At 39.1% G+C, this 57,671-nt stretch carries 52 protein-coding genes (2 of these 52 cut by a window edge); 38 read left to right on the forward strand and 14 right to left on the reverse strand.

The window, feature by feature from the left end; all coding sequences use genetic code 11:
• A protein-coding gene (ilvC, locus tag CXF79_RS22170) for a ketol-acid reductoisomerase (RefSeq protein ID WP_011045558.1) crosses the window boundary here: on the reverse strand, positions 1 to 1,061 show its 5' portion. Its footprint begins 421 nt before the window's first position; only the first 1,061 of its 1,482 coding nucleotides appear in the window; it begins with the start codon at positions 1,059 to 1,061; the stop codon falls past the left edge of the window.
• A gap of 155 nt (positions 1,062 to 1,216) precedes the next feature.
• Here ilvC and ilvY point away from each other — a divergent pair, with 155 nt between their 5' ends.
• Positions 1,217 to 2,095 (forward strand): HTH-type transcriptional activator IlvY, encoded by an 879-nt coding sequence (gene ilvY, locus CXF79_RS22175; protein ID WP_011045559.1) that lies wholly within the window; start codon positions 1,217 to 1,219, stop codon positions 2,093 to 2,095.
• Positions 2,096 to 2,108: 13 nt separating this feature from the next.
• Here ilvY and CXF79_RS22180 read toward each other — a convergent pair whose 3' ends face one another.
• Positions 2,109 to 3,638 carry a YifB family Mg chelatase-like AAA ATPase gene (locus CXF79_RS22180; protein ID WP_101157939.1) on the reverse strand — a complete coding sequence of 510 codons (1,530 nt, stop codon included), beginning with the start codon at positions 3,636 to 3,638 and terminating at the stop codon, positions 2,109 to 2,111.
• Positions 3,639 to 4,335: 697 nt separating this feature from the next.
• On the opposite strand from CXF79_RS22180, the gene ilvG reads away from it, so the two are divergent.
• The 5 genes from ilvG (at position 4,336) to ilvA (ending at position 11,149) form a co-directional block, all read left to right on the forward strand.
• The gene (gene ilvG / locus CXF79_RS22185) at positions 4,336 to 6,000 is read left to right on the forward strand and encodes an acetolactate synthase 2 catalytic subunit (protein WP_101157941.1); all 1,665 of its coding nucleotides are present in this window, start codon (positions 4,336 to 4,338) and stop codon (positions 5,998 to 6,000) included.
• A gap of 1 nt (position 6,001) precedes the next feature.
• Positions 6,002 to 6,280: an acetolactate synthase 2 small subunit gene (gene ilvM / locus CXF79_RS22190; protein WP_049757955.1), complete on the forward strand. Its 279-nt coding sequence runs from the start codon at positions 6,002 to 6,004 to the stop codon at positions 6,278 to 6,280.
• Positions 6,281 to 6,402: 122 nt separating this feature from the next.
• Positions 6,403 to 7,329 carry a branched-chain amino acid transaminase gene (locus tag CXF79_RS22195; RefSeq protein ID WP_011045564.1) on the forward strand — a complete coding sequence of 309 codons (927 nt, stop codon included), beginning with the start codon at positions 6,403 to 6,405 and terminating at the stop codon, positions 7,327 to 7,329.
• Between the two features lie 215 nt (positions 7,330 to 7,544).
• Positions 7,545 to 9,407 carry a dihydroxy-acid dehydratase gene (gene ilvD / locus CXF79_RS22200; protein WP_101157943.1) on the forward strand — a complete coding sequence of 621 codons (1,863 nt, stop codon included), beginning with the start codon at positions 7,545 to 7,547 and terminating at the stop codon, positions 9,405 to 9,407.
• A 188-nt stretch (positions 9,408 to 9,595) separates the two neighbouring features.
• Positions 9,596 to 11,149 (forward strand): threonine ammonia-lyase, biosynthetic, encoded by a 1,554-nt coding sequence (gene ilvA, locus CXF79_RS22205; protein WP_101157945.1) that lies wholly within the window; start codon positions 9,596 to 9,598, stop codon positions 11,147 to 11,149.
• 50 nt (positions 11,150 to 11,199) lie between these two features.
• Here ilvA and CXF79_RS22210 read toward each other — a convergent pair whose 3' ends face one another.
• The 3 genes from CXF79_RS22210 to CXF79_RS22220 all read right to left on the reverse strand — a co-directional run bounded on the left by CXF79_RS22210 (position 11,200) and on the right by CXF79_RS22220 (position 14,062).
• The gene (locus CXF79_RS22210; RefSeq protein WP_011045567.1) at positions 11,200 to 11,622 is read right to left on the reverse strand and encodes a hypothetical protein; all 423 of its coding nucleotides are present in this window, start codon (positions 11,620 to 11,622) and stop codon (positions 11,200 to 11,202) included.
• Positions 11,623 to 12,120: 498 nt separating this feature from the next.
• Positions 12,121 to 12,786, reverse strand: a complete 666-nt coding sequence (locus tag CXF79_RS22215; protein WP_101157947.1) for an RNA polymerase sigma factor — start codon at positions 12,784 to 12,786, stop codon at positions 12,121 to 12,123.
• 103 nt (positions 12,787 to 12,889) lie between these two features.
• Positions 12,890 to 14,062, reverse strand: coding sequence for a hypothetical protein (locus CXF79_RS22220; RefSeq protein ID WP_101157949.1), 1,173 nt, complete (start codon positions 14,060 to 14,062; stop codon positions 12,890 to 12,892).
• A 427-nt stretch (positions 14,063 to 14,489) separates the two neighbouring features.
• On the opposite strand from CXF79_RS22220, the gene CXF79_RS22225 reads away from it, so the two are divergent.
• From CXF79_RS22225 to CXF79_RS22290, 14 genes are all read left to right on the forward strand, one after another.
• On the forward strand, positions 14,490 to 14,897 hold the full coding sequence (locus CXF79_RS22225) for a hypothetical protein (protein ID WP_101157951.1): 408 nt from the start codon (positions 14,490 to 14,492) through the stop codon (positions 14,895 to 14,897).
• A gap of 44 nt (positions 14,898 to 14,941) precedes the next feature.
• Positions 14,942 to 15,205 (forward strand): hypothetical protein, encoded by a 264-nt coding sequence (locus CXF79_RS22230; RefSeq protein ID WP_101157953.1) that lies wholly within the window; start codon positions 14,942 to 14,944, stop codon positions 15,203 to 15,205.
• A gap of 109 nt (positions 15,206 to 15,314) precedes the next feature.
• Positions 15,315 to 15,845 carry a hypothetical protein gene (locus CXF79_RS22235; RefSeq protein WP_101157955.1) on the forward strand — a complete coding sequence of 177 codons (531 nt, stop codon included), beginning with the start codon at positions 15,315 to 15,317 and terminating at the stop codon, positions 15,843 to 15,845.
• A gap of 935 nt (positions 15,846 to 16,780) precedes the next feature.
• On the forward strand, positions 16,781 to 17,446 hold the full coding sequence (locus CXF79_RS22240) for an AbiV family abortive infection protein (protein WP_101157957.1): 666 nt from the start codon (positions 16,781 to 16,783) through the stop codon (positions 17,444 to 17,446).
• 432 nt (positions 17,447 to 17,878) lie between these two features.
• Positions 17,879 to 18,478, forward strand: a complete 600-nt coding sequence (locus CXF79_RS22245) for an RDD family protein (RefSeq protein WP_101157960.1) — start codon at positions 17,879 to 17,881, stop codon at positions 18,476 to 18,478.
• 119 nt (positions 18,479 to 18,597) lie between these two features.
• Positions 18,598 to 18,852, forward strand: coding sequence for a hypothetical protein (locus CXF79_RS23775; protein ID WP_232769287.1), 255 nt, complete (start codon positions 18,598 to 18,600; stop codon positions 18,850 to 18,852).
• A 277-nt stretch (positions 18,853 to 19,129) separates the two neighbouring features.
• The gene (locus CXF79_RS22255) at positions 19,130 to 19,336 is read left to right on the forward strand and encodes a hypothetical protein (protein WP_101157962.1); all 207 of its coding nucleotides are present in this window, start codon (positions 19,130 to 19,132) and stop codon (positions 19,334 to 19,336) included.
• Positions 19,337 to 19,484: 148 nt separating this feature from the next.
• Entirely contained in the window at positions 19,485 to 19,721 is a 237-nt protein-coding gene (locus tag CXF79_RS22260; RefSeq protein ID WP_101158307.1) for a hypothetical protein, read from the forward strand.
• Between the two features lie 455 nt (positions 19,722 to 20,176).
• On the forward strand, positions 20,177 to 20,614 hold the full coding sequence (locus tag CXF79_RS22265; RefSeq protein WP_101157964.1) for a hypothetical protein: 438 nt from the start codon (positions 20,177 to 20,179) through the stop codon (positions 20,612 to 20,614).
• Between the two features lie 121 nt (positions 20,615 to 20,735).
• Positions 20,736 to 22,226, forward strand: coding sequence for a TolC family protein (locus tag CXF79_RS22270; protein WP_101157966.1), 1,491 nt, complete (start codon positions 20,736 to 20,738; stop codon positions 22,224 to 22,226).
• The gene (locus CXF79_RS22275) at positions 22,226 to 23,815 is read left to right on the forward strand and encodes an efflux RND transporter periplasmic adaptor subunit (protein WP_101157968.1); all 1,590 of its coding nucleotides are present in this window, start codon (positions 22,226 to 22,228) and stop codon (positions 23,813 to 23,815) included. Before CXF79_RS22270 ends, CXF79_RS22275 begins: the two co-directional genes overlap by 1 nt.
• On the forward strand, positions 23,812 to 26,970 hold the full coding sequence (locus CXF79_RS22280; RefSeq protein ID WP_101157970.1) for an efflux RND transporter permease subunit: 3,159 nt from the start codon (positions 23,812 to 23,814) through the stop codon (positions 26,968 to 26,970). The genes CXF79_RS22275 and CXF79_RS22280 overlap by 4 nt, the downstream gene beginning before the upstream one ends.
• Positions 26,971 to 26,980: 10 nt before the next feature.
• Positions 26,981 to 27,841: a substrate-binding periplasmic protein gene (locus CXF79_RS22285; protein WP_101157972.1), complete on the forward strand. Its 861-nt coding sequence runs from the start codon at positions 26,981 to 26,983 to the stop codon at positions 27,839 to 27,841.
• 61 nt (positions 27,842 to 27,902) lie between these two features.
• On the forward strand, positions 27,903 to 28,484 hold the full coding sequence (locus tag CXF79_RS22290) for a hypothetical protein (protein WP_101157974.1): 582 nt from the start codon (positions 27,903 to 27,905) through the stop codon (positions 28,482 to 28,484).
• A 137-nt stretch (positions 28,485 to 28,621) separates the two neighbouring features.
• Here the strand turns inward: CXF79_RS22290 and CXF79_RS22295 are convergent, their stop codons facing one another.
• Together CXF79_RS22295 and CXF79_RS22300 are read right to left on the reverse strand one after the other, a co-directional pair.
• Entirely contained in the window at positions 28,622 to 29,161 is a 540-nt protein-coding gene (locus CXF79_RS22295) for a hypothetical protein (RefSeq protein WP_101157976.1), read from the reverse strand.
• A gap of 266 nt (positions 29,162 to 29,427) precedes the next feature.
• A complete protein-coding gene (locus CXF79_RS22300; RefSeq protein WP_442871907.1) occupies positions 29,428 to 30,090 on the reverse strand; it encodes a HupE/UreJ family protein in 663 nt (220 codons plus the stop codon).
• Positions 30,091 to 30,602: 512 nt separating this feature from the next.
• On the opposite strand from CXF79_RS22300, the gene xdhA reads away from it, so the two are divergent.
• The 13 genes from xdhA (at position 30,603) to CXF79_RS22365 (ending at position 46,819) form a co-directional block, all read left to right on the forward strand.
• Positions 30,603 to 32,099 carry a xanthine dehydrogenase small subunit gene (gene xdhA / locus CXF79_RS22305; RefSeq protein ID WP_101157980.1) on the forward strand — a complete coding sequence of 499 codons (1,497 nt, stop codon included), beginning with the start codon at positions 30,603 to 30,605 and terminating at the stop codon, positions 32,097 to 32,099.
• The gene (gene xdhB / locus CXF79_RS22310; protein ID WP_101157982.1) at positions 32,092 to 34,482 is read left to right on the forward strand and encodes a xanthine dehydrogenase molybdopterin binding subunit; all 2,391 of its coding nucleotides are present in this window, start codon (positions 32,092 to 32,094) and stop codon (positions 34,480 to 34,482) included. Before xdhA ends, xdhB begins: the two co-directional genes overlap by 8 nt.
• Positions 34,483 to 34,528: 46 nt before the next feature.
• Positions 34,529 to 35,425: a xanthine dehydrogenase accessory protein XdhC gene (xdhC, locus tag CXF79_RS22315; protein ID WP_101157984.1), complete on the forward strand. Its 897-nt coding sequence runs from the start codon at positions 34,529 to 34,531 to the stop codon at positions 35,423 to 35,425.
• Positions 35,426 to 35,491: 66 nt separating this feature from the next.
• Entirely contained in the window at positions 35,492 to 36,859 is a 1,368-nt protein-coding gene (allB, locus tag CXF79_RS22320) for an allantoinase AllB (protein ID WP_041737182.1), read from the forward strand.
• 91 nt (positions 36,860 to 36,950) lie between these two features.
• Complete coding sequence (alc, locus tag CXF79_RS22325) at positions 36,951 to 38,060, forward strand: allantoicase (RefSeq protein WP_232769288.1); 1,110 nt, start codon at positions 36,951 to 36,953, stop codon at positions 38,058 to 38,060.
• A gap of 120 nt (positions 38,061 to 38,180) precedes the next feature.
• Positions 38,181 to 38,690 (forward strand): 2-oxo-4-hydroxy-4-carboxy-5-ureidoimidazoline decarboxylase, encoded by a 510-nt coding sequence (uraD, locus tag CXF79_RS22330; protein ID WP_101157988.1) that lies wholly within the window; start codon positions 38,181 to 38,183, stop codon positions 38,688 to 38,690.
• A 24-nt stretch (positions 38,691 to 38,714) separates the two neighbouring features.
• Positions 38,715 to 39,056 (forward strand): hydroxyisourate hydrolase, encoded by a 342-nt coding sequence (uraH, locus tag CXF79_RS22335; RefSeq protein ID WP_011045589.1) that lies wholly within the window; start codon positions 38,715 to 38,717, stop codon positions 39,054 to 39,056.
• Between the two features lie 78 nt (positions 39,057 to 39,134).
• Entirely contained in the window at positions 39,135 to 39,647 is a 513-nt protein-coding gene (locus tag CXF79_RS22340) for an ureidoglycolate lyase (RefSeq protein WP_101157990.1), read from the forward strand.
• A gap of 107 nt (positions 39,648 to 39,754) precedes the next feature.
• The gene (gene guaD, locus CXF79_RS22345) at positions 39,755 to 41,104 is read left to right on the forward strand and encodes a guanine deaminase (RefSeq protein WP_101157992.1); all 1,350 of its coding nucleotides are present in this window, start codon (positions 39,755 to 39,757) and stop codon (positions 41,102 to 41,104) included.
• Positions 41,105 to 41,457: 353 nt separating this feature from the next.
• The gene (locus CXF79_RS22350) at positions 41,458 to 42,648 is read left to right on the forward strand and encodes a urate hydroxylase PuuD (protein ID WP_101157993.1); all 1,191 of its coding nucleotides are present in this window, start codon (positions 41,458 to 41,460) and stop codon (positions 42,646 to 42,648) included.
• 278 nt (positions 42,649 to 42,926) lie between these two features.
• Positions 42,927 to 45,116, forward strand: a complete 2,190-nt coding sequence (locus CXF79_RS22355; protein ID WP_101157995.1) for a malate synthase G — start codon at positions 42,927 to 42,929, stop codon at positions 45,114 to 45,116.
• A gap of 497 nt (positions 45,117 to 45,613) precedes the next feature.
• Positions 45,614 to 46,240: a TetR/AcrR family transcriptional regulator gene (locus CXF79_RS22360; protein WP_011045595.1), complete on the forward strand. Its 627-nt coding sequence runs from the start codon at positions 45,614 to 45,616 to the stop codon at positions 46,238 to 46,240.
• 153 nt (positions 46,241 to 46,393) lie between these two features.
• The gene (locus CXF79_RS22365) at positions 46,394 to 46,819 is read left to right on the forward strand and encodes a CBS domain-containing protein (protein WP_011045596.1); all 426 of its coding nucleotides are present in this window, start codon (positions 46,394 to 46,396) and stop codon (positions 46,817 to 46,819) included.
• A 321-nt stretch (positions 46,820 to 47,140) separates the two neighbouring features.
• Here CXF79_RS22365 and CXF79_RS22370 read toward each other — a convergent pair whose 3' ends face one another.
• A complete protein-coding gene (locus CXF79_RS22370; protein ID WP_101157997.1) occupies positions 47,141 to 48,262 on the reverse strand; it encodes a pyridoxal-phosphate-dependent aminotransferase family protein in 1,122 nt (373 codons plus the stop codon).
• Positions 48,263 to 48,445: 183 nt separating this feature from the next.
• Here CXF79_RS22370 and CXF79_RS22375 point away from each other — a divergent pair, with 183 nt between their 5' ends.
• Complete coding sequence (locus tag CXF79_RS22375; RefSeq protein WP_011045598.1) at positions 48,446 to 49,273, forward strand: outer membrane protein OmpK; 828 nt, start codon at positions 48,446 to 48,448, stop codon at positions 49,271 to 49,273.
• A 623-nt stretch (positions 49,274 to 49,896) separates the two neighbouring features.
• The gene (locus tag CXF79_RS22380; RefSeq protein ID WP_101157999.1) at positions 49,897 to 51,144 is read left to right on the forward strand and encodes a malic enzyme-like NAD(P)-binding protein; all 1,248 of its coding nucleotides are present in this window, start codon (positions 49,897 to 49,899) and stop codon (positions 51,142 to 51,144) included.
• Between the two features lie 278 nt (positions 51,145 to 51,422).
• Here CXF79_RS22380 and CXF79_RS22385 read toward each other — a convergent pair whose 3' ends face one another.
• Positions 51,423 to 51,848 carry a MarR family winged helix-turn-helix transcriptional regulator gene (locus tag CXF79_RS22385; protein WP_101158001.1) on the reverse strand — a complete coding sequence of 142 codons (426 nt, stop codon included), beginning with the start codon at positions 51,846 to 51,848 and terminating at the stop codon, positions 51,423 to 51,425.
• A gap of 102 nt (positions 51,849 to 51,950) precedes the next feature.
• Here CXF79_RS22385 and CXF79_RS22390 point away from each other — a divergent pair, with 102 nt between their 5' ends.
• The 3 genes from CXF79_RS22390 to CXF79_RS22400 all read left to right on the forward strand — a co-directional run bounded on the left by CXF79_RS22390 (position 51,951) and on the right by CXF79_RS22400 (position 54,348).
• Positions 51,951 to 52,394: a DUF2798 domain-containing protein gene (locus CXF79_RS22390; RefSeq protein WP_101158003.1), complete on the forward strand. Its 444-nt coding sequence runs from the start codon at positions 51,951 to 51,953 to the stop codon at positions 52,392 to 52,394.
• A 34-nt stretch (positions 52,395 to 52,428) separates the two neighbouring features.
• Complete coding sequence (locus tag CXF79_RS22395) at positions 52,429 to 52,869, forward strand: cupin domain-containing protein (RefSeq protein ID WP_232769289.1); 441 nt, start codon at positions 52,429 to 52,431, stop codon at positions 52,867 to 52,869.
• Between the two features lie 339 nt (positions 52,870 to 53,208).
• Positions 53,209 to 54,348 (forward strand): PepSY-associated TM helix domain-containing protein, encoded by a 1,140-nt coding sequence (locus tag CXF79_RS22400; protein WP_101158007.1) that lies wholly within the window; start codon positions 53,209 to 53,211, stop codon positions 54,346 to 54,348.
• A gap of 54 nt (positions 54,349 to 54,402) precedes the next feature.
• Here CXF79_RS22400 and CXF79_RS22405 read toward each other — a convergent pair whose 3' ends face one another.
• From CXF79_RS22405 to bhcD, 5 genes are all read right to left on the reverse strand, one after another.
• Positions 54,403 to 54,960, reverse strand: a complete 558-nt coding sequence (locus CXF79_RS22405; protein WP_101158009.1) for a YbhB/YbcL family Raf kinase inhibitor-like protein — start codon at positions 54,958 to 54,960, stop codon at positions 54,403 to 54,405.
• A 78-nt stretch (positions 54,961 to 55,038) separates the two neighbouring features.
• On the reverse strand, positions 55,039 to 55,899 hold the full coding sequence (locus CXF79_RS22410) for a helix-turn-helix domain-containing protein (RefSeq protein ID WP_101158309.1): 861 nt from the start codon (positions 55,897 to 55,899) through the stop codon (positions 55,039 to 55,041).
• A 12-nt stretch (positions 55,900 to 55,911) separates the two neighbouring features.
• A complete protein-coding gene (locus CXF79_RS22415) occupies positions 55,912 to 56,265 on the reverse strand; it encodes a RidA family protein (protein WP_101158011.1) in 354 nt (117 codons plus the stop codon).
• A gap of 33 nt (positions 56,266 to 56,298) precedes the next feature.
• Positions 56,299 to 56,724, reverse strand: a complete 426-nt coding sequence (locus CXF79_RS22420; protein WP_101158013.1) for a GNAT family N-acetyltransferase — start codon at positions 56,722 to 56,724, stop codon at positions 56,299 to 56,301.
• Between the two features lie 279 nt (positions 56,725 to 57,003).
• Positions 57,004 to 57,671: the 3' portion of an iminosuccinate reductase BhcD gene (gene bhcD / locus CXF79_RS22425; RefSeq protein WP_101158014.1), read on the reverse strand. The gene runs 355 nt beyond the window's last position; 668 of the gene's 1,023 nt are visible here — the last part of the coding sequence; its start codon lies beyond the right edge, outside the window; its stop codon occupies positions 57,004 to 57,006.

The following is a 57,671-nucleotide window of genomic DNA, read 5'->3' on the forward strand; positions in this document are numbered from 1 at the left end:
TATTCTTGCTCTGAAATCTCAGTGTCACACTCAGGTGATTTTTCAAAAGAAGTTTCTGCTGTTTCTGCACGCCATGTTAATAAGTTAACATCGTCGTTGGCCCAATCTGCCATCATAGTTGCAGAGAAACGACCTTCAATGATGTCGTCCATATGTTTTTGGAATAAAGGACGTAAAATTACTTTTAACTCTTCAGCCATATCAAACGCTAAAATTTTAGCTGGGTTTGATAAGCGATCCATCATGTTAGTGATGCCGCCATGCTTAAGACCTTCAGTGGTTGTCTCTAAACCGTATTGTAATAATTTACGTGCGTAAGCTGCGTCCATACCTTGAGCAATTAGTTGTTTGTGACCTAAAACTGCAGCCGTTTGCAACATACCACAAAGAATTGTTTGCTCGCCCATTAAGTCAGACTTAACTTCAGCGATGAAAGAAGACTCAAGAACACCCGCTCTATCACCACCCGTTGCGCTTGCGTAAGCTTTAGCAATGGCTAAACCGTTACCTTGTGGATCATTTTCTGGGTGAACTGCGATAAGTGTTGGAACACCAAAACCACGTTTGTATTCTTCACGTACTTCAGTACCTGGACACTTAGGAGCAACCATAACTACTGTGATATCAGAACGAATTTGCATGCCTTCTTCAACGATATTGAAACCATGTGAGTAAGCTAGCGTTGCGCCCTGCTTCATCAATGGCATTACCGCAGTAACTGCTGAAGTATGTTGCTTATCAGGTGTTAAGTTTAAAACTAAATCGGCTTGAGGAATTAATTCTGCGTAGCTACCAACTGTGAAACCATTTTCAGTAGCCCACTGCCACGATTGACGCTTTTCGCTAATCGCTGCATCACGCAATGTATAAGAAATATTCAAACCTGAATCACGCATGTTTAAACCTTGGTTTAAACCTTGAGCACCACAACCAACGATAACAATGTTCCAATCTTTAATGAAGTTACAACCATCGTTGAATTCTTCACGTTTCATAAAACGACATTTGCCTAGCTGACCTAGTTTTTCACGTAAGCTTAAAGTATTAAAATAATTGCTCATGGGGATCCTCTGAATTTGGTTCTTTGTTAAGTCAGTTTTCCTGACGATGAAAATACCATACCCTAGATATTATGTTGCAAAAAGTGATATATTCGCATCACTACGTTGCGTTTATTGCAGCATAGATAAAAGATTCAATACAAGGGCAATAAATTATGGATCAAAAAGCACTGTCGATGTTTGCCCACTTGAGCCAAACATTACACTTTGGTAAAACAGCACTAGCACATCACATCAGTCCATCTACGCTTAGCAGAGCAATTCAACGACTGGAAGATGAAGTGGGGGGCGAATTATTACACCGCGATAATCGAACGGTAGTACTGACCGATGTAGGTAAAAAATTCAAAATTTATGCCGAGCAACAGCTTGAGCAATGGCATAGCTTCAAACAATCCCTTGACCATAAGCAAGCCGCCCTAACAGGAAAACTCCATATTTACTGTTCCGTGACTGCTGCGTACAGTCATTTACCGCCATTGCTGGAACGTTTTCGTGCTCGACATCCCTTAGTAGAAATTATGCTGACCACTGGGGATGCAGCTGATGCCCTTGAACAAGTACAAAATCAATCCGTTGATTTTGCTATCGCTGCTGCTCCTGAGAACTTACCCCGTAGTGTTTACTTTCACCACCTTGATACCATAGCACTCACGGTGATTGCACCGACAATGACTTGCAAGGTGCAGCAGCAACTGAGTCAAAAAGTATTAACTTGGTCTGAAATTCCAATAATTTTGCCTGAACATGGCGCTGCTCGAAAAAGATTTGAGCTCTGGTATCGTAAAAAGCAACAAGGAAAACCGACCATCTACGCCACAGTTTCTGGTCATGAAGCCTTGGTGAGCATGGTTGCTTTAGGCTGTGGAGTTGGCATAGTGCCGCAAGTGGTGGTGGATAACAGCCCAGTCAAAGATAGGGTAAGCAATCTCGAGAATATTGGTGATATTGAACCCTTCGAGTTGGGTGTTTGCTGTTTGAATCAAGCAAAAGCACAGCCATTGATTAAAGCTTTTTTTTCCTCGATAGTTTAATTAATATAATTCATTAGACCGAAACGGCATTCATTAAATGACGTAACAATCTGTCCATAGCCCGATAAGATAGGGCCTCAACCAAATGTTTATTACAAATATTCAAGCTCCCTTCCATGTCTGCAAGGGTACGGGAAATTTTCAAAATTTTGTGATGCGCGCGGGTTGATAAACCTAACTTTTCTACGGCAAGTTCTAAAAATTCATTGTCATCCGTATTTAGATCACAATACCGCTTTAACTCACTACTGCTGATGTGCGCGTTGGCTTTGCCTTGCCTTTCAAGTTGGATAGTCCGACAGACTCGCACTCGTTGTTGTACCTGTGCGCTTGACTCATTTTTTTGGCTGCTCTGCGCCCATGTACCTCGAGGCAGTCTTGCCACTTCAATTTGAATGTCAATGCGATCAAGAAAAGGTCCTGACAAACGATTTAAATAACGTAAAACTTGTTCTGGCGTACTCCGTTGGTCGTTATAAAACCCGGTAGGACTGGGATTCATCGCTGCAATTAATTGAAAACGTGCGGGAAAGCATTGTTTGTGTAAAGCTCTGGAAATAGTAACTTCACCCGACTCCATTGGCTCTCGTAATACGTCTAATACTTTTCGTTCAAACTCAGGTAATTCATCTAAAAATAATACACCGTTATGCGCAAGCGTGATTTCTCCAGGCTTGGGCTGACTACCACCTCCGACTAAAGCCGCTGATGACGCCGTATGATGTGGAGCACGAAAAGGTCGAGTAAACCACGACTTACGTGTAATACCTTGATGACTAATCGATTGAATAGCGGCGACTTGAAGTGCCTCATCCTCGGTCATCGGCGGTAAAATACCGGCTAAACGACTAGCTAACATGGTTTTACCGGTACCTGGAGGGCCGATGAATAATAAATTATGACCTCCGCTAGCAGCAATTTCCAACGCTCGTTTTGCCAAGGGTTGCCCCATAACATCGCTCATATCCAATGCTTGATCTCGTTCAGTCACCTCTTCTACCATTATTTTCTCAGTCACTAGCGGTAAAACTTGTTGACCGGCAAAATGAGAAAACAGTTGCGTTAAATGGCTTATGGCATGAATTTTTGCTTGTTTAACCCAACTGGCCTGTTCGATATTTTGTGTAGGAATAATCAAAGTCCGCTTACTTTGATTACTTGCCATGGCAACAGGGATCTCACCAACAATAGCCCTTAGCTCACCGGATAAGGCCAGCTCCCCAGCAAATTCATATTGAGATAGATCAACGGCTGGAAGTTGTTCCGACGCAGCGAGAATTCCAACCGCTATGGGTAAATCGAAACGGCCACCTTCTTTGGGTAAATCAGCAGGAGCCAGATTAACCGTGATACGTTTAGCCGGAAATTCGTAACCACAATTTATGATGGCGCTACGCACCCTGTCTTTTGACTCTTTTACTGAGGCTTCGGGTAACCCAACGATATTAAATGCTGGTAAACCATTGGCGAGATGAACTTCAACCGTAACAAGGGGAGATTCAAGGCCGATTCGTGCCCGACTGTACACACAAGAAAGTGACATATAAATTCCATTTAATAGGTTCCTTTTTTCCAGTGTAGTCCAAATATTTTTATATACCCATGATACTTCAAGATGCGAGCTTCAGGATGTCTGTGCGATTCATGATCGAGGCGCATCTTTTTATTAAGGGTTGTTCCCTTACAAAGAGATGCAACGAAGAACATGATTTGCTCAGACATCCCCGTAGGACTGCTTTAGAAACGCCTTAAGCTACGTTGTTGATTTCGATAAGGGAACAACCATTATCCTCAATCAATATCTTGCCTAAAGACGTTTCTAATTCCAGCTGAATCCCCTATCTTGAGGCAACATGGGTATATTGGTTTATTACCTAATGTCAATTACTGCACAAAAATACTCTAACAAAAAAACTTGCACATAGGATTAGAGCTATGGTACTAATTTAATAAGTAAGCGACACTGAACATAATAAAACCAATAATCAGTCTGCGCAAAATAAACAAACAAAGAGATAAAATGCACATATTTAACTCAATTATTATAAACCTTCTCGTCGTGGTGATTCTTAAATCATCTCGAGGGTTTTGTTGAGCTAAAAAAAAGCATTCAATCAAATAACAAACCCTCGCTTCGCAAGAACCGAGGGTTTTCTTTTTAGTTTCTTTTTAATTGATTTTTTATTAAAGATGAAGATGCTGGAAATACAGACATTAACAATATAACAATTGGAATCATCATGACCAAGAGTAAAACGCTAACAGGCGGCGCATTATTATTTGAAGTATTACAAGAGCACGGTGTACAGCACGTTTTTGGCTACCCAGGCGGTGCCATCATGCCAATTTATGACGCTTTGTACGATAGTGATGTAAAGCATTTTCTATGTCGACATGAGCAAGGAGCAGCATTTTCTGCTGTAGGTTATGCGCGTGCTGCTGGTACTGTTGGTGTCTGTTTAGCGACCTCAGGTCCAGGGGCTACAAACTTGATTACCGGCCTTGCCGATGCGCTTGCTGATTCGATCCCAGTTGTTGCAATCACAGGACAAGTTCCTACTGCTGCAATGGGTAGTGATGCCTTCCAAGAAATTGATATTTTTGGTTTATCTCTTGCGTGTACTAAGCATTCTTTCCAAGTAACTGATATTAATGAGCTTGAAAAAGTATTACATCAAGCCTTTGAAATTGCTCTAGAAGGTCGTCATGGACCGGTACTTGTTGATATTCCAAAAGACGTTCAGCTAGCTGAAGTAACCCAGCGTTTAGATAAACTGTCTCATTTAAAGAATAAAGTAAAATTACCCCTTGCAGATATCAGCAAGGCCCTTGATTTACTAACGCATGCTAAGCAACCTATTTTGTATGTCGGTGGTGGTGTTGGTATGGCGAACGCGGTAGAAGAAGTACGCGATTTTGCTGAAAAAACAGGTATGCCAAGTGTTTCGACATTAAAGGGGTTGGGTGCGATAAATCCGGATAATGAAAACCATCTGGGAATGCTAGGTATGCACGGTACAAAAACCGCTAACCTTGCTGTGCAGGAAAGTGATTTATTAGTGGTAGTTGGCGCTCGTTTTGATGACCGAGTGACTGGCAAGCTAGATGAATTTGCTCCGAATGCTAAAGTCATTCATTTTGATATTGATACCGCTGAGATTAATAAACGCCGCGATGCTGACGCTGCTATTTTAGGTGACTTAAAGGGTAATTTACCGTTATTAACGACTGAATTAAACATAGCAGACTGGCAACAAAAATTGCAGCAAATGAACACTGACTTTGCTTGGCGATATGATCACCCCGGTGATAATATTTTTGCACCAGCCGTATTAAAAACGGTGAGCGACCTTATGCCGAGCAACACTTGTGTAACCACTGATGTTGGTCAACACCAAATGTGGGCCGCCCAACATATGACCTTTGATGACCCAAGCAACTTTTTAACCAGTGGCGGCATGGGCACTATGGGCTTTGGTTTACCCGCAGCAATAGGCGCACAAATATCACGTCCTCATGATACAGTTATAGCGGTATCAGGTGATGGTTCGATTATGATGAATGTACAAGAATTGGCCACGATTAAACGTTATCAGATCCCAGTGAAAGTTGTGTTAATTGATAACGCAAAACTAGGTATGGTTCGTCAATGGCAAGACTTATTCTTTGACGGTCGACTAAGCGAAACTGATTTGTCTGACAACCCTGACTTTGTCATGCTAGCCAGAGCGTTCGAGATAAAATCACAGTTGATCACTAAAAAGAGTGAAGTTAAAGCAGCCATTGAAGAGATGTTAGATCATGATGGCCCTTACTTATTACAAGTAAAAATAGATGCAGCAGAAAATGTTTGGCCGCTAGTTCCACCAAATACAGCAAACGATAAAATGATGGAGGGTGTTTAATATGAGTTCTTTGACGCTGAATAAGTATCAATTAATCATTATGGCTGATGATAAACAGGTAGTGTTGGAGCGAATTTTACAAGTCACTCGCTATCGCGGTTTTCTAATCAATGGTATGAATGCCGAAGTAAATACGGGTAACAATGTTGCCACAATCACTATGAGTGTCAGTAGTGAACGTCCTATTTCTTTGCTTATTGATCAAATAAACAAATTGATCGACATCAAGGGTGTCAAAGTGGACAATAGTGAAGTGCAAATACAACAACACAGCGCTTAAATAACACGGCGCTTAGACAACAAGTAATATAATAAAAATTCGCTCTCTACAAATTTACATTACTCTGACATTGGCGTCGGGGTTTGTTGATTATTCAAGAGCAACAAAATTAGGAAAAGATAATGGCTAAAGTAAATGCAGACTATATTTGGTTCAATGGTGAAATCATGCCGTGGCAAAATGCTACTGTTCATGTAATGAGTCATGCACTTCATTACGGTTCATCAGTTTTTGAAGGCATTCGTGCCTATGAAACACATAAAGGCACTTGTATATTCCGTTTAGAAGAGCATATCAAGCGTTTATTTGATTCAGCAAAAATTTACCGAATGAATATTCCATACACGCAAGAAGAAGTTGTACAAGCCTGTAAAGATGCTGTTGTAAAAAACGATTTAAAATCAGCATATCTTCGTCCATTAGCCTTTTTAGGTGATATCGGTATGGGTCTTCGTCCACCTATCGATGCTAAAGCTGACCTTATGATTGCCGCATTTAGCTGGGAAGCATACTTAGGTGCTGATGCTGTTGAGAATGGTGTTGATGTGGGCGTTTCTAGTTGGAACCGTTTAGCGCCAAATACAATGCCTACTGCAGCAAAAGCAGGTGGTAACTATTTGTCTTCACAGCTTATATCTACTGAAGCTGCTCGCCATGGTTATGCCGAAGGTGTAGCACTTGATGTGAATAACATGGTAAGTGAAGGCGCAGGTCAAAACTTATTTTTAGTACGTAACGGTGTTATTTATACTCCACCGGGCACAGCCTCTATTTTGCAAGGTTTAACACGAGATGCTGTTTTCTACTTGGCTAAGCAGTTAGGTTATGAAGTACGTGAAGAATCTATTGCACGTGAAGCACTATATCTTGCTGATGAATTCTTTATGTGTGGTACAGCTACTGAAGTAGTACCGGTTAAATCGGTAGATGGTTTACCTGTAGGTACTGGTTCTCGTGGACCAATCACTAAAGCACTTCAAGAAGCCTTTTTTGGTATTTTTGATGGCACTACCAGCGTACCAGAAAGCTGGTTAGATCCTGTAAAATAAAATGCCTTTAGGCTCTAGTTCCTCGTTAGGAGTACTCACCTATATTCATAGGCTCCGTGCTCCTGACTTGTCTAGAGTCAAAATACAATTTTATTAACCTTCTCTATATAAAGTTATTTTAAAAGTTCATTTAGCTTAGTAATAACAAAGTGAATTTTCAAAATTATATTATTAAAAAATAAGTTCTCAAACTCACCAATTGGAATGTAAAAATCATGCCTAAATTAAGATCTGCAACTTCTACTCAAGGCCGTAACATGGCCGGTGCCCGTGCTTTATGGCGTGCTACAGGCATGACAGATGGCGATTTTGGGAAACCTATTATCGCGGTAGTGAACTCTTTCACTCAATTTGTACCCGGTCATGTGCATTTGAAAGACATGGGACAATTAGTTGCTGGTGCCATTGAAGAAGCAGGCGGTGTTGCTAAAGAATTCAACACTATCGCTGTAGATGACGGTATCGCTATGGGTCATTCAGGTATGCTTTATAGCTTACCTTCACGTGATTTAATTGCCGACTCAGTTGAGTACATGGTAAATGCTCATTGTGCTGATGCCATGGTTTGTATCTCAAACTGTGACAAAATCACCCCAGGTATGATGATGGCAGCAATGCGCTTAAACATCCCAGTAATTTTTGTATCTGGTGGTCCAATGGAAGCCGGTAAAACAAAATTGAGTGATCAAATTATTAAGCTTGATTTAGTTGATGCCATGATTAAAGGTGCGGATCCAACAGTAAGTGATGAAGACAGTGATAAAATTGAACGCTCTGCCTGTCCGACGTGTGGTTCATGTTCAGGTATGTTCACCGCCAACTCCATGAACTGTTTAGCAGAAGCATTAGGTTTAGCTCTTCCGGGTAATGGTTCAATGTTGGCAACACATGCTGATAGAGAGCAATTATTCTTAAAAGCGGGTAAACAAATTGTTGAATTAACGAAACGTTATTACCAAGATAACGATGAATCAGCTCTACCACGTAATATTGCTTGTAAAGAGGCATTGCACAATGCCATGTGTTTAGATATTGCGATGGGTGGTTCAACCAACACTATCTTGCATTTATTGGCAACAGCACAAGAAGCTGAAATTGATTACACCATGGAAGACATGGATAAATTATCACGCATCGTGCCACAGTTATGTAAAGTTGCGCCATCAACACCTGAGTATCATATGGAAGATGTGCATCGCGCCGGTGGTGTGATTTCAATTCTTGGTGAATTATCGCGTGCTGGTTTATTAAAGACTGACGTACCTAATGTTTTAGGTACTACGTTAGCTGATGTAATCGCCAAATATGACATTACCCTTACTGACGATGAAGACATTAAAAAATTCTACCGTGCTGGCCCTGCAGGTATTCGTACTACTAAAGCCTTTAGCCAAGATTGTCGCTGGGATACCTTAGACGATGACCGAGTAAATGGTTGTATTCGTAACCTTGAAAATGCCTTTTCGTTAGAAGGTGGTTTAGCGGTACTTTCAGGTAATATTGCAGTAGATGGCTGTGTTGTTAAAACTGCAGGTGTAAGTGACGACAACTTAGTATTTACAGGTCCTGCACACATTTTTGAAAGCCAAGATGATGCCGTAGCCGGTGTTTTAGACGGAAAAGTAGTCGCTGGTGAAGTGGTTGTTATTCGTTATGAAGGCCCTAAAGGCGGCCCAGGCATGCAAGAAATGCTTTATCCAACCACTTACTTAAAATCTATGGGATTAGGTAAAGCCTGTGCCTTATTAACTGACGGTCGTTTCTCAGGTGGTACTTCTGGTTTATCCATTGGTCATGTTTCTCCTGAAGCAGCTGACGGCGGCACAATCGCCTTAGTTGAACAAGGCGATATCATACATATTGATATCCCTACTCGTGAGATTACCTTACAAGTCTCTGAAGCTGAACTTGATGCACGTCGTGCTGTAATGGAAGCTAAAGGCAAAAGTGCTTGGAAACCTGCTGATCGTGTTCGTCCAATTAGCTACGCACTTAAAAACTACGCAATGTTAGCCACTAGTGCTGATAAAGGTGCTGTGCGTAACAGAGACTTATTAGATGGTTTAGTTGATAAGTAAAACTGAAAAATGGTGCTAGAAAAGACAAAAGACTTTCTAGCTCAGCTAATTTGATTTCGTCATTCCCGAGTTTTCTTATCGGGAATCTAGCTTTCAGATAATGGATGCTCGATATAATCAACTCGAGCATGACTATTTCATAGTTAGCTGCATTTTTTCAAGTGATTGACAGTAATTTAGGCAAAACCATGACAGAAACACTCAAACAAGTATCCCCACAAGAGCCATTAGATTACCTACGTCGTATTCTACTTGCCCCTATTTATGATCTAGCGGTTGAAACTGAATTGACGGCTTGCAACAAATTGTCCTCCCGATTAAATAACCACATTTATTTAAAACGTGAAGATCAGCAACCCGTACATTCGTTTAAATTACGTGGCGCTTACAACAAACTCAATAGTTTAACTGAAGAGCAATGCATTCATGGTGTTATCGCTGCTTCTGCTGGTAATCATGCACAAGGTTTAGCACTAGCGGCTAAAAAACTTGGCATCAATGCCACTATCGTCATGCCCAAAACGACCCCAGATATTAAAGTGGACAATGTAAGACGCTTTGGTGGAGAAGTACGATTAGTTGGCAATAGTTTCAATGAAGCACAAGCCGCTTCAATCGAATATGCCAAAGCAGAAAATAAAACCCTTGTTCATCCCTTTGATGATGTTGAAGTCATTATTGGCCAAGGCACGGTAGCTAAAGAATTATTACAACAGCTACCCCAAGCTGATGTGGTGTTTATACCTGTTGGCGGTGGTGGACTTCTTGCGGGTATGGCTGTTTATTTAAAACAGCTAAATCCAAGAACTAGAATTATCGGTGTAGAAGCTGAAGATTCAGCCTGTTTAAAAGCCGCACTTGAAGCAGGAGAGCCCGTTGATTTAACTCAAGTAGGTTTGTTTGCCGATGGCGTTGCCGTTAAACGTATTGGTGAAAATACTTTTGGTTTGATTCAAGAGTTTTGTGATGAAGTGATCACGGTTTCAACCGATGAAATTTGTGCATCTATCAAAGACATCTTCGAAGAAACACGTGTTATTGCTGAGCCTGCTGGTGCATTATCTTTGGCCGGCTTACAAAAGTATTGTCTGACTAGCAAAGGTGGTGAATCTTTAGCAGCAATACTTTCAGGCGCAAACATGAACTTTCATACCTTGCGTTACGTGTCAGAACGCTGTGAATTAGGTGAAAAGAAAGAAGCGATATTAGCGGTTACTATTCCCGAAGAAAAAGGCAGTTTTAAACGTTTTTGCCAATCCATAGGTAACCGCGCCATTACCGAATTTAACTATCGTTATTCTGGTAAACCTAGTGCTGAAATTTTTGTCGGTGTTCGTCTTGGTGGCAGTGTGCAAGAACGTCAAGAGTTACTTCAAGGACTAGAAAGCGCGAATTATCAAGTAAGAGATTTTACTGATAATGAATTAGCTAAATTGCACGTTCGCTACATGATTGGTGGAAAAACGCCTCATTCAGCGAAGAACGGTAACGATGAGCGACTCTTTAGTTTTGAGTTTCCTGAACATCCAGGGGCATTAGAGAAATTCTTAGCCGCTATGGGTGAATACTGGAATATCACCTTATTTCATTACCGTAATCATGGCGCAGCATTTGGTCAGGTACTTGCTGGTTTTGATCTTGAGAAAAGTCAGCAGAACGAATTCTTCCAACATCTCGATGACCTTGGCTATCAATGGCAAGAAGAAACTGACAACCTCGCTTATCAGACATTTTTGAATTAATGTTGAAGAGCCAATAAAGTAATACTTTATTGGCTCTTATCTATTAGGTATTACTTAGCTGGAATGGCCGCATCAATTTTCTTTAACGACCGTAAAAATAGCCCTAATCCACCCATAGCCAAGACCAAAATAACGATTAAGTCAAAAGAAGTCATAGTTCTAAAACTAAAACGAATAGAGGAAATTACACCAAAGATAAGACCTGTAATTGAGCCTAGCGCTAACAGCCAACCAATAGGGTTCTTACTGTTATAGAAAATAATCCCAACGCCAAACATAAAAGGGATCATCACCATACCGCTCGTTACGCTGTAATTCCCCCCCATGGCAGAAAAGCCATAAAGACGCATCCCCATACCGAAACTAGAGCTCACTGTAATTGCATTAAGCAGTAAGTAAAAACCACCGCACATCATGATCAATCCAATAAAAAACTGTCCTAAACCACCTGATGTCCCACCTGCTCCACGCATAAAATTCCTTATTTATAATCTGTTATACCAATTTTATTGGTTAGATATTACCTGAGCAAAGGTAATAATGGCAAGACTTTGATTGGACGCCATAAATAATGAGTTGAGCTTGGGTTATACGAACTACTGATAAGTAAAATAACAAAGATATTTAAGTGCTATTCCACCTGTTCATACATTTTCGACCAGACCGTAGAAACAAGACAAAATGTATATTTAACCTGAACTCTGGATAATGAGTGCTTGATGTTTAAGTAAAATCAACAACTTAGATTGTTATGTATAAAAAGTAATATAATTAAAGTAGTTATAAGCTTTATCAATGTTTCATTTTATTCAATTATCAAGGCAAAACGTTTATGAATAGCTGGCTATTTATCGACGTTTTAACGCTGAGAAATGGATGAAGAGGAATGTTGAGCAAGTGCTGCTTATCCAGAGTTCAGGTTATTTACACTCATATGTCATTGTTTCAGGTAATAACCTAGTTTTTAAACTTTATCGACTTTCCTGCTTGATAACCGCCATTACATTGCGCGTTATGTTGTCACAGCGATCACCTGCAAATTCATACAAACTAAGCTTCTGTTCGGTGAGTATCTCCCCTATTTCGATTTTTAACATTTTTTTAGCTCGATGAAAGCGCACTTTTACAACGTTATATTCAAGTGAAAGTATTTGAGCAATATCATTTATCGCCATTTTTTCAATGGCACGTAAAATAAAGATCGCACGATAATTTATCGGTAATGCGTTAATTAATTGTTCTAGCGTAGCTTTAGTTTGTTGATTAGCAATAGCGTCATGAATGGGCTCGGCGGCAGTATCAAGTTCAATTAAATTAAACACTTCTTCCTCCTCTTTATAGCTTAAGCGACTAGATTTTCTTAAACGCATCAAAGCAATATTTCGCGTTATAGTGGCAATCCAAGTCATAAAACCTTTTGGTCCCGTAAAGGTAGCGAGTTTTTGATAAGCGGTAATGTGCGCTTCTTGCACAATATCCATCGCCTCATCGTCATCAGCAAAAATGCCTTTGGCTATGCGAAACATAAGCTGGTTATAGCGACGTATTACGACTTCGTAGGCATTAATATTGCCCGCTAAAATATGCGTAATGAGTTGGTAGTCTTCTGTTGTCGTTAAAGAATCCATTTCGGTCATGTGTTTGCCTGTAAATCACGTTTAAGTTAACTTTTTTTACTTCATTTTTTTAAGGTTACCGCCATGGTATTTTAATACATGGCAGTATGCAGCTTGAGCCTATTTACAATGATAGTAAATATTGTACTAAATCATCTTTTTCAGAAGGCATTAACCCTAAAGCCAAGTGATTATTATAATGTTCGACTACATCAAGTAAGGTTGCGGCGCTACCATCATGAAAATATGGCGGATGCTGCCATACGCCTGCCAATGGCGTAGTACGGTATTTTCCTGTGAGACTTCTGCTGGCTAATGTGGGGTCTGTCCCAATAACATCAGGGTAATGAAGCTGTGTGCCAGCATCGGTAAATTTATCGCCGCTATGACAAGAACTACAGTTGCCTTGATTATTAAAGACCACCTTGCCTCGCGCAGCCGCGTCACCATCAAAGCTCCCTTCAGGGGCTTTAGGGGCATCTAAGGAAAATTGATAAGCCTCTAAGGCAGGTAGTTTGTCGGTAAGTAAATCAGGATCGTGCATAATATTGAGTCCTAACCTTTCATCAATGAAATTACCTGCTGCGCCCATTTGTGTCACGGCAACATAAGCATTCCAATATGAAATACTTCCTTCTCCCGTATAGGTTGCTAATGCGACGTCTTTTAAGCCATAAGCTGGTGGTATTACGGTAGGATCATTAAAACCATCTTGATTCCAATACGCATCATACTTACCAGCCCCCCAAGATAGCAGTACGTCTTGCGTCGCCTGGTCTTGTAAAACTGGTGACAATGACAAAATAACACCAGGATTTAGATCTCTATTTGCCCAGCCATCTAATCGTTTACCAATGCCAGGAGCAACGGAGTCATCAACTGTTGAGTGACACAAGGCACAAGTCGCCCCAAGGCTAACTAAGGTATCTTTACCATTAATTTCTTGAACATCACCTTGTAAACCTACAACTGCATTGAGTTTTAATAAGGTGATAGTAGTGGCAGGGTCGGTAAGATCAACCGTTTGTAATACCCCTTCAGGTAATACCTCAGAATCAACTTTAAGGCCGACTGATAAAGCAGTTACCGGATCGACTGCACCAGCAACTACATTGTGTAATTGCAACGTATCTGTCCATAGTTGCTCATCGCCAAAGGTATCAAAGCGGAATATCTCTTTGCCTTGTGAAACAAGTTTAGGGTCTAACATTGATTCTTCTTTAGATGAATCATTACATCCTGACAGCCCTAATAATATCAGGGGTATGAGCGTAATTATCTTGCTTGTATATTTCATGTTGCTCTCATATTTTCTAATAAGTGTAATTAATAGATGTATGAGTTAAGAAAAAGTAACAAAAATATTGAACAAATTGTTAGAAAATAAAGGCTGCTCTGTGCGCTAAGCGGAAGTTAGCTTCAAAATATTTGCGATATATTTTCTAATGAATTGACTCTGTCATATTACTGAGAAGTCTCAGTAATAAATCCAAATCAACCTTTCTAAAATCCTAACTGATTGATATTATTTGAAATAGCCTTTAATTTTATGTTGGATATTACTGAGACTTCTCAGTAATATCCAAGACCTAACAAAAATAAAATATTTTTAGTTTATAAGGTACTGAAAATATGGGATATTAATACGAATTAAATTAAAGTTATGGGACGGACATTACTGAGAAATCTCCATAATAAGCTGTTATAAGCCTTAAAGGATTTCGGTGCATTCTAAATTTCTAGATTACAAATTAACTTTTACTCTCTCAATACTATTTATGTATCCGGGAATAGCTGTCTATTTGTTTCTTCATCATAACTTCGAGAAGCTTTTTGTTTTTACAGTTGCTGCTTTAATTGGTATTTTCTTTTTCTATCAAAGTTATAGTATTTTCAAAAGTGTTCGAGGATTTTTAAAAAGAATTATTATTTCAACTCTTTTAGTAAGTGGCTCTTTGTGTGTTGCGGCCATTTCACCAGAAGCTAAAAATGCTTTTGCTGGTGCTATTTTATTTTTGTTTGTTCCAAGTATGTTTATATCTACTTATCTTTTATATAAGTCTAAACCCGCTTTAAAAGTCAAAGCATTGTACAAACAGGCTTATAACAAGCCATTCAAGCAGGACAAATAACAGTTGGCTCTTAATGGGGCGTTATATGCCTTCAAGGATGATTTGTGAAGTCTGCTCTTTATCAACTATTAATCGTTATCTTGGTGTTTATTGCACTAATGTTTACTCTTCCTCCAATACCATCTGTTGAAGTAGGTCACGGTTATGATACTTTTCCAAATCCTAGTTTATTTATTGGTTTAGTCTTAATCGCTTTGTCAGCCTTAATAAGTATCAAAGCATTAAATTCTCCAAAGTTATTTTGGGTTTTATCGTGTATAGGTTATGTTTTATTTGCTTTAGCAATTCATGCTAGAATTTGGTGGTAATGGCATATAACAAGCTGTTAAAACAGGACAAAATTCAGTTGGCTGTTTTCGTCCCTCAACATTTTAGCCAACTAAATTTTGCCTCTTAACAGGGCGTTAGGTGTACTCAGTGTTGACTTCTGAACCAATTTATTCTGAATATAGTCTTGAGGAACTATTAGATTGTTTACAGCATATTGATCAAGTTAAATACCCTGAGAGGTACCAAGTATTACTGCAAGAAATAGATAATAGAAAAAAAGGTATCCCCTCTAAAGTTAGCTTTAGGCAACAGCCAAAGGCTCAAACGCTTAAAAGAGGTGATGGAGTTATAGTCAAATTAATATCTGAATTAAAGTTGGATACTTCCAGATTATTGAAAACTATTTTTATTGTAGGTGGTATCTTTACACTATTGGCATTTGTGTTTACTCCACAAACCGAAGGATACGGTAATTTTATAGCAACCATAGTGTTTTTATTTTTATGTCCCTTTTTACTTATTTATTGTATTCACGCAATAAAAAGGGGAGAAATAGAAGTTAAATCAATCACGGTAAAACGTAGTGATTCGCCAGGTGGTTTTTGGTTTGGTATTTTTATTTATGCAACGTTTTCAACTTTTATAATGTGCTCTCTAATTTGGCAAACATACACCTAACAAGGCGTTCAAACCTTGGAGTAACCTCAAATTAATTTATCAAAAATCGGCGTTTGGGGAGCTGGGTTCATAATTGTAGGGGTAATATTATTTACTTTCGGATTTCCTGTATCTTTACTAGATGAAATAGAAACAAACAATATTGGCTATTTTCAAAAAGAAAATGACAAATATGGGGTTCAACTCGAACTATCGCCATTAGAAAATGAATTCTATATTGTTGCTGAGTTTGACGGGAAAACAAGAAATGACGGTATAGATAGTATCAGTATTTTATTAAACAACGAATTAGGTGAAACTGAGAGATTAAAATTAACATCTAGTCGCTCAAGTACTAATGAGGCTATAAATTCTGGATGGTATGGTAAAAAGGTTATCATTGGATATTTTAATATAGATAATAAAGATAACTATCAATTACTTATAGATAAAGTGAATAGCAAAGGCACCATAGATAATTTAGTTTTATCCATACATGCAAATTCGAATCGATTCTACGAAGGCTTTTTAATAATTTTAAGTATTGTCTTGTTTCTTTCTGGCCTTCTATTAGTTGGTATAGATATATTCAAATACGGTTATAACAAGCTGTTCAAGCGGGACAAATAACAGGGCGTTATCGATACAAAAACTAATCCAAACTGCCCAATAGTTGTAATAGCTAATGTCTCGAATGTGGCAAAAGTGATCATGTCTCGATAGTGCGCTAAGGAGAACTTAGCCACAAATTATTTGCCCTATATTTTCTAATGTAGATGGAATGAATCATTTGTTTTTACTTTAAAATATTATTACGTTTTATTTCTCATTGGTTTTGATAGTAAAGACTGATAATGTTTGAATCTTGTTAAAATATATAAAGGATTAACCTTGAAGTTTTTTCGAAATTTTGTCCTTTATTATTAATTTTTATAACCCTTTTTAGAGAGAAATTCATGTCTAAAGGATTAGGTCAATGGAAGAATTCGTTAAAACCAGCACAAATTGCAGCAGGTATGAATGCTGCGTGTAAAAATGCTCGACGGTTAAGTGAGGATGCTGAAATACTATTCAATTTAAACCGCTTTCCTTCTGCTATGTCCTTATCTATTTTATCTATCGAGGAGTCGGGAAAAGTAAGTGTTTTACGTGAACTTGCATTAGCTAGAAACGGTAAAGATGTAAAAGATGCTTGGAAGGATTATCGCTCGCATACCAAAAAAAATAAAATGTGGATATTCCCATCTATGGTCTTAAGTGGGAAAAATAAGCTTGAAGAGTTCAAATCTTTAGTTGATGAAAAAGCAGAACACACACGACTTTTAGATGATCTTAAACAAGTAGGTTTTTATACTGATTGTCTTGGAAAGGCTCATTGGTCAGTCCCTAGTGAGGTAATAGAAAAAGAATTTACGCAAAATATACTTAAAATAGCAAAAATGCAGTCTAAAGATATGGTTTATACCACTAAGGAAGTAGAACTTTGGATAAAGCATATGAAGCCAGTATGGAAAGGACCTATGGATTTAATGAAAGAGGCCATAAATAACTGGTTTGATGAAATGCTCAAAGAAAATCTTATTAGTGAAGGTAAATCTACTTTTAAAGACTTTATTGGGTAGTCAGCTTGTATTATGTGTATCGATACAAAATCTAATCCGAATCAACCTTACAGTTTAAATGTTTAATGTCTCGAATGTGGCAAAAGTGATCATGTCTCGATAGTGCGCAGAGCGGAAGTTAGCTTCAAAATATTTGCGATATATTTTCTAATGGATTGACTGTGTCATATTACTGAGAAGTCTCAGTAATAAACCCAAATCAATCTTTCTAAACCCTAACTAATTGATATTGTTTGAAATAGCCTTTAATTCTATGTTGGATATTACTGAGAAGTCTCAGTAATATCCAAAACCTAACAAAAATAAAATATCTTTAGTTTATAAGACACTGAAAATATGGGATATTAATGCACATAAAATTAAATTTATGGGACGGACATTACTGAGAAGTCTCCATAATAAGCGGTTATGTGACAAGGAGTAGTCGTAAGCATGGATTCAAAAATAGATTTTTCATCATATTCTCTAAATGATCTTTATTCTTCCGCAGAATCAATAGATCGAGATGTTTATCCTGAAAGAGCAAAAGAAATAGATGGCTTGATTCGTCAAAAAGAAGCTGAATTTCCTGAAGAAATTGATACAACCAAAGATATCGGAGAAAAAGCTACAAAACCTGATAGGTTAATGGCAGCAATTATAGATGGTGTTATCGGAATCATATCACTAGTGCCAGTTATATTTTATGTAGGCTTTGATTCATTCAAAGAACCATCTTTATCTCTGCTGGGGATTTTGTTTATATATGGTGTTTTCGTTACGATGGTATTACACGGCTATCTTTTATATTACTACGGACAAACAATTGGCAAAAATTATATGTCTATTCGTATTGAAAACTTAGATGGTACAAAAGCAAGTTTAGCTACTATTTATTTTAAACGGATGTTACCAATGCAATTGATCGGTTTAATACCATCTTTTGGACAGTTTATATCAGGCATTGTAAATCCACTGTTTATTTTTGGTAAGCAAAGACGTTGCTTACATGACTACTTGGCTAAAACAAAAGTCAGCTACACAGGCACATAACAAGTCACTTAAAAGGACAAAAAAAGTTGGCTTTTGCTCCTTCGTCGCTTATTTTAGCCAACAATTTTTTGCCTCTTAGTGAGGCGTTAGCTGCTTAGTGAAATCAATCAGAGGTCGGCATGAATATTAAATTTAACGATGTTTTAGAGCTATTTGAGTTAGTTAATTTTGGTTCTCCGTTCGATCATGAGGGGTATATTTGTAAAGAGTCAGGAAGAACGTATTTTTATTCTGAATTTGGTGACAATGAAGAGGAACTACCAGACGATATTAATGATGAAAAATATTTGACCATTCCTCATAAAAATGAATTGAATCTTGGCAATAATCTCGCTTTCGATTTTACTCTAGAATACTTACCGACAGAATATTAAAAAGTACGTTCAATCGTAAAGGTGCCTATGCAAGGTTTAAATCTTTACTAGAGAGCGCTGGTAAAATTGAAGAGTGGTATAAATTTGATGCAAAGCACACTGAAGATGCATTACGAGAATGGTGTACAGAGCAAGGTATTATATAATCAGCAGCTAACAAGCGCATTAACAAGGACAAAAAACAGTTGGTTTTTGCTCCTTCGTCGCTTATTTTAGCCAACAATTTTTTGCCCATTATTAGGGCGTTTTATGCTTTCATAAAATGGAGTTTTACGATATGACTGAGCAGAAAATCAAAGCTATAGTACAAAAGCATTCAACTAAGCTATTTATATTTGGGATGATAGGTATTTCACTATTAGATCTATTATTTTCCTTCTTATTTGAACATGGTATCTCCCCTTTAATGACTTTTATATTTTCATTTAGTCTAGCAGTATATGTTTTTCAAAAAGTATTAACTGAGTTGCTATCTACCGAATAAGAAGATACATAAATTCATCTGGTGTTTTGCATATAACAAGGCAATTAAACGGAAAATGAAGTTCCCCCGTTTTAGTGGACAAACTTGTTTTAAATAATGCTGTACATATAGAGTTACAAAATTGGAGTTGGTATAAATGGATGTTGAAATGAATATACTAGTGTTTGTTGGACTTGGTGTATTACTAATTGGAGGTATTGGGTTTCTTATCACTGCGTTCAAACAAAGTATTGTATGGGGGTTGCTTTGTTTACTCGTTTCGCCTGTAAGCTTATTATTCCTAATAAAGCATTGGGGTAAAGCAAAAAAAACATTCTTTATACAGTTGGCCGGCTTAGCTATTATGATAGTTGCTGATATATTAGCTCGAAGTACCAATTTATAGGTTAAGCACATAACAAGGCAATCAAACGGGAAATTTACAGTTGGCTCTTTTCGTGCCTCAAACATTTTAGCCAACAGTAATTTTCCGCTTATTACGGCGTTATCGATACAAAACCTAATCCGAAGTATTGATTGTCTTTAAAAGCTAATGTCTCGAATGTGGCATTAGTGATCATACTGGAGCAAAACTCAAAGGTCAGCGGCCGTCACAAAACATAATTAATTTATTAAGTTTTCACATGCTGTGGCGCCAATCGTCATTTCGGACAAGGCTTCACCAATGGTTCGTGTTTTAAGCTCATTAACACTGCTCGACATTGGAAATATATTTAATAGGTCTGGTATTATTGCTATCTTCTTTTCAATGGTGCTAGAATTAAACTAATTCTTATCGCCTAGTTATTAAGTATTTAATATCTAGCTAATAGTACCTAACTCATAATCTAAGTGCTGCTTGTGCCTACTTTTATCAATAAAACAGTAATGGTTTTTTTGCTTTGTTTGATCTTTATTGGTCAATCTATGGCATCAATGACTATGTTTTATAGCATGACAGCTATGCAATTAAATATGCAGTCGATGACTGAAATGACCTCGATAAAAAGCTCGAATCATCAAAGTGAAAAGATGAACAACACTGCTCATGATATGAGTGCTATGTCTGATTGCGATGAAGAAGCAATGACGAACACAGTTTGTTCCACTATGTCGACACAAGAATGCTGTGAACAAGAATGTGACTGCTTATCAGGTGCCTGCTCAACAGTCTCGGCATTTTCAATAATTATCAATTACACCCCGGTATTCGCAACACCTAGTAAAATAAATTCACTCAATACTATCACCACAAGTCAAACTCTTACCTCCCTTTATAGACCACCAATTCTGAGCTAATCACAGTCTCATTGCGTCTACATTTTGCTGTATAAATTTTTATAGTTGATAACTCACAAAGTATCACTGATGCAAAAAATCGTCTCGTCATTACCGTAAAGTATTCCCTCAGGAGGGAGTCATGTTTTTATTTTCTTTTCCCGTTCAAGCTCGCGCAACTGTTGCCAGCATCATCACATTAAGTGTGTTATGTGCTATTAGCCCTACTCTTCAGGCTGCTGATAATAAAAAGGTTTGGTCATTTAATAGCACAGTAACAACCGCGCAAAAAAACGACCCTTGGCTCACGGGCAATAAACACCAGCAACAAGCCGTTGAGGCCATGAGCAATGCAGCTTCAAGTTTGCCAGATCCTAAAATGTCGGTCGCATTTGCAAACCTGCCTACCGATGGTTTTGATTTTTCTCAAGAGGGTATGACACAGCTAAAAGTGGGGATTACCCAGATGTTTCCTCGAGGTGATAGCCTGACAATAAAGAATCAGCAATTGCGTATTCAAAGTGAGGCTTATCCGTTTCAACGGAACGACAGAAAAGCCAAAGTTGCTGTTACCGTTGGCAGTTTATGGCTGGATGCTTATTACGTTCAACAAAGTAGTGCCCTGATAGAACAAAATCGCTCCTTGTTCGAGCAATTAGCGGATGTAGCTCAAGCCAGTTATTCTTCAACGTTAGGTAAAACACGCCAACAAGATATTGTTCGTGCCCAACTTGAGTTAACACAGCTAGATGATCGACTCGATAGGCTCGCACAGCAACAAAATTCTTACCTAGGCAGGTTATCACAATGGCTATCGACGGCATTTCTTAATGATCCTATGCAAGTAAATATTGCTGAGGTGGGTCAGCTACAGAATATGAAATTAGCTAAGCAATTACCCCAGTTAGATTTACTACATGAAGATTTAAATCACTCGGGCTCTGCTCGTTCAAATGCCGACAGGAATGGCCTTAGCAGTACTCGTTTGAACAATCACCCTTGGTTATCTGTTGAGGTGCTCACCGAACAATTCGTTAAACACCCTGCCGTTATTGCACTAGATAAAAAGATACTAGCGACAAAAACAGGCATAAATTTAGCAGAACAAGCCTACCAACCTGAGTGGGGTATTAACGCAAGTTATGGCTATCGTGATGATGATCCCTCAGGTAACAATAGAGCAGATTTATTCTCTGTTGGGGTGACTTTTGATCTGCCACTGTTTACTGATAATCGTCAAGATATGACAGTAAAATCAGCAGTTTCAGCAACAGAAGCAGTAAAAACAGAAAAAATATTATTACTGCGTCAGTTACTGGGTGCTTTCTCTAGTGCACAAGGGCGTTTATCACGTTTGAACAATCGTAAAACACTTTACCAAACCAGACTGTTGCCACAAATTCACGATCAAGCAGAAGCCTCATTAACGGCATATACCAATGATGATGGTGATTTTTCAGAAGTCGTACGATCACGCATCGCCGTACTTAATGCTGAAATAGAACAACTAAAAATTGCGGTTGAACAGCAAAAAATAATTTTAGAACTGAATTACCTTTTTGTCGGTAGTTTGGCTACGAACAATACATCGAAAAATCCGCAGCAAACTTTTGCTCAGCGTGAGGAAAAATAATGACTATCAATAAAAACAACAATGACTCAGTAGAACGCCCAGTAGTGAAAGTTAGACACATTACGTTAACAGGCATAATTTTAGGCTTAGTTTTCGGGGTAATAATCACCTTAGTTGTAACAACTTTTTTACCCTCAAAAACAGACATTAACGATAGCGATACCGAAGAAAATAAACCTTTGTATTGGGTAGCGCCAATGGATGCAAATTTTAGACGTGATCAACCTGGTCAATCCCCTATGGGTATGGATCTTATCCCTTATTACGGTAGTCAAAATAATACGATTGATGAAGGCGCTGGCACTATAAAAATATCGCCGAGTGTTATAAATAACTTAGGTGTGCGTACTACAACGGCGACTTATCGCCCACTCAAGACCACAATAGAAACCGTAGGTTATGTCACTTATGATGAAGACAAATTAGTGCATATTCACCCACGTATTTCCGGCTGGGTTGAGAAGCTCTACATCAACGCTATTGGTGATCCTGTAACCAAGGGGCAACCGCTTTATGACATATATTCACCTGAATTGGTTAATGCTCAAGAAGAATTACTGCTCGCATTGGATAGAAAAAATAAGCGTTTAATTTCAGCTGCTGAAAATCGTCTTATCGCCTTACAAATCCCTCGTAAAGCTATTAACGCCTTAAAAAAGGATAAAAAAGTACAGTTAAACGTTACTTTTTACGCACCACAAAATGGTGTAGTGGAGAGCTTATTTGTCAGACAAGGTTTCTACGTAAAACCAGAAACCATGATGTTATCTATAGTCGATTTAACTCAGGTATGGGTAAAAGCAGAAGTTTTCGAGCGCGATGTTTTTAAAGTAGTCATGGGCGATAGTGCTAGCATGCGTTTAGATTATTTACCCTCGAAACAATGGCTCGGTAAAGTTGAACACGTACACCCTATGTTAAATCCAAAAACAAGAACCGGTATTGTTAGGTTGCATTTTAATAACCAGAGCGGTGATTTAAGACCTAATATGTTCGCGCAAATTTCAATAGCGATCAATGACAACGAACCCGCTTTGCAAGTACCAAAAGAAGCCGTTATTCGCACGGGTAACCAAGACAGAGTTGTTTTGGCACTAGGCGATGGTTACTTTAAGTCGGTCGCGGTGAAAATTGGTCGTTTTGATCGTGATAATATCGAAATTATTTCGGGTCTTTCTGAAGGAGAGAAAGTAGTTAGTTCCGCTCAGTTTTTACTCGACTCAGAGTCTAGCAAAACGTCAGACTTTAAACGTATGCATATTGAAGAGTTTCAATCTGATGATTTTATGGACGAAAGTAATAATGACGTGTCTTCGGCAATGGTAAATGGCACCGTCACTTCCGTGATGACCGATCACCGCATGGTTACTATCGATCGTGAAGCGATTGAAAAATGGAACCGAGAGCCCGCTAGTGTTGATTTCATTGTGAGTGAATCCGTGGATATGGCACTATTTACTGTTGATGCTTATTTAATGTTTACCTTCGAAATTAGAGAGGGTGAATTCATTATTGTTAGCGCTATGGCGATGAAAAAAGGCATGTCAGGCAGCTCTTCACATGATATGGCTCAGGGAGAGAAACAATGATTGCTGCCATTATTCGTTGGTCAGTAGGTAATCGTTTCTTCGTCATCTTGGCCACTATGATTTTAGTGGGCGCAGGTTTATATGCAGTAAAAAATACGCCTATTGATGCATTACCTGATTTATCAGATGTGCAAGTTATTATCAAAACGAGTTATCCCGGACAAGCACCGCAAGTTGTTGAAGATCAGGTAACTTACCCACTTACCACCGCCATGTTGTCAGTACCTGGTGCAGTAACTGTTCGTGGTTTCTCTTTTTTTGGTGATTCTTATGTGTACATTATTTTTGAAGAAGATACCGATCTTTATTGGGCGCGTTCTCGTGTATTAGAATATTTAAGTCAGGTATCTCCTAATTTACCGAGTGATGCAAAACCGCAATTAGGCCCTGATGCGACAGGTGTTGGTTGGGTATACCTCTATTCGTTGATCGACAAAACCGGCCAACATGACTTAAGTCAATTACGTAGCTTACAAGATTGGTTTTTAAAATATGAACTGCAAACGGTAAAAGGTGTTTCAGAAGTTACTGCACTTGGCGGCATGGTTAAGCAATACCAAGTACAAGTTGATCCAGACAAGCTACGTGCTTTTGGTATTCCACTTTCTCTTATTCAAACAGCCATCAAACAAGGTAACCAAGAGATTGGCGCTTCTGTGGTAGAAATGGCCGAAGCTGAATACATGGTAAGAGCAACGGGTTATCTAAAAGGCGTTGAAGACCTTGAAAATATTCCCTTAGGTGTCAATGAAAACGGCACACCACTATTACTTAAAGATGTTGCCCAAATAGGCACGGGGCCACAAATGCGCCGTGGCATTGCCGAGCTAAATGGTGAAGGTGAAACCGTCGGCGGTATTGTGGTGATGCGCTTTGGCGAAAATGCTCAGCAGGTCATTAACGGCGTAAAAGTTAAACTAGAACAGTTGAAAAAAGGCTTACCTGAAGGGGTCGAAATTGTTCCCGTTTATGATAGATCGGCATTAATTGAGCGTGCTGTAAGTAACTTAGCGATGAAACTGTTAGAGGAGTTTGGTGTTGTCGCTTTAGTGTGTGTTATTTTTCTCTTTCATCTCCGCTCTTCTTTAGTGGTGATTATTAGCATTCCTGTCGGTATTTTAACGGCCTTTATCGTGATGCATGCGCAAGGTTTGAATGCCAACATCATGTCTCTTGGCGGTATCGCTATTGCCATTGGCGCTATGGTTGATGGTGCAATTGTAATGATTGAAAACATGCACAAACATATGGAGCGTGAACCCCAAGATAAACCCTTATCAAACGAAAAACGTTGGCAGGTTGTCGTTGATTCCGCCAGTGAAGTGGGCCCGGCATTATTCTTCAGCTTACTCATTATCACAGTCAGTTTTGTGCCAGTGTTTACCCTTGAAGCACAAGAAGGTCGAATGTTTTCGCCGCTTGCTTACACCAAAACCTATGCAATGGCAGCCGCTGCTGCGTTAGCGATTACCTTGGTACCAGTATTAATGGGGTACTTTATTCGCGGTAAAGTACTCGCTGAACATAAAAATCCGGTAAATAAATTCTTAACGGCATTATACCTACCTGCACTCAAAGCAGTATTACGCTTTCCAAAAACCACCCTATCTGCCGCTGTGGTTGTGTTTATCATTGGTTTATATCCGTTAGATAAAATAGGCAGTGAATTCATTCCTCCGCTTGATGAAGGTGACTTGATGTATATGCCAACCACTTATCCTGGTATATCTATCGGACAAGCAAGACAGTTACTGCAACAAACCGACAAGCTGATTAAAACGGTACCTGAAGTAAAAACCGTGTTTGGTAAAATGGGACGTGCAGAAACAGCAACAGATCCGGCACCGTTAACTATGATAGAAACCTTTATTCAATTTAAGCCTAAAAGTGAATGGCGCGAAGGCATGACTATCGCTAGTTTAAAAAAGGAACTTGATGCGTTAGTAAAACTACCCGGCGTCACTAATGCTTGGGTTATGCCAATAAAAACCCGTATAGATATGTTAGCTACAGGCATAAAAACACCTGTTGGTATTAAAATATCGGGACCAAAACTTGAAACGATTCAAGAAATTGGTCAACAGCTTGAAAGTATTTTGGCCAAAGTACCTGGTACCGCTTCAGTATATTCTGAGCGTGTTGCTGGCGGTCGCTATATCAAAGTTGATATTCAACGTGGTAAAGCGGCTCGTTATGGTTTAAATATTAGTGATATTCAGCAAGTAGTTGCCACTGCAATTGGTGGTATGAATGTTACCAATACCGTAGAAGGTTTAGAGCGTTATCCGGTTAGCTTACGTTATCCCCAAGATTACCGAGACTCACCAGAGCAGCTTTCTCAACTACCTATAGTTACGCCCAATGGTCAGCGAATCTCGTTAGGCGATGTTGCCCATGTATTTATTGAAGATGGACCGCCGGGCATAAAATCAGAGAATGCTCGATTAACCGGTTGGGCTTTCATTGACTTGGCTGATACCAAAGGCGTTGATGTTGGCAGTTACGTGACTCATGCACAAACAGTACTGGATAGGGAATTAAAACTTCCTACAGGTTATTCTATTACGTGGGCAGGTCAGTATGAATACATGCAGAGGGCGAAAGCTAAGCTGACGTATGTGGTGCCACTAACGTTGGCAATTATCATTGTATTACTGTATTTAAACTTTCGAAATGTCATTGAAGTTGCCATGATTTTAGGTACGTTACCGCTCGCTATGGTAGGCAGTATTTGGTTAATGTACTTACAAGGTTTCAACTTCTCTGTCGCTGTAGGCGTTGGTTTTATTGCCCTAGCTGGTGTTGCAGTAGAAATTGGCGTTATTATGCTAGTTTACTTAAATCAAGCGTATAATGCCTTATTGGCCGATAATGCCACAGCTGGAAAAATGACAACAAAAGCAGATATTTTACAGGCAGTACTTCATGGGGCAGGTTTAAGAGTCAGACCCATTATGATGACCGGAGGAACTGTTATTGTTGGTTTATTACCCATATTATATGGCACTGGTACTGGCTCAGAAGTAATGAGCCGAATTGCTGCACCTATGGTAGGTGGTATGGCAAGCGCTATGTTATTAACCTTACTCGTTTTACCTGCGCTCTATTATTTATGGCGTTCGGCTAATTTACCAACGACTGATGTTGTCGTTTAAGAAAAATAAGATGATGAAACACACTAAAAACCTTATATCATTTAGCCTTGCGTTCTTAATTATATGCGCAAGTATTCTTGCTAAGCCTGTCCAGGCAAGAGTTTTAGTGGTAGCTTCTGATGAATGGTGCCCTTATATCTGTGACGACACTCATCTTCCGGGGTTTTTAGTTGAGATAGTGACAGAGATCGCTGCCAGTAATGGCGTTAAAGTAAAGTTTTCTTTAACGCCATTAGCAAGAGCGTTAGACCTCACTAAAAAGGGAAAAATAGACATTCTGCTGGGTTTAACTTCACAGCATATTGGTGACTTTCAGCTCAAAAAAAGTCACCTAACTTTTGGTGGCTTATATAATGACTTTTATGTACGCGCTAGTGATCCATGGCGCTTTAAAAGTATTGCTGACTTAGAAGTTGCGCTAAAAAGTAATGCTATTTTAGGTACGATCAACGGTTATGAGTATGGCGACAGTATCGGTAGGTTATTGAAAGATAATACAGCACACATATTTTCAGCTAGTGGTAATTCCCCTTTGCAAAAACAATTGAAAATGTTGCACTTGGGACGATTGGACATTTTATTGGACTCAAGATTTACTGTGCAATATCAGCTATCTAAGTTGTTAAAAACATCAACTAGGGCCGAGCCCTCAATCGTTTATGCCGGTACTGAAGGAATTTTTACTCCGCTATTTTTAGGGTTTTCACCTTTACTGAGTAAAAAATACGTACAACTTTTCGATAATGGCTTAACTAGCCTTAGAGAAAATGGACGGTTAAACAAAATATTAGAAAAATATGGCGTAACAGATTGGCATCAGCAATCTGTTACCTTTCAAGATGAAGAATTATCACTATTATTGGAGGGGTAAAGCTTTCTTGCAAAGCTCCCCTGATTCCATATTACCCTAAACATCAATATGAAGACTATAAATGCACTTTTTCAAAATAATATTACTTGTTGGTTTAGCTCATTTTCTAGCGATATCTATCGCCTCTGCTAATTCAGAAATTACTCAAGCTCCATTAGATAAACACCAATGGAGCTATGACACTGACCCTTATGGTAGTGAAGCTATTATTAACGAAAAACTGATTAGGCATGGTGGTATTTGGATAAAGTTTAAGCGAGTGCCTCGCGTTGATGCCAAGCGTAATTCATGGGTTGAACTCATTCATCGATTACCTGCCACTTCTTTAGCCGGTAGCCAAAAAATACGTTTAACCTACCAATGTGATATTGCTCTCATTATTAAATTATCACAGCTAGAATACGGTAAACATGGCGATCAAAGTTATGCCCATTATCAAATAGAATTACCACCAACAAATCAGTGGTCAACTAAGGAAGTTGATTTGAAAGACTTCTCCCGACCAAAATGGACACCTGCCAGCTCAACAGATTATGGTTTATTACCTGAACATGTTGATGCAATTTATCTGACACCAAGCATGACAGATAAAGATGGTGGTGAAGCTATTTTGCAAGTTCGTGCGATTGAGTTAATACCTTAAATCATTACCTTAGGAAATTACCTTAAGTCATTACTTTAAGGAATAGCCTTAGGCCATCCATTCAAATACCACGTTTGAAATTCAACTATTTTTCACAAACATTCAATTTATCAATGTTTTAAATATTTACCCAAAGGCTATTTTTTTAATCCAACAATAGAATATTCGCCACCGACGGTGAGTTTAACGACGACCGGTTTATCTGATGTGTTTTTCCAATACCAACCATGAACACCAGTGAATGGCGTGGTAAAACTACCTTTCATTTCCGTCAACGTCGCAATTGCATAACTTTCATAATAACCTGTGGTATCGCCTTCGGGCTCGCCGTGTAAATCAAAGAAAAGTGCAGTGCCATCAGTTTGCCATTGATATTCCATTTTCTTAAACTGCGCCATAGCAAATTTATACTCAACACCACGTCCTGCAGGGACAATAACTTCAATAATATCGGTTTCTTGTTGATTTTCTGTATTGAGTTCATCACTTTGGTTGCTGCTGATTGTCGCAGAGCCCACTGGATTTGCTAAAGCTGTTAAACCAAGTTTTGCGCCAATACCTGTTGGGTCTATATTGTATTCTGCTGGTAAGATAAAACTAATAAGTACTAAACCAGCAATCACCAGCGCGATAATAGTTGATTTGAATAAAGCCTTATTTGATAACGTATGTTGCATATATACCCGTTCTACTTGAAGGTGCATGATTCAGCTGGAATTAGAAACGCCTTTAGGGAAGGCTGAGTAAACTATACTCTACGTTACATTTCTTTTTAAGGGAATAACCCTTAATAAAAAAATGCGCCTTAATTATAAATCGCTCAGACTTCCTGAAACGAGCATCTTCAAGTGGAGCGGGTACAAGTCTCTTAAATATCGAATTGAGTAAGTGAGTGTTTTGCTAACCTAATAATATTGATAACTTAGTAACCTTGATAACTCAGTTAACTCGTAAAATAGCCAGTTAACTGAAAGCCTATCAGCATAAAACCAGCGCTCATTAATAGGGTATTACTTGCCGTTGAAAATTGGGCAAACGAATGATGTTTTCGCCAAAAACTAATGATCAGTAATATAAATGTTAGCGCGGCAAACTGCCCCAACTCCACCCCTATATTAAAAGCAATCAAGTTCTCCCATAAACCCTCTTTGGCTAGTTGAAATTCTTGTAATTTTGTCGCTAAACCAAAACCATGAAATAAGCCAAAAATTAGCACTGCCATTTTAGCATTTGGGCTAAAGCCTAAGATACGCTCAAAACCACCTAAGTTATCAAAGCCTTTATAAACAACAGACAAACCGATAATAGCGTCAATGATATAAGCATTAACTTGCACATCACCCAGCACACCAAAGAGTAAAGTTAAGCTATGTCCCAAGGTAAACATACTGACATACAATAAAATGTCTTTGCTCTTATATAGAAAAAAGATTACGCCAGCTAAAAACAGCAAATGATCGTACCCGGTCACCATATGTTTAGCGCCAATATACATAAAAGGGAAGAATTGAACCCCAGTATTGTTTTGTAAAAAAAGACGGGTACTTTCATCGACGCCATGCGCCATAGCATTGAAAGAAAATAAACCCACCATGCTCAATACCATGGTAATTAAGGCTAGGCGACTACTTCGAGGAAACATTAATTACTCCGCTGATTTCAGCCTAAATTGAGTGATAAGAATGGGTGTTAAAATGAATTGCATTAAAACTGAGTACATAATGCCAGTTAAATAGAGCCTGACAAGTGCTGCCGCTAATATTTTTAAATTCAACTCATTGCTTACAAGGCATCGACAACGCAATATTCAACTCATGTTAATTTCACATGGTGAAATTTTTATCAAAATCGCATAGTGATAAACACAGCCTTGGATAATTAAATACTGCTCTTGAGATCCTTCAGCAAAGCACTGTTTTGCCACATGTTCATAGTTAAATGAGAGTCATTTACTACGTCTATTTAAAGAGAATTAAGTACACATTAGTGTCCTCGTACAACGACTGCAGTAACAAATAAATCAAAGCTGACACTTGTGTCAACTATTGATTCTGCTATAGTGAATCAATACGAATATTCAACTCGACACTAAAAATCAAAATTAAAGCGGAAAGAATAATGGTAGCAAATACAATAAAATTCCTGTTAAACAACGAGCTAGTAAAGATTGAGAACTTAGATCCTAATACGACTGTTTTACAATACTTACGTGAAGAGCGATTTAAATCTGGCACAAAAGAAGGCTGTGCTTCAGGTGATTGCGGGGCTTGTACCGTAGTACTCGCTGAACTAGATCCTAAAAAGACTGGTCAACTAATTTATAAATCAATTAACTCCTGTATTACCTTTGTTGGTAATTTACATGGCAAGCAATTGATTACTGTTGAAGACTTGAAGGAAGGCGCTCAGTTACATCACGCCCAGCAAACAATTGTTGATAACCACGGTTCACAATGTGGATTCTGTACCCCTGGATTTGTTATGTCGTCTTTTGCTTTGCATAAGCAAAACAACACACCAAATCGTGCTGAGGTATTAGAAGCATTAGCCGGTAACTTGTGTCGTTGTACTGGTTACCGCTCAATTATCGAAGCGGCCATCACGTCTAGCGAAAGTGCGGCAGAAGATTCATTTGCTAAGCACTATCAAGCAACCGTTACTGCGCTAACAGCATTAAAAAAATTATCAGCGCCTGCATTAACAGGTAATAGCCATAACTATATTGCGCCAAAAAATATCGATGAGTTGGCGACTGAGTTAACCAATGAGCCTAAATCCACGTTAGTGGCTGGTGGCACCGATTTAGCCCTTTCTGTTACACAGAATTTAGCAACCATTGATAAGCTTGTTTATGTCGGTAATGTTGCAGAATTAACGACTATCGAAGAAACAGAAACTGAGATTATTATTGGCTCTGCACTACCTTACAGTGAATTTATCGATACCTTGCATCATTACTACCCTGATTTAGGGGAAATGATCGAACGTATCGGTTCTAAGCAAGTACGTAATACCGGTACTTTAGGCGGCAACGTTGGTAATGCCTCACCTATTGGTGATATGCCACCAGCGTTAATCGCTTTAGGTGCAACCATGACACTGCATGTTCAAGGTCAAGAACGTACCATCTTAGTTGAAGACTATTTTGTCGACTATAAGAAAACTGTGCTTAAGCCATCTGAATTTATTAAATCAATTCAAATCCCTAAACCTACCGCGGGGCAAACGTTAAAACTTTACAAAATTTCTAAGCGTATTGATGACGATATCTCAGCGGTATTAGCGGCCTTTTTTATTGAAAGGAAAGTCGAGCAAAAAGATGGGCAGCAGGTTCAAGAAATTACTAATGTCCGTTTAGCTTTTGGTGGCATGGCTGCTATTCCTAAACGTGCACCTGCGACTGAAGCCATATTGTTAGGCAATAGCTTAACAAAAGCGTTAGTAGCGCAAGCAAAAGAAGCGTTAACGACCGATTTCCAACCAATGTCAGATGTTCGTGCTTCTGATAAGTACCGGATGACCGTAGCTCAAAACCTGATTGAAAAATGTTATTTAGAGTTGCAGAGCGCCAATGCAAGAGAAGTTATAGAAACACGAGTGGTAAATTATGCGTAGTCTTATTGATGTAAAGAAAGCCGTTACTAATAAAGTACAAACAAACACAGACAAAAGTGTTGTTAACGGACAAAAAAATGTTGGTTTAGGTGGCGTAGGTCGTTCTAAAAAACATGAAAGTGCTGACAAGCAAGTGGCTGGCGAAGCCATTTATGTTGATGATCGCCCATCACTGCGTGGTGAGTTACATGCTGCGGTAGGTCAATCTACCATGGCACATGCCAACATCATCTCAATGGACTTATCTGCCGTTAAAGCTGCTGAAGGTGTTATCTCAGTCATTACGGTTGAAGATGTGCCTGGACATACCGATATTGGTCCAGTATTCCCTGGCGACCCAGTACTAGCCATTGGTAAAGTTGAATTTATTGGTCAGCCCATCTTTGCTGTAGCGGCAACAAGTTTCGATCTTGCTCGTAAAGCGGTTAAATTAGCAAAAATTGAGTATCAAGAGCTTGAAGCCGTGCTTACGGTAAAAGACGCGTTAGCGAAGCAAAACTTTGTTCGCCCGCCATTTACCATGAAACGTGGTGATTCTGACTCGGCTATTACAGCGGCAGATCATCAATTATCCGGTGAAATCCTCGTTGGTGGTCAAGAACATATGTATCTTGAAGGGCAAGTATCAACAGCTGAACCGACCGAAGATGGTGGTATGAATATTTTCACCTCTTCACAACATCCTAGTGAAGTACAAAAGTTAGTAGCTGAAGTTTTAGACATTCCACTAAACAAAGTATTAGTTGATATGCGCCGCATGGGTGGTGGTTTTGGTGGTAAAGAAACACAAGCAGCACCTTGGGCATGTATCGCAGCCTTATTGGCAAATGTGACTAAACGCCCAGTTAAGTTTAAGCTAGCGCGTATGGACGATATGGTGATGACAGGTAAACGTCATCCCTTTGAAAATAATTACACCGTTGGTTTTGACAAAGATGGTCAAATCAAAGGTATTAACATCGAAGTTAATGGTAACTGTGGTTACTCCCCCGATTTATCTGATGCCATTGTTGATAGAGCAATGTTCCACTCAGATAACGCTTACTACTTAGATCAAGCAACCGTTACCGGTAATCGTTGTAAACTAAACACTGTATCTCATACCGCTTACCGTGGTTTTGGTGGTCCGCAAGGTATGATGACCATAGAGATGGTTATGGATGATATTGCGCGTCATTTAGGTAAAGACCCGTTAGACATTCGTAAAGTAAACTTATATGGCACTGATGACCGTAACGAAACCCACTACCATCAAAAAGTTGAGCATAATAACTTAAGCGAAGTTATTGAGTCATTAGAAGAAAGTTCTGATTACCAAGCACGTCGTAAAGCCATTACTGAATTTAACGCTACCAGCCCTATTTTGAAGAAAGGCATTGCCTTAACACCCGTTAAATTTGGTATTTCATTCACGGTACAGCATTTGAACCAAGCTGGCGCACTTGTTCATGTTTACACTGACGGTACCATTCACTTAAGCCATGGCGGCAGTGAAATGGGCCAAGGTTTGAATACTAAAGTAGCGCAAATTGTTGCTGAAGAATTCCAAGTTGATGTAGATACTGTTGCCTGTTCTTCAGCACGTACCGATAAAGTGCCTAACTCATCCCCAACAGCAGCCTCATCAGGTACTGACTTAAATGGTAAAGCAGCAGAAGCTGCGGCTAAAACCATTAAACAACGTCTCATTGACTTTGCTTGTGAAAAATATCAGGTTGAAGCAGAACAAGTACAATTTGAAAACAACAATGTCATTGTCGGTGAGCAAACGTTCTCTTTCGCTGAATTCTCACAAATAGCTTACATGGGCCGAGTATCTTTATCTTCTACTGGCTTCTATAAGACCCCCAAAATTCATTTTGACCGTGCTACAGGTAAAGGTCGTCCGTTCTTCTACTATGCAACGGGTGCCGCTGTATCAGAAGTTATCATTGATACCTTAACGGGTGAATACAAAACCTTACGTACCGATATTTTACAAGATGTTGGTCACTCAATTAACCCAGCAATTGATATTGGTCAAATTGAAGGCGCTTTTGTTCAAGGTATGGGCTGGTTAACGACTGAAGAGTTAGTATGGAATGAACAAGGTCGTTTACTTTCAAACAATCCAGCAACTTACAAAATCCCAGCAATTAACGATGCACCTAAAGATTTCCGTGTTGCCTTAGTGCCTGATGCATCAAACCGTGAGCACACCATTTACAACTCTAAAGCAGTTGGTGAACCACCATTTATGTTAGGTATGGCCGTTTGGTCTGCACTTAAAGATGCTATCGCCAGTGTTAATGATTACAAAACTAATCCGAAACTAGATACGCCAGCAACACCAGAGCGAGTATTGTTTGCAGTTGAAGCCGTTAAAGCAGCGACGGCGAAGTAATTCGCCCTTTCATCTGAATTAAGTCGGAATAAATAGGAATATCATCATGAAAATGAATTGGACCGGTGCAGCACACCAATTGAACAAACAAGGCAAAGCCTATGTTATCGCGACAATTGTTGGGGTAACTGGTTCAACTCCGCGTAATAGTGGTACCAAAATGGTGATAACCCATGATGATATTTTTGACACCATAGGTGGCGGTCACCTTGAACATAAAGTGATTAAACATGCACACCAGCTGTTAATGGCTGAAGATGATTGCCAACAGCTAGAGCATTTTCAGTTAGGTGCACAACTTGGTCAATGTTGTGGTGGTAATGCCAGCGTATTGTTTGAAAGTTTTAGCGCCAGTGGTGTCAATATCATGCTGTTTGGCGCAGGTCATGTGGGTAAAGCACTAATGCCTATTCTTGCTGGTTTACCTTGCAGTATTACTTGGGTTGATAGCCGTGCGGATCAATTCCCCGATGATGCAGGAAATTATCATAATGTCACCACATTAGTCAGTGAAAACCCGGCTGAAGAAGTTGCTCTCATGCCAGCGAATAGTTATTACATTGTCATGACGCATAACCATCAACTGGATTTTGAGATCAGTCACAATACTTTAAAACGCGCTGATTTTGCTTATTTAGGTTTAATTGCCTCTGATACCAAATGGCGTCGTTTTCAACAACGATTCCAGCATCGTGATATTACTAAAAGTTTAGTAGAAAAGATGAACTGCCCCATTGGATTACCGCAGGTACAAGGTAAGTTGCCGATGGAAGTAGCAGTGTCAGTTGCTGGTGAAATTATTCAGCTGTATCAAGCTGAGCTAGCGTCACAAGCATTAGCTAATCCCAGTGCCAACAAACAAAAAGATGCCAAACCACAAAGCACTAAACAAGGTATAGCTTGGCAAGAGCTAAAAAGTTTAATGACGGAAGAAGTCAGTTAGTCAGTTCGTGCAATGAGTATAAGTATTCTCAACGTTCACGTTTATCAAATTTTAAGGAGAAGCAAGGTGTCTCATTTTGCCCTGCAAAGTAAAAAAGTTATTGTTCATGCTGGTGATCAGAGCGAAATGATCGCTGCCTGCATCGAAATAAAAGGTCAACTAATCCATAACATTCACCCTTATGGACAAGCCCTTGATTGTCCAATAACCGATTTAGGTGAACAGGTACTTATGCCAGGTTTGGTTGACTCTCATGTTCATATTAATGAGCCAGGTCGCACCGAATGGGAAGGTTTTAATACCGCAACTCAAGCAGCAGCGGCAGGTGGTATCACTACCTTAGTTGATATGCCACTGAACTGTATTCCAGTTACAACAACCAAAGCTGCTTTTGAAGAAAAACTAGCGTCAGTACATGACAAACTTTGGGTAGATTGTGGCTTTTGGGGTGGCGTTATCCCTGACAATATTGATGAACTTGACGATTTACTAACTGCAGGTGTTTTAGGCGTTAAATCCTTCTTAATCGACTCAGGCATTGAAGAATTCCCTAATGTTGCTGCAAAAGACATTCGTGCTGCTATGCCTATTTTAGCGAAACACGACGTGCCATATTTGATTCATGCAGAACTAGATTGCGGCAGTTTTGACGACGTTAAAATTACGGATAAATACAATAGTTTTTTAGAATCACGGCCTAAAAGCTGGGAAAACAATGCTATCTCGTTAATGGTAGACATGGCGCGTGAATCTAAAGCAGCCGGTGATAACTGTAAAATTCACATTGTGCATTTATCAAGTGATGAAGCGCTCGATACCATTGCAAAAGCAAAAGCTGAAGGCTTGCGTTTTACCGCAGAAACCTGTCCACATTATTTAACTATTGCCTCAGAAAACATTCCTGATGGCAAAACGTTATTTAAATGTTGTCCACCTATTCGCGAAAACAAAAACAGAGAGCAGTTATGGCAAGCAGTAACTGATGGTCGCATTAGTTTTATCGTCTCAGATCACTCACCGTGTACACCGCAATTAAAACACATAGATACCGGTGATATTGAAAAAGCATGGGGCGGTATTTCAGCACTGCAATTTGGTTTGCCGCTTATTTGGACCGAAGCAAAAAACCGTGATTTCACTCTGGTTGATTTAGCCCGCTTGATGTCACATGAAACCGCCAAGTTTGCTGGTTTAGACAAAATAAAGGGCCAAATATCTGTTGGACATCATGCCGATCTCATGGTTTTTGATGACACAGCCAGTTTTATCATCAGCACTGACATGATCAAACATAAACATAAAATCACCCCTTATGTGGGGCGCAAAGTTGATGGCCAAATAATGCAAACATTTGTTCGTGGTCAGCAAGTTTACTGTAATGACCAATTTATCAGTTCGCCTATTGGCAGACCGTTACTTAAAGGCCAGCTGTAAGTTAGCTGTCTTCTATTTAACAAATGAAATGAATTAAAAATTAACAATAAGAACTAAAACAAACTAACACTCACGCAACCTAGCGGAGCCTTTGAAAGGTTTGGCTAACAAAGCGTTAACAGGAGATGAAGTAATGATTGAAGATTGGTTAGCACAAAACAAATTATCTACCGAAGATGCAGCATTAGAACAAAAATTAAAGACTCATTATGTCGATTTAGCTAGCGAACGCGTTGGCGGTGAAACACTGTCATGTAGTGATGATTTCTTTGCTGAAATGGAAAATTTATTAAAACCCGGTCGTGGTATTTTTATCGAAGAGAAATTTACTGAACGCGGTAAATGGATGGACGGTTGGGAATCACGTAGAAGTTATGGTCGTAACAATGGTCGTGATTCAGATTGGTGTATTATTCGTTTAGGTATCAGTGGTGTTATCCGTGCTTTTGATATCGACACCAATTACTTCCGTGGCAATGCTCCAGAGAAAGTATCGGTTGAAGCTTGTGTAAGTGAAGTTCAACCAAACAAAGATACCGTTTGGCATACTATTTTTGAAGCCACCGATGTTGAAGCACACAGCCAAAACCTTTTTGTCCTCGACGCTGAAAAAAAGCTAAATAACACAGCTTTTACCCATGTGCGTTTAACCATGTTCCCTGATGGTGGTATTGCGCGTTTTCGTGTGTACGGTGAAGCCGCCGTTAATTGGAATGATTTTGTTGACGGTGAACTGATCGATTTAGCGTCAATTAGAAATGGCGCTAAAGCATTGTTAGTTAGCGACATGTTTTTCAGCGATAAAAACAATCTCATTATGCCAGGTCGTGGTGTGAACATGGGTGACGGTTGGGAAACTAAACGTCGTCGTGATCCAGGTCCAGATTGGTCAATTGTAAAACTTGCCGCTACCGGTAGTGTTAATAAAGTCATCATAGATACGTGTCATTTCAAGGGTAATTTCCCTGACACCTTTATGCTTGAAGGCTGTATTAGCGATAGTGATGATTTTTCTGATAGCGCAACAAGCGTAACTTGGACTCCAATTATCCCAAGTACTAAATTGTATGCTCATCGTGAACATTTGTTCACTAAAGAAATAATCACTGAAAAAGATCAACCTTTTACTCATGTACGTTTAAGCATCTTTCCTGATGGTGGTATTTCTCGCATGCGTGTTTTTGGTAACCGCCAAGGTTAGTTAGCACTTTTTTCGTCAGGTTAACGGCACTGTTATTCAGTGCGGTTAACCAAAACGATTAATAATCAATCGCTATTTTAAGCTTTTACTAATAGGCAGTAGTGATTAAAGGAAACTAAAATGATATTAGAAGATTTAAACCAATTACCTGCAGCGGAGGCTAGCCATACATTTATGCAGTGTTGCACCGCAAATGCTTGGGTAAAAAAAATGGTTGCAGCGCGTCCATTTTCTTCTGCGCTAGCAATAAAAAAAGCCGCTGATGATGCGTGGCAAGGTTTAACTGAACAAGATTATTTTGAAGCCTTTGAAGGTCATCCAAAAATTGGTGATGTCAGTAGTTTACGTGCTAAGTATGCTAATACCAAAGAATTGGCAGGTAACGAGCAAGGTTTAGTTAAAGAAGCAAATGACGATGTGCTTGAAGTACTTTCTCAAGGTAACAGCGACTATGAAAAAAAGTTTGGCTTTATTTTTATTGTTTGTGCAACCGGAAAAAGTGCTAAACAAATGTCTGATTTATTACAGGCACGTCTACCAAATAATAAAACGCAAGAGCTTGTTAATGCCGCTGAAGAGCAACGTAAAATATTTCAACTACGCATTGATAAAGCATTAGCTGAAGGCTAGTCCTAAATTTATTAAGGAACAAATATGAGCCAAATTACTACCCATATACTTGATACTACCCGTGGATTACCCGCGAAGAATGTACCTATCACCTTGTTTGCTCAAGACGGTGAAGGTTGGAAAGAAGTCAATGGTGGTGTCACCAATGAAGACGGACGTTTACCCGGTTTATTGGCTGTTGACGAAACATTAGCAGCGGGTGTTTACCGTATGCATTTTGCTACCGCGGTTTATTTTAAAGCCAACAACGAAGCAGGGTTTTACCCATACGTTGATATCGTTTTTGAAATCGATGCCAGCGGCACGCATTACCACATTCCATTATTGCTAACCGCATATGGATACTCTACTTATCGCGGTAGCTAATTAGCTATTCACAATAAGTAGACACTGTTTCAAGCCAGTAGAAAGATATTAAGCGTTACCATTAACCGAGAGATTAAGATGACCAGTAAAATCATTAATGTTGTACCCCAAGAGCTAACGGCAGAGAATTTCTCAGCTTATGGGGATGTAATTTCGGTGTCCGAAAGTGCTGAACATTTCGCCATTAATGATGGCCATACTATGCGTTATCACGATCTTGCCGAGGTTGATGTTGCCGAGCAACAGGGCAAAACCCTGATTAATATTTTTCGTTCTACCCCGCTGGCTTTTCCTTTACCAATAGAAATGATGGAGCGTCATCCATTAGGTAGCCAAGCGTTTATCCCTACAGGCAAGCAACCTTATGTAGTGGTTGTTGCGCCAGCAGGTGAACTTGATACCAGCAAAATAAAAGTGTTTTTAGCCAGCAGTGAACAAGGGGTAAATTACCATAAAGGTACTTGGCATCACTTTTGTTTAGCGCTCAATGAAGTGAGTGACTTTCTCGTAGTCGATCGCGGCGGAGAAGGTGATAACTGTGATGTTGAAAAACTCGACGGTTCACTGGTGATCTCATTAGCAGCTAAGTAATGAAGACTTCAATAGTAATATAGTAAATAGATAGCACGGTATTAAGCCGTGAAAAACAGTACAGCACCCAGTAATAGTAAAATTCAATAAGTAATAGGTTAAGAAATATGTCGAACAACACTGCAAACACTTCTTCAACGAGTGAAGCAATAAGTAAAGCTACAAGTACCGGCCGCAAAGCATATCGTGGCGAAGTACTACACTTTTTAGCGGATCCTGCCAAAGTATCAGAAGAAGAGAGTTATCAGTACTTTGAAGATGGACTATTAGTCATCAACCATGGCTTAGTTGAAGCCGTCGGTAACGCCAAGGATTTACTGAAAACGTTACCCGCCGACGTTGTCGTTACCCAATATGACAATGGCCTAATCATGCCTGGCTTTATTGATACGCATGTACATTATGCACAATCCGAAATGGTCGCTTCTTACGGCGAACAATTACTCGAGTGGTTAGAAAACTATACCTTCCCTGAAGAAAAACAATTTGCTGATCTTGAACACGGTAAACGTGTTGCTGAATTTTTCTTAAGCCAATTATTAGATGCTGGTACCACCACAGCATTGGTCTTTGGCACAGTACATAAAGAATCTGTTGAAGCTTTTTTTACCGTCGCTCAACAGAAAAAATTACGCATGATTTGCGGTAAAGTGTTGATGAATCAAAACTGTCCTGATGATTTATCAGATACCGTTGAATCAGGTTACGCCGACAGTAAAGCGCTCATTGAAAAATGGCATAACACTGACAGATTACAATATGCGGTAACGCCACGTTTTGCACCGACTTGCTCAACGGAACAACTGAATAAAGCCGGTGAGTTATTAAAAGAATATCCTAGTGTTTATTTACATACCCATTTATCTGAAAACAAAGATGAAATTGCATGGGTGAGTGAATTATTCCCTGACAGTGACGGTTACCTTGATGTGTACGATAAAAGCAGTCTATTAGGTCGCCGTAGTGTTTTTGCTCACGGTGTACATTTGCACGATCATGAGTGTCAGCGCTTAAGTGAGACCAATTCAGCCATTGCTTTTTGCCCAACCTCAAACTTATTTTTAGGTAGCGGTTGTTTCAACTTAAAGCAAGCTGAAGAATTTGATGTGAATGTCGGCTTAGGTACTGATATTGGTGCCGGCAGCAGTTTCTCTATGTTAACCACACTCAACGAAGGTTATAAAACTCAGCAATTACGTGGTGATAAATTAAGCCCCTACAAATCATTATATTTAGCGACCTTAGGGGGCGCTATTGCCTTAGATTTAGAAGGGACTATTGGTAACTTTATTCAAGGCGCTGAAGCTGACTTTATCGTGCTTGATTATCAAGCAACACCTTTAATGGATGTACGCATCAAACGCTGTACAACCTTAACTGAAAAATTATTCGTGTTGAGCATGCTAGGTGACGATAGACACGTTAAAGCGACGCACATCATGGGCGAAAAAGTTTAATTAACAAATTATTTAATACCTGAAACCTGCGAATACGGCATCAGAAGTACTCATTTATAGTTATAAATTCCGTGCTTCTTCTTTGTACTCACAAACTTCAGACATCAATTAATTCACTAATGGTATATACAAACGCTTCACTTACTAAAGGCTAAGGAGCTAATAAAAATACCAGTACTACATATAACAGGCGGTTTCCTAGCGCGGGGCTAAGGCAACATCACTTACAGACAATGCTTTATAAAAACGATAATCATAAGACTATATTGTATAGAGCATTAGTTACTCAAAAATTTAGTTAATCATAAAATTATAAAACCCTTATTTCGAGTAAAGGTACAAAAGGAAAGACTATGGACCCGTATATTACTGAGTGGTTAAACCTAATCATTCGCTTCGCACATCTTATCGTTGGTATCGCTTGGATCGGTGCTTCATTTTACTTTGTTTGGTTAGATAACCATCTTGAAAAACCACCCGAAGCAAAAGCTGAAAAAGGCATTTCTGGTGATCTTTGGGCCATTCACGGTGGTGGCTTCTATGAAGTAGCAAAATATAAATTAGCGCCACCTAAAATGCCAACCACATTGCATTGGTTTAAGTGGGAAGCTTACACCACTTGGATCACAGGTTTCTTACTACTCTCGCTTATGTTTTATGTTGGCGCTGAATCTTACCTCATTGACCCGCGCGTAAAAGATTTAACCCAGTGGCAAGCTATTGGCTTAGGACTAGGCTCGATTGTTATTGGTGTGGGTAGTTATGAGTTATTAGTACGCACAAAACTTAAAGACCATGGTTTAGTATTAGCCGTTATTTTATTCGCTATTGCGACAGTTTTATCTTACGGATTAACCCAAGTCTTTAGTGCCCGTGGTGCTTACATGCATATGGGTGCAATCTTAGGTACTATCATGGCTGGCAATGTGTTTTTCGGCATTATGCCATCACAACGCGCCTTAGTTAAAGCGGTAGAAGAAGGTGCTACTCCTGACTCTAAATATGGCCTTAATGCCAAGTTACGCTCAACGCACAACACCTATATCACCTTACCCGTGTTGTTCATTATGATTTCAAATCACTACCCAATTACCTATAACCATAGTGCAAATTGGTTAGTACTAATGGCCATCATATTAATCACTGCAGCCGTACGTCAGTATTTTGTTTTACGTCATTTTGGCCAACAAAAACCTATGGTATTAGTGAGCTCTATTATTGCCACTATCGTGCTTGCCTACGCTATTGCCCCCAAGACAGTTGAACTCTCCGCTGAGCAAAAACAGCAAGGTGTTAGTAATGCGCAAGTCCAACATATTATTGAAACCCGTTGTAGTGCCTGTCATTCAGAAGCACCAACTGATGATGTATTTAAATCTCCTCAAGGTGGCGTTATTTTTTCAGACATGGCTTCTATCAAACAATGGGCACCGAGAATTGAAGCTCGTGTTGTCAACTCCAAAGACATGCCGTTTATGAACAAAACCCAAATGACTGAGGAAGAACGTCTAACGCTGTCACTTTGGTTATACCAAATCAATTAAGTTTATTCCCACTCAGAGCTTGTCAGCGGTTTGAGAACAAACAGGATTTTTTTATGTATAGTCATTCTATATTAAGGAAATTCTGTGTAGTTATCTAATTGCTGACAACCTCCCAAAGGGCGAGTTTAAAAGGCTTATATACAGCGTTATTGGTTTTGACAATAGAACAACTATTCTCTTCAATCAATGCCTTGCCTCTAAGCCTTTTAAGTCTCGCTGAGTATGAAAAAGCTTATTTGAATTGGTATTAAGATAAAGAAAAAGATAAAGGATAAGAAATGAAGCAAAGAACAATCAAGCACGGTTATAAAGTTGCAGGCTGCTTGTATAATTTAGTCAACCATGAAGTATTACCGGGTCTTAACATTCATGCCGATGACTTTTGGAATTCTGTTGCTGAGGTGTTAGCTGAGTTTACTCCGCGTAATCAACAGCTATTAGCGACAAGAGCTAATTTACAAGCGCATATTGATGTTTGGCATACTGATCCCGCCAATCAGCCTTTTAACCAACAGCGCTATGAGTTGTTTTTAAAAGAAATAGGATATTTGGTCACCGAGAAAGCAGATTTTACTATCTCTACTCAAAATGTTGATGATGAGGTTGCCCTTATTGCGGGCCCTCAACTGGTAGTGCCCTTGATGAATGCACGATTTTCCCTTAATGCCGCGAACGCACGATGGGGTAGCTTGTATGACGCTTTATATGGTACCGATGTTATTGGTGACGATAATGGCGCGAAACAGACCAAAGATTTTAATCCTGTTCGCGGACGTAGAGTGCAAGCATACGCGCGCAGATTTTTAGATGAAACTTTACCGTTAACCCGTGGTAGTCATATTGATGCGGTGAAGTACCATATCGTCAAAAAAGCCTTTACTGTGACCCTTTTCACTGGTGAACAAGTGCAGTTAAAAGAGGCACAACAGTTTGTTGGCTACAAAGGGTCTGCCGCTGCTCCCTCTACCCTACTTTGCCGTCATAATGGTCTACACATTGAGATCCAAATAGATAAAGACAATGTTGTCGGCAAGACCGATGCCGCTGCTGTTAAAGATGTAGTATTAGAGTCGGCGTTAAGTACTATTCAAGACTGTGAAGACTCTATTGCCGCGGTAGATGCCTCGGACAAAACCTCGGTTTATCGTAACTGGTTAGGTTTAATGAAAGGTGATCTTGCTGAGATTATTCAAAAAGGCAGTAGAACCATCACCCGTACCTTAAACCATGACCGCAACTATTTATCGCCTGACCAGAAAGAAATCACCCTGCCAGGTAGAAGCCTGCAATTCATTCGTAATGTAGGTCACTTAATGACCACAAATGCTATTGTCACAGCAGAGAATGAAAAAGTACCTGAGGGCATTGTTGATGGCCTCATCACCAGTTTGATTTCACTGCATGATTTACAAGGTAGCTCGAAATTCAAAAACTCTAAACAAGGCAGTATTTACATTGTAAAACCTAAAATGCATGGCCCTGAAGAAGTCACCTTTAGCCATGATTTATTTAGCGCCATTGAGCGTCATTTGGGCTTAGCCCAAAACACCATAAAAATGGGAATCATGGATGAAGAACGTCGCACTTCTGCCAATTTAAAAGAGTGTATTCGCGCCGCACAAACACGCCTTGCGTTCATTAACACTGGCTTTTTAGACCGCACCGGTGATGAAATTCATACCAGTATGCATGCGGGCGCTATGGCTCAAAAAGCCTTGATGAAAGATGAACCCTGGATAACAGCCTATGAAAATAGAAATGTAAGAATTGGTTTGCAAGCAGGCCTGCAAGGTAAAGCGCAAATTGGTAAAGGCATGTGGGCAATACCGGATCAAATGTCGGAAATGGTTAAAAGTAAAATAGCCCATCCAAAATCGGGGGCAAATTGTGCTTGGGTTCCCTCGCCAACTGCCGCTACGTTACACGTAATGCATTACCACAAAGTCAATGTTCAAGAGATTCAAAGTGCCATGCAAGCCGAGTTTTCTTTACCGGGAACTATTGATGATTTAAGTGAGTTATTGACTATCCCTTTACTTAAAAATCAAACCGAATTATCAACTGCGGCAATTCAAAAAGAACTAGACAATAACATTCAAGGTTTATTGGGGTATGTGGTTCGTTGGGTGAATCAAGGCATTGGTTGCTCCAAAGTACCTGATATCGACAATATAGCCCGCATGGAAGATAGAGCAACCTTACGAATATCAAGTCAACATGTTTGCAACTGGCTTCATCATGGTGTGATCAGTGACAGCCAAGTACTTGAATCACTACAGCGCATGGCTGAAGTTGTTGATCAACAAAATGCTGCCGATAGCAGCTACATTGCTATTGGGACAGATTTTGGGGAAAGTATTGCTTTTAAAGCTGCCAAGGATCTTATTTTCCAAGGCAAAGAGCAGCCAAGCGGCTATACCGAACCGTTATTACACCAAAGACGCCAAGAAGTTAAAGCCATGTGTTAACTTTATATACCCGTTACCATTCAAAGTGCAGGATTTCAGTGGGAATTAAAATGACTTTAGCCAAGGAAAATAATTTAAGCATAGTCACTCTATGCTTTGATTATTTAACGCCGTATAAAATCATTTTAAACCCATCGAAGAAGCGCTTGAGCAACATCGCTTCATCGTTGCTGTGATTTATAATGGAGTAACCATTATTTCATCACAGCGCCTTGAACCGAAATAGCTCAAACACTCTGAAACATGCATCTTGATTGGTAACGGGTATATACAACAATTTAAGCTCAGTGCTTATTTAACATCATCGTTTTTAAAAGCCACATTACCTGCAACGCCGGTAATGTGGCTTTTGCTTTATAAGTTAATGACAAAGCTCAACGCGAGCAATCAAGCATAACTTCGATTAAGTCAAAGTATTTGTTATGAATACTATGGCTGCCAGATAACATTTGTTATAAAATTGTTTACTGCATCATCAATGAAGTTATGAGGTATTTGTGTCGGTAAAAAAAGAATCTGTAGGGCAAGTTCGCCAAAGAAATGTTGCACTTATTTTAACAGCGGCCAAAACAGAGTTTGTTACACATGGCTTTAAAGGTGCGTCAATTAAACGCATCGCTGAACGTGCAAATATTCCTCGAGCAAATATCCATTATTATTTTGATGACAAAACTGATCTTTATCAGCAATTACTCACTGAAATAATTGTCAGCTGGAATACTAGTTTCGATACCTTAAGCATTGATGATGATCCTAAAACAATTCTTACTGCTTATATCCATGAAAAAATCATGCATGCCAAACATGATCCCGATGGCTCAAAAATATTTGCCAGTGAAGTCATCCATGGCGCGCCTATTCTTAAAGACTATTTACATACTGAATTTAAGCAATGGTTAGATGAAAAGATCACCATCATTGAAACCTGGATTAAACAAGGTCAAATAGATGTAATCAACCCACATCACTTGTTATTCCTTATTTGGAGTTCCACCCAGCATTATGCTGACTTTAATGTGCAGGTATTGGCTGGTTTTGGTAAAGAGGCAATGAACGATGATGATTTTGATGATGTAATCCAGTCACTGACTTCAATTATCCTAAAAGGCTGCGGTTTATCTTAAGCCAAACAGTGGTGTTTATCTCACTAAGCTAGAAGATGCTTCGCCATCCCTGACAACTTTACTGGCATTGTTGACATGATTTATTGAAAAGCTTACTGTCATCTTAGTTTTGAACGTTCCTAGACCTTGAGAATAAATAATAGAAACTAACCTATGAAAATTGAAGAGATAATGAGTGAAGAAGTCACTTGTATAGATTTAGATGACAGATTATCTGTTGTTAGAGAACTATTCATTAAGCATAAGTTTCACCATTTAATGGTTACGGATAGTAAAAATCAACTAGTAGCTGTTATTTCTGAAAGAGATTATTTAAAAGCGACCAATTCAAATATAGAATTACCCACAGCTAATGAAAAAGATTTGGCGATGTTAAACAAACGCGTTCATCAAATTGTCTCGAAAAAATTAGTCGCCATTAAACAATTCAGTCCTTTTAGTGAAGCAATAAAGACCTTTCATGATACCGGCATGTCTTGTCTTCCTGTAATCAATAGCAATAACCAGCCTGTCGGAGTTATCACCTCTCGAGATATAATTAAGTGGTTATATAGTAAAGTTAACTCACCTAAATCTTAACTTTTATGGTACTAAACGGTGTATGGTTATTGGAATCATCGACGTGATATCCGATGAATACCCCTCTCAAAATAGTACTTTTGATGTTCGTAACTGACCTGCGAACATAGCCAACCAGTATTTCAGCCCATCAAAAAAGCAAAATCTAGCATCTGTTACCGTAAAACGCCCAGATTTAGCGCTTCAAAAAGCACTTTGAGTTCCACATAGTGGAATATTATTGGATGAAATTTCACAAAAAAGCGTTTTTTATTTCATTATGTGAAAAAAAAGACCATCGAAAGATGATCTTTTTGCATTAATAAAACTTTTTTTAAGATTTTATTGGTGTAACGCGTCTTTTAAAGCCGATAAACATAAGGCAACATTCTCGCTTTTAGCCGCATGTCCCATAAGACCTATTCGCCATGCTTTACCAGCAAAAGCACCTAAACCAGCACCTATTTCAAGGTTGTAGTGCTCTAATAGGTAATCACGTATTTTAGCATCATCAGCGCCATCTGGAATGTAGATAGCGTTTAACTGAGGTAAGCGCTCTTCTTCCGGTACGATGAACTCAATACCTAATTCTTTCAGTCCTTTAGCTAATACTTCATGTTGTTCTTTATGGCGTGCCCAGCTATTTTCTAAGCCTTCATCATGAAGCATTACTAAGGCTTCATGTAAGGCATATAAAGAGTTTACTGGAGCGGTATGGTGGTAACTACGCTTACCTTCACCAGACCAATAGCCCATCACTAAGGTTTGATCTAAGAACCAACTTTGTATTTGAGTTTTACGATTTTGAACTACTGCTACAGCCTTAGGGCTAAAGGAAAGAGGCGATATGCCTGGTACACAAGACATACATTTTTGTGTACCCGAATAGATAGCGTCTATGCCCCATTCATCCACTTTCAGCTCTACACCTCCTAATGATGTCACTGCATCAACAATCGTTAAACAATCATGCTCTTGCGCCATTTTACATAGGGCTTTGGCATCTGAAAGCGCCCCCGTTGACGTTTCTGCATGAACAAAGGCTAAGAATTTAGCATCAGGATGGTCATGTAACGCAGCTTTTACCTTATGAGTTTCAACTGCACGCCCCCAAGGAGAGTCAACAATCACGGCCTCTGCACCTATTCTGGTAACGTTCTGAATCATACGGTCACCAAAAACACCATTGCGACAAACAATCACTTTGTCGCCCGCTTCAACTAGGTTTACAAAACAGGCTTCCATCCCTGCAGAACCCGGTGCTGATAAGGCGATAGTGAATTCATTTTTGGTTTGAAAAGCGTATTGAAGTAGCGTTTTTACTTCATCCATCATACTGATAAATAACGGGTCTAGATGACCAATCGTTGGCCTAGCCAATGCAGACAATACTCGTGCACTTACATCTGAAGGCCCAGGGCCCATTAAAATTCTTTGTGGTGGGTTGAATGATTTAAATGTCATAATTGCATTACCTTCTATTTTAGTTTTAATTTTTAGTTGTGTTTATAAAACAACCTGATGTATCGTAGTAAATCGCAACCTGACACATGTGTCAAGTTACGAAAAACAATGAAACTTGGATATATTGAAAAAAATTAAAATTAAAATTAAAATCATAACTAAAATTACATTGAGAGAGACAATATGAAAATTTCAGTACCACTTACCGCCCTTGCATTAACCGTTGCGTTAAATGCACCGATGGTTTCAGCAGAGATCTGGGGAAATACAGAAGTACAATTACAAGCACTAGGTGAATTAGAACGAGTAGGTACCGGTGGCACCGCTGACACTACCATCATCACCTTCCAACATGCTGGTGGCTGGGAATATGGCGATAACTTCTTCTTTATGGATTATTCTCGTTACTCAGTAAATAATGATGCTAACTTCCCGGTAGCAGATTCAAGCGAGCTATACGGCGAGTGGTATTCAAACTTTAGCTTGGGCGCAATTAGCGGTAATGATCTTAGCTTTGGTCCAGTAAAAGATATTGGTGTTGTTGCTGGTTTTAACTTCGCCCCTGAAGTAGACAGCGCTTGGGTATTACCTGGTGTTAGATTCGCCTTAGATTTACCAGGTTTTGCTTTTGCACAAATTGATGTGACTGGTTATATCCATCAAGGCGGCGGCAGTGCAGATTCCCCTGTCTTTACCGTGGTTGATGAAGACTCTAGTTTTATGGTTGATTTTGCTTGGGCATATCCCTTTAAAATTGGTTCAACAAGCTGGAGCATCGAAGGTCATCTAGAATACATTGACGGCCGCACTCAAGTGAATAACTTTGGTACTACAGAGCTAGAATCATGGATTTTATTTCAACCACAAATTCGCTTAGATTTAGGTGAAGTATTAGGACAAAAAGCACAGCGTTTATTCGTTGGTATTGAATACCAATACTGGAAAAATAAACTAGGTGAGAAAGGTACTGATGATAATGCTGCACAGCTTCTTGCTGTATGGCGTTTCTAATAGGTTAATAACCTATTTATACCCGTTACCATTCAAGATGCATGTTTCAGAGTGCTTGAGCAATGTCAATTCAAGGCGCTGTGATGAAATAATGGTTGTTCCATTATAATTCACAGCAACGATGAAGTGATGTAGCTCAAGCGCTTCTTTGATGGGTTTAAAATCATTTTATACGTCGTTAAATAACCAAACCATAGAATGACTATGCTTAAATTATTTACCTTGTCTAAAGTGGTTTTAATTCCCACTAAATCCGGCACTTTGATTGGTAATGGGTATAGACCCATAAATTAAAATAAGCTGCCGATTTCATTATGTTTATTGGCAGCCTTTTTATTATTCCTATTTGTTGAAAATCCTATACTGAATCCCACTACTGTGGCGCGGTATTTTGCATGCTTTAACCCTACTTATATCTTTATTAACAGGTATTGGGGGTGCTTTCTCGATGAAAGGTGTATTTCACTGATTTATCTAAAGCTTATTAAAACAAAAACAACGATATAACTTTATCAATAACTAATACCAAACAGATTAATTTTAGTACTCAACAAACTCCCCCCAAAGAAAGCGTTGACTACCGTATTAACTTCTAACCTTAAAACTATAAAAAGTAGGTCAAAATGTCTGATTTTAAACAAGCAGCACTGGATTATCACGCCTTGCCAACGGCTGGGAAAATTGCCATTGCTATCACAACACCCGCCGAAACCAGTGCTGATTTATCGCTCGCTTATAGTCCTGGAGTCGCTGAACCTTGTCGAGAAATAGCCAAAAATCCTGATGATGTTTATAAATACACAGGTAAAGGCAATACCGTTGCCGTTATCTCAAACGGTACTGCTGTTTTAGGTTTAGGTAATTTAGGGCCAATGGCCTCTAAGCCAGTAATGGAGGGTAAAGCATTATTATTTAAGCGCTTTGCTGACATTAATTCGTTCGATATTGAAGTAACGCATAGAACACCTGAAGAGTTCATCAATACGGTAGCTGCAATCGCGGATAGTTTTGGTGGTATTAACTTAGAAGATATCAAAGCACCTGAGTGTTTTATAATTGAAAAAGCACTAAATGAGCGTTGTAAAATACCGGTGTTTCATGATGACCAGCACGGGACTGCTATCGTGACGGCGGCTGCCATGATTAATGCCTTAGAAATACAAAATAAGAAAATTGAACAAGCTGATATCGTTTGTTTAGGTGCCGGTGCGGCTGCGATTGCCTGTATGGAGTTGCTGATCCAATGTGGCGCAATGCGTGAAAAAATATATATGCTCGACACGAAAGGCGTTATTCATACTCGCCGTGATGATTTATCTGAATATAAAACCCGTTTTGCCAATAACACCGACAAACGAACTTTAGATGATGTTATTGAAGGCGCTGATGTTTTTCTTGGTGTTTCTGGCCCTAACTTGCTTAACACAGAGCAGTTAAAGAAAATGGCAGACAACCCAGTTGTGTTTGCGTGTTCTAACCCAGATCCTGAAATAAAACCTGAACTAGCACACAGTGTTAGAAGTGATTTAATTATGGCGACCGGTCGCTCTGATTATCCAAATCAAGTGAACAATGTTCTATGTTTCCCCTTTATTTTCCGCGGTGCTTTAGATGTACGAGCGCGTAAGATTAATAACGAAATGAAAATAGCTGCGGTCCATGCAATTAGAGAACTAGCCAAGCAAGACGTGCCGAAAAGTGTTTTAAAAGCAAGTAATGAAAAGGAATTGTCCTTTGGGAAAGGTTACATCATTCCTCGCCCAATGGATCCAAGGTTATGCAAAAATGTTGCCTTAGCAGTTGCTAAAGCTGCGGTTGATTCAGGCGTTGCTGCTTTACCTTTGCCTGATAACTATATGAATGAGACTTAAAATTTTTTATTCATGTTTAAGTCTATCTCTTAAATTATTCATATAAAACAACATGAAAATCCTTATTTTCATTTTGTTAATTACAAGAGTGACTATTTAAATAATTAAATGGTCACTTTTTATTTCTATTTATATAACAAAGATTTTAAAAAATAAGTAGCCGCTATTACGTTACGATGAGTCAGCACAAACAATAACTTGCACCTAGGTTATAAAAAGCCCAACGTCTTCATAGCACTAAACACTGTCATTCAGTTTCATTAAACCGACTTCGATCATCAATTATTTTTTAAATTTTTAGTCATAATCATAGCAACGACATTAAACTGGCTAATTTGTTCGCTTGAAAGAGAGTTTTGCATGGTTTCAATGATACCTTTCTCAATTGCTAACATTTGGTTTAGGATCTCTTGACCAAGCGTTGTCAGTTCAATTACTTGGCTTCTACTATCATGAGGATTAGGCACTTTATGAATAAAACCTTTTGCCATCATCTCCTTAGTTAGTCTTGCGATTTGTCCTTTATCTCTATCCATTAGTTCTACCATGTTAGCGGCAGTACATTGACTTACACTGTTGATACAGTGCAGTGATTTAATTTCCATCGACACAATGTCGATTCCTGCTTCTCGAATTGCTTTTAAAACTAATGACTTAAATTTAAAAGTTAGTGCTAAGAATGTATCTGGCATATTTTTATTCAAAATTCACATCCGATTTATAGTTGACACTATCAACTATAAAAGATAAAGTTCCCTTTGTCGATAGTTGATATTGTCAACTAAATATCAAAAAAGGTACTTGTTATGAGAATCGTTAAAAAAACTATAGTCATGTTGTCACTAATTTTTACCCTTATTGGTCTCCTGACATTTGTAATGACATACCAAAACATTGGTTTTAATGAACAGTTTTTTGAAAAATGGCTAACTGCAACACTTTGGTCTGCAACAACAATGGCTCCGGTGGGTTTTTTAATGATTGCGATAATAAGCAAAATAGTTTCAATAGCACTTCCAAAAGCAACAGAGTCTAAACAAAATTTTGTTATCGGCATATCAATGGCAGTGATCATGGAAAGCATCATGGCCTTAGTTACTACTATCAATAATATTGATGTTAAAACAGTCACTGAGTTAACCGTATATTGGTGGCAAGCATTTGTAATTGCACTGCCGTTGGGACTGTTAATCTCTTTGATAATGTCACTATTTGTGAAACCAAAACTAGAACGCTACATGGCAAACTAGATTGCAGACTAACTTAAAGAAATATTAGGAGATTATGATGAGATATAAACATGTAAAAGCAGGTGAGTCAGAACGATACAATCTAGCAGGAGGAGAACTTACCTCAATTCTTGCAACAGGTTTAGATACAGACAATCAAGTGTCTATTTTTGACAGTAAACTTCCAAAAGGAAATGAGGCACCTTGGCATTATCACGAAATTGATGATGAAATTTTTTATATTATTTCAGGTGAAGTAGAGTTTGATGTAGAAAAAGAAAATTTTCTAGCTACAGCTGGTGACTTAGTTATCGCTGGGCCTAACGTGAGTCGACGTTTTAAAGCTATTTCAGATAGTCACTTACTGGTAATAAATACACCTTCAGGTCCATCTGAAAATTTTATTAGAGATATTTCAACGTTTTCAGATGACAATCCTCCTACGGATAGAGACAAAAAATCATTCATAGAAAAATATAAAATCCATATTATTTAGTTTGGCTATATCACTTGAGTTTTCAGTAAAACATACGATAAAACGGTTAATGTCGATGCCGATAAATTACTAGGAATAACATATTAGCCCTAGTAGTTTATTCGTTATTTATTGCTACTTTTTATAGCTAAATCATGAATACTACAAAAAACACATCTAATAACGAATGATTCGCATCCAATTATATTTTATTTTATAAAAATGTTTTACAATCCTCAAAATGTCACTTCAATACTGACAAAACTCCCCCTATTAAGTTAGCTAAACGGGTATTAAGTTCGCAGAGGACTTATCTTGTTTTCTAGCTTAGGGCTTTCAATGCTAGTTCTAGGTAAAATCATGAATATAAGAAAAACTTTTTTTTGGCTACATTTAATCATAGGCTGTAGTGCGGCTATTTTTATTTTTTTAATGTCTATCACCGGTGTTGCCTTAACCTATGAACGTCAGATGATTAAAGCCGCCGAACGTAGCGATTATCCTGCAGCGCCAACAGCATCAAATAACAAGTTAGCCCTGTCGCAACTTTTGATTATTGCTAAACAGTACCCGAGCAAAAAAATCGCTAACGTTGTGGTAGAAAATCAGCCTAATGCACCGATTATTATTAAAGATGGCAGAAAAACACTCGCTTACCTTAACCCTTATACTGGGGCAGAAATAGCGATACCGGGTCAAGGCACAAAAACCTTTTTCCGTAAATTAAGAGCTTTTCATCGTTGGTTAACCTTAGATGGAGATTTCAGTCAAACAGGTCGAGAGGTTAATGGTATTGCCAATGTCATTTTTATTGTTTTAATTCTTTCAGGGCTATATTTATGGCTACCTAAGCGCTTTAACAGCAGAGCATTCAAGCAAAGGTTAACCTTGTCTGGAAATTATCCTAACAAGAGTGCGAGAAATTACCAATGGCATAATGTTTTTGGTATTTATATCGCGCCGGTACTTTTTGTAGTGGTGGTAACTGCGGTATTCTTTTCCTATAAATGGCCGGGCCAAACACTTAAAAACTATGTCTCAACAGAGTCAGTGTCACTTGCTAAGCCTGTTGAAGTGTCTGCTCAACAAAGCGCGTCCCAACTAACTATTGCTAAACAATTAACAAAAATAAGACAATATTATCCACAGTGGCAAAGCATTCAATTTTCATTAGATAATGCGCCTACTAGCAGCAAAATTTACCGTGTTGATATGGGCAATGGTGGTGAGCCACAAAAACGTATCTCAATATTATTAGATTCTACAACAGGGGATGTGGTTCAAGAACAAAAATTTGACCAACTATCTACTTACAGCAAGCTACGTAGCTACATTAGGTTTCTTCATACAGGTGAAGTCTTCGGTCCATTTGGACAAACTATTGCTGGTTTGGCTTCGCTATTTGCATGCTTGTTGGTGTATACCGGCGCGATGCTTTCTTGGAGGCGTTGGAAAAACAGTCGAAAAGTAAGCGACAATATGTCTGCGCAAGTAAATTAACTCTAATTAAATTGGTATAAGTAGAGCCTAATAGGCTCTACTTAAATGGTGGTATTAGTCGCGTTTATATAAAGACTCTATTGTACTTGTGGCAATAGTGTTCGCATTAATCATATAACCCGTTAACGCGCCTGACGCCTCTTGTGGCAACTCAAGCTTCTCTACTGATAGTGCATGAACAGTAAAGCGGTAATGGTGAATTCCGTGGCCTTCTGGCGGACAAGCACCACCAAACCCACGGTAACCAAAATCATTAGCTATTTGCACGCTGCCCTCAGGTGCTGAGCCTTTTTTAGCACTGCCCGCGCCTGCGGCTATTTCGTTCACAGTATGAGGAATATTCACTATTTGCCAATGCCACCAACCACTGCCTGTTGGTGCATCAGGATCATAGGCAGTAATGGCAAAACTTTTCGTACCTTCAGGAGCACCTGACCATGCTAGCTGTGGCGATAAATCCCCTCCGCTACAACCAAAGCCATTAAATTCTTGGGCTTTAGCCATAAATTCCCCTTCTGCGATATCTTTACTTGATAAGGTCAAGGTATCTGCCAAGGTGATAGAAGAAAAACTGATTGAGAGCAAGGTAACTAATGTGAGTGACTTAAACATAACGATGAACCTTATTTAATGGAGTGAAAGTATGTATTGCTTATTGATATAGGATATTTTAGTGTTTTTATGCGTGATTTATAGCCTCAATTCCGTCAAGTTTTCGCCCTGATCCGTCAGTTTGGTTTTTCTCAGTTCCGAAGGTGTTAGGCCAAAACGTCCTTTAAACCGACTAGTAAATCGCGATTGTGACTGGTAACCGCATTGTGCAGCAATGAACACGATGGAATGTTTGGTTGTTTGTAATAGATGTAAACCGAGCCCTAACTTCACTTGATCTTTAATGGTTTGAACTGTGGTTCCTTCTGCGCTTAACTTTCGTCTAAGCGTCGACTCACTCATGCCAAGATGTTGGCAAAGCGTGGGCATTGAAACATCTGCTGAAGGTTGTTCACTTAACATGGCAGATATTTTTTGCCCTAGTTTATGGGATGCCACCATAGTTAAAATCTCTGGATGCCCCATATGACAAAGTAATTGCAGAATTTCCTTTTTCCGTAAAGGCCACATGGCTTTAGGTGAATAAAGTGACCATTCAACAAATTGCTGCAGACATTTTTCTAATTCCTGTGATACATCACCAACACTAAACCCTTCACCCATTCGATGATTTTTCTCACCGTCAGCGCTATTTTCAATGCTAATACCAACAAAGTCTTCATTGTCGAATTCAATTAATAAGGCAAAGTATTCGTTCTTCTTGGGAATATTTCGCATATTAATCGCCGGATTGTCGGACAAAAAAATAAAATCACCAGCATGACATACTATTTCACCTGCTTTACCTAATACTTTATCGCCATCAAGTACGGCAATAAATAAGGGTTTAACAATGGGCACATTGAGCAAGTGCTGCTCTTTTACTGAGGAGTAAACTGAAAAAGGTAAACTGCGATCTTCCACCATTACATGCTTAATGGTCTTGATGAGGTTTTGCATCGCCATGCTGAATCAACTGCCTCGAACGGCGGTTACCGTCACTTCAATGAGTACATCGCCTTCAAGACTTACACCCAAACAAGCTCGTTGTGGCCAATGTTGAGGATTATCACCCAACCATTTTTGCCAAACAGCATCCATCACAGGCTTTTCTGCCATATTGGCAATATAAACTTGTGCAGAAACAATGCGGGTCTTATCTGAACCTAGCTCAATTAAATTGGCTTGGATTGTATCTAGGGTCAGTAATGTTTGCTGCTCGAACTCTACAGAGGTATCGGAGGAGGTAGCAACTGTCCATACTAAGTCTTTATATGCTGATGATTTATTACGACCAGAATAGATGCCTGATTTTCTTTCAATCATAAAATGCTCTTTCAAGGTTATCGATGCAAACGATTATATAAACTTACACATGCCATGACCTAAAGAACGACTAGGTCTTTGGGTGTAACCATAACGGCTATAGAAGGCCTCTTTTCCCTGTGCTGCCAACAAACCGATAGTAGAGCCTTGGTTAGTGGCATCAGATAAATAGCCTTCTATCTTAGCCATTAAAGCCGCGCCAATACCCAACTTTTGGTAGCTTGGGTCGACAATCACATCCTGAATATAAAAATACATAGCGCCATCACCAACGACTCTTCCCATACCAACAAGTCGGTTATCATGCAAAATGATCACATGGAATAAGCTATGATTTAAACTTTTTTCAGCGAGGTTCGCATCAAGATCGCCCCATCCCACTTTTCTGCGTAATGTCAAAAAGTCTTCAACTGTTGGGCTTTCTAATTTTAAGCAAAACTTATCTGCTAACACTGTCATCTCCATTTATTCTAGGCAGCTTAATCGTACGCTCAACCAATCAAACATTAGTACTGTAGTAATAAATCACTTTAACGTTCTGAGCAGAAAATCAAAGTCTGTTACTAAGTTAACTTAACTACTGATACTTTCACATAATAAACATCATTTTTATTTTAAGACTATTTTTTAACATTATGTTATTGGCTAGCTAATTTTTAGAAAGCAAAAAATGGCTGTTTAAATGAATAAACAGCCATTGTGAATTGTTGCCCTTGAAACTTTAGCTAAAAAGTAGTTTTATAACTTGAAGTAAGTAACCTGCCCTTTAGCTTCAGCTAATTCAGCCGCGACTGAGGCTACAGCTAAATCTTGTAAGCCAACACCTGTGCCATCAAACAAAGTAATATCTTCTGCTGATGTTCGGCCGGTTTTAGTACCGTTAATTACTTCGCCAATTGGCACAATGTCGCTTTGTTGAATGAGCTTTTGTGCAATCGCATGTTGAGCTTCACCCAGAGTAATTGATTGCGCTAATTCATCGGTAAAGACCTTAGCTACTGCAAGTAACTTAGCATCAACTTCTTGCTTACCTACAGTGTCGGTTCCCATACACGCAATGTGAGTACCGGGCTTGATCCAGTCTTTATCTATTAGCGCCTCAAACGCTGAAGTAATGGTAATAATGACATCCGCTTGAGCACAAAGCTCTTCACGCGTTACTGATTCAAACGGTAAACCTAATTCTTCAGCCACCGCAGCAAGCTTAGGTATTTGCTCAGGGTGGAAGTTCCAGCAAACAATTTTTTCAAAGTCACGTTGTTCAACAGCGGCACGTAATTGAAAAGTTGATTGATGACCTGCACCTACCATACCTAGCACTTTTGAATCTTTACGAGCTAAATGCGCAATAGAAACGGCAGAAGAGGCAGCAGTACGCACGGCAGTTAAGTAGTTACCGCCAACTA

Origin of the sequence: Colwellia sp. Bg11-28 (genome assembly GCF_002836245.1) — a bacterium.
GTDB classification, from domain to species: domain Bacteria; phylum Pseudomonadota; class Gammaproteobacteria; order Enterobacterales; family Alteromonadaceae; genus Colwellia; species Colwellia psychrerythraea_A.

What these genes read in the sequence shown, in the direction of transcription:
- ilvY (WP_011045559.1), top strand. Translation starts at nt 1,217, where the DNA reads ATGGATCAAAAAGCACTGTCGATGTTTGCCCACTTGAGCCAAACATTA.
- CXF79_RS22180 (WP_101157939.1), bottom strand. Translation starts at nt 3,638, where the DNA reads ATGTCACTTTCTTGTGTGTACAGTCGGGCACGAATCGGCCTTGAATCT.
- ilvG (WP_101157941.1), top strand. Translation starts at nt 4,336, where the DNA reads ATGACCAAGAGTAAAACGCTAACAGGCGGCGCATTATTATTTGAAGTA.
- ilvM (WP_049757955.1), top strand. Translation starts at nt 6,002, where the DNA reads ATGAGTTCTTTGACGCTGAATAAGTATCAATTAATCATTATGGCTGAT.
- CXF79_RS22195 (WP_011045564.1), top strand. Translation starts at nt 6,403, where the DNA reads ATGGCTAAAGTAAATGCAGACTATATTTGGTTCAATGGTGAAATCATG.
- ilvD (WP_101157943.1), top strand. Translation starts at nt 7,545, where the DNA reads ATGCCTAAATTAAGATCTGCAACTTCTACTCAAGGCCGTAACATGGCC.
- ilvA (WP_101157945.1), top strand. Translation starts at nt 9,596, where the DNA reads ATGACAGAAACACTCAAACAAGTATCCCCACAAGAGCCATTAGATTAC.
- CXF79_RS22210 (WP_011045567.1), bottom strand. Translation starts at nt 11,622, where the DNA reads ATGCGTGGAGCAGGTGGGACATCAGGTGGTTTAGGACAGTTTTTTATT.
- CXF79_RS22215 (WP_101157947.1), bottom strand. Translation starts at nt 12,786, where the DNA reads ATGACCGAAATGGATTCTTTAACGACAACAGAAGACTACCAACTCATT.
- CXF79_RS22220 (WP_101157949.1), bottom strand. Translation starts at nt 14,062, where the DNA reads ATGAAATATACAAGCAAGATAATTACGCTCATACCCCTGATATTATTA.
- CXF79_RS22240 (WP_101157957.1), top strand. Translation starts at nt 16,781, where the DNA reads ATGTCTAAAGGATTAGGTCAATGGAAGAATTCGTTAAAACCAGCACAA.
- CXF79_RS22245 (WP_101157960.1), top strand. Translation starts at nt 17,879, where the DNA reads ATGGATTCAAAAATAGATTTTTCATCATATTCTCTAAATGATCTTTAT.
- CXF79_RS23775 (WP_232769287.1), top strand. Translation starts at nt 18,598, where the DNA reads ATGAATATTAAATTTAACGATGTTTTAGAGCTATTTGAGTTAGTTAAT.
- CXF79_RS22255 (WP_101157962.1), top strand. Translation starts at nt 19,130, where the DNA reads ATGACTGAGCAGAAAATCAAAGCTATAGTACAAAAGCATTCAACTAAG.
- CXF79_RS22260 (WP_101158307.1), top strand. Translation starts at nt 19,485, where the DNA reads ATGAATATACTAGTGTTTGTTGGACTTGGTGTATTACTAATTGGAGGT.
- CXF79_RS22270 (WP_101157966.1), top strand. Translation starts at nt 20,736, where the DNA reads ATGTTTTTATTTTCTTTTCCCGTTCAAGCTCGCGCAACTGTTGCCAGC.
- CXF79_RS22275 (WP_101157968.1), top strand. Translation starts at nt 22,226, where the DNA reads ATGACTATCAATAAAAACAACAATGACTCAGTAGAACGCCCAGTAGTG.
- CXF79_RS22280 (WP_101157970.1), top strand. Translation starts at nt 23,812, where the DNA reads ATGATTGCTGCCATTATTCGTTGGTCAGTAGGTAATCGTTTCTTCGTC.
- CXF79_RS22285 (WP_101157972.1), top strand. Translation starts at nt 26,981, where the DNA reads ATGATGAAACACACTAAAAACCTTATATCATTTAGCCTTGCGTTCTTA.
- CXF79_RS22290 (WP_101157974.1), top strand. Translation starts at nt 27,903, where the DNA reads ATGCACTTTTTCAAAATAATATTACTTGTTGGTTTAGCTCATTTTCTA.
- CXF79_RS22295 (WP_101157976.1), bottom strand. Translation starts at nt 29,161, where the DNA reads ATGCAACATACGTTATCAAATAAGGCTTTATTCAAATCAACTATTATC.
- CXF79_RS22300 (WP_442871907.1), bottom strand. Translation starts at nt 30,090, where the DNA reads ATGGTATTGAGCATGGTGGGTTTATTTTCTTTCAATGCTATGGCGCAT.
- xdhA (WP_101157980.1), top strand. Translation starts at nt 30,603, where the DNA reads ATGGTAGCAAATACAATAAAATTCCTGTTAAACAACGAGCTAGTAAAG.
- xdhB (WP_101157982.1), top strand. Translation starts at nt 32,092, where the DNA reads ATGCGTAGTCTTATTGATGTAAAGAAAGCCGTTACTAATAAAGTACAA.
- xdhC (WP_101157984.1), top strand. Translation starts at nt 34,529, where the DNA reads ATGAAAATGAATTGGACCGGTGCAGCACACCAATTGAACAAACAAGGC.
- uraD (WP_101157988.1), top strand. Translation starts at nt 38,181, where the DNA reads ATGATATTAGAAGATTTAAACCAATTACCTGCAGCGGAGGCTAGCCAT.
- uraH (WP_011045589.1), top strand. Translation starts at nt 38,715, where the DNA reads ATGAGCCAAATTACTACCCATATACTTGATACTACCCGTGGATTACCC.
- CXF79_RS22340 (WP_101157990.1), top strand. Translation starts at nt 39,135, where the DNA reads ATGACCAGTAAAATCATTAATGTTGTACCCCAAGAGCTAACGGCAGAG.
- guaD (WP_101157992.1), top strand. Translation starts at nt 39,755, where the DNA reads ATGTCGAACAACACTGCAAACACTTCTTCAACGAGTGAAGCAATAAGT.
- CXF79_RS22350 (WP_101157993.1), top strand. Translation starts at nt 41,458, where the DNA reads ATGGACCCGTATATTACTGAGTGGTTAAACCTAATCATTCGCTTCGCA.
- CXF79_RS22355 (WP_101157995.1), top strand. Translation starts at nt 42,927, where the DNA reads ATGAAGCAAAGAACAATCAAGCACGGTTATAAAGTTGCAGGCTGCTTG.
- CXF79_RS22365 (WP_011045596.1), top strand. Translation starts at nt 46,394, where the DNA reads ATGAAAATTGAAGAGATAATGAGTGAAGAAGTCACTTGTATAGATTTA.
- CXF79_RS22370 (WP_101157997.1), bottom strand. Translation starts at nt 48,262, where the DNA reads ATGACATTTAAATCATTCAACCCACCACAAAGAATTTTAATGGGCCCT.
- CXF79_RS22375 (WP_011045598.1), top strand. Translation starts at nt 48,446, where the DNA reads ATGAAAATTTCAGTACCACTTACCGCCCTTGCATTAACCGTTGCGTTA.
- CXF79_RS22380 (WP_101157999.1), top strand. Translation starts at nt 49,897, where the DNA reads ATGTCTGATTTTAAACAAGCAGCACTGGATTATCACGCCTTGCCAACG.
- CXF79_RS22390 (WP_101158003.1), top strand. Translation starts at nt 51,951, where the DNA reads ATGAGAATCGTTAAAAAAACTATAGTCATGTTGTCACTAATTTTTACC.
- CXF79_RS22395 (WP_232769289.1), top strand. Translation starts at nt 52,429, where the DNA reads ATGATGAGATATAAACATGTAAAAGCAGGTGAGTCAGAACGATACAAT.
- CXF79_RS22400 (WP_101158007.1), top strand. Translation starts at nt 53,209, where the DNA reads ATGAATATAAGAAAAACTTTTTTTTGGCTACATTTAATCATAGGCTGT.
- CXF79_RS22405 (WP_101158009.1), bottom strand. Translation starts at nt 54,960, where the DNA reads ATGTTTAAGTCACTCACATTAGTTACCTTGCTCTCAATCAGTTTTTCT.
- CXF79_RS22410 (WP_101158309.1), bottom strand. Translation starts at nt 55,899, where the DNA reads ATGCAAAACCTCATCAAGACCATTAAGCATGTAATGGTGGAAGATCGC.
- CXF79_RS22415 (WP_101158011.1), bottom strand. Translation starts at nt 56,265, where the DNA reads ATGATTGAAAGAAAATCAGGCATCTATTCTGGTCGTAATAAATCATCA.
- CXF79_RS22420 (WP_101158013.1), bottom strand. Translation starts at nt 56,724, where the DNA reads ATGACAGTGTTAGCAGATAAGTTTTGCTTAAAATTAGAAAGCCCAACA.